Here is a 57032-nt window from a genome sequence, read left to right on the forward strand (position 1 = left end):
GAGCCGGAAGTATTCCTCCCGCTCAGCGTGCAACTTCTTCCGCCCTTGTTCCTTCCGGCTCTCCCGGATCTTGAAGTCCATCGCATCCCCTGAGCTGGGGTGTTGCGACGACCACTAGAACGGAAGGCCGTGGGAGGGGCCTTTCCCGTGCGTCAGCGGACACCGACGCAGGCCAGCGCTGCCCTCTGAGCAGGCATGATGCCGGTCGGCCAGTACAGGTAGGCGACTCCGCCGGAACCGCTGACCACCTGGCCTTTCGCGTTGTACCGCTTGGTGCGCAGCCAGATGTTCTCGAACTGCCGTCGCTTGTACACGCGGTGGACCGCGGCGTCGTTGGGGCTTGCCGGATCGTTGGCGATCACGTCGCCGGCGGGGGTGAAGCCGATGACGCACATCAGGTGCCCTGCCGTCCCGTAACCCGCGCCGTCGAGCTCCGACGCGAGGAAGGACTGTGACGTTATGACCGGGATGCCGTTCCTGATCAGCCGTTCGACGTCGTTCAGCGAACGCAGCCGGGTGATCACGCTCTCCATCTCGTGGTAGGTCGCGGCGTATGCGGCGTTGAACGGCCAGTTGCCGCAGCCCTGGTACTGCCAGTCGTAGGTGTACCGGGCCGCCTGGTCGACCTGGGGGTCGGCGAACGCCGGGTTGATCCAGGCGAGTTGGGCGGGTGTGGGCCTGCGCCCCCAGTACTCGATGACCATCTGCGAGGAGGTGGGGCTGCACCAGGCCTCACCGCCGTTGTTGTACTCGGGGTACTGGCCTTTGTGGATCTCCTGCGAATAGCGCGGCACCGGCAGCTCGTGCCCGGCGCCCTCGCCCGGCTTCGAGGCCGGCACGGTGAAACGGTCCGGGACGGCGGAGGCCATGGCGCCGATCCGCCAGACGACCGGGGTCAGTTGGGTACCGGGCTTGCGGTAGAGGGTCAGTCGCAGACGGTAGGCGGCCAGCCGCAGCCCGCCGGCCGGCTTGTCGATGGCGAAGGTGTCGGTGGAGATCCCACTCCTGCCGTCGTCCTGGCCGTCGAGCGAGGTGCGCTTGATGTCGGTGTCGCCGGACGCCCAGCGGCCCATGACGTACCACGGGGTCGCGGCGCCGTCGCTGTACGTGCCGCCCAACTCGGCCTGCAGCCAGGTCCCTTGGGGGGTGCGGGCGTTCCAGGAGGCGACCAGCTCGGTGGCGCCGAACGGGAGGGTACGGGCCGGGGAGGTCCAGGTCGCGTACTCCCAGGTGCTGGTGGTCTTGGTGTGCGGGTCGGTGTAGTCGATCGTTCCGGCGGGACGGTCCAGCACGACGCCGGGGCGGTGGCCGGACACCACCCGGGTACCGCTCCCGGCTCCGCAGCGCCAGTCGGTGTACGAGGTCCAGGAGTGGTAGTCCACGGGCGCCGCCTCGGGGCCGGGTGCGGGGGTGCCCGCCGGGTCCTCGGTACCGCGCGGCTCGGCGGACGCCCGGGTCGCGGCGGTGGCGGTGGCCGCGAGCGCGGTGGCCAGCACGGTACGGCGCGAGGTCTGTCTCGTCATGGGGCGGAACCCCCTTGTCGTTGGCTCATCGGGTCGGTCCTGTCTGGCAACTGTCGTGGCGGGTATGGCGGTTCGGCCAGGCTCTGCCCCCGGCGGGATCAGCCGGGCAGCACGACGAGGTCGCGGCCGGTGACGTTGAGCCGTTCGCCGCCGGGCTCGGTGACCACCACGATGTCCTCGATGCGGGCGCCGAAGCGGCCCGGCAGATAGATCCCCGGTTCGATGGAGAAGGCCATGCCGGGCTCCAGCGGCCGCTCGCTGCCCGCCACGATGTACGGCTCCTCGTGCGTTTCCAGCCCGATGCCGTGCCCCGTGCGGTGTACGAAGTGCTCGCCGTATCCGGCGGCCTCGATGATGTCCCGGCCGATCGCGTCGAGTTCCTGTGCGGTGAGCCGGGGCCGTACCGCCTCGGTCTGCGCCTGCTGGGCCCGCTGGAGCACCGCGTACAACTCCCGGAATTCCGGGTGCGGTTCGCCGACCGCGTAGGTGCGGGTCGAGTCCGAGCAGTAGCCGTCGGCCGTGGTACCGCCGATGTCCACCACGACCGGGTCGCCGGTCCTGATGACGCGGTCGGAGACCTCGTGGTGCGGGCTGGCGCCGTCGGGGCCCGCGGCCACGATGACGAAGTCGCAGGTGGCATGGCCCGCCTCGATGATCGCCTCGGCGATGTCCCGGGCCACCTCCCGCTCGGTGCGGCCGGGCACCAGCCACTCCCCGATCCTGCGGTGCACCCGGTCGATGGCCGCCCCCGCCCGCCGCAGCGCCGCCACCTCGGCCGGGCTCTTGCGCATCCGCAGCTCGCGCAGCACGTCACCGGCGAGGCCCTGCTCCGCGTGCGGCAGCGCCGCACGGAACGCGAGCACCTTCTCGGCCCACATGTGGTTGTCCACCGCGATCCGCTTGCTGCCCACCGGCAGGCGGTCCGCGACCAGCGCGTACGGGTCCTCGGTCTCGGCCCAGCCGATGATCTCGATCCCCAGCCCGCCGACCGGCGACGCCTCGGCGGCGGCCTTCTCCAGCGCGGGCACGACCAGCACCGGATCGCCGTCCGCCGGGCACACCAGACAGGTCAGCCGCTCCAGCGGCAGGGCCTGATACCCGGTCAGGTAGCGCAGATCAGCGCCGGGCGAGACGAGCAGCGCGTCCAGACCGGCGTCGGCGGCGGCCTCGCAGGCCTTCGCGATGCGGTCGGCGGGGTAGAGGTCCGCGGCGGAGTCGTGGGAGTCAGTCACGGACTTACCGTAATCGCCGCCCGCGCGGGGCGCATCGGGGCCCGTAGGGGACGCGCCGTAGGCTGATCGCGATGGACCAACAGGATGCCCACTCCCCCGTGCTGCCGGAGCTCGCCGCCCGGCTGCGCGCGCTGCCGCCGTCCTGCGGTCCGGTGCGCGTGATCGCGGTGGACGGGCATGCGGGCTCCGGCAAGAGCACCTTCGCCGCCCGGCTGTCCGAGGCGCTGGGCGGCGCCCCCGTGGTGCATCTGGACGATCTGGCCACCCATGAGGAGCTCTTCGGGTGGACCGGACGGCTGCGGGAGCAGGTACTGGAGCCGATGGCGCGGGGCGCGGCGGCCTGCCACGCGGTGTACGACTGGGCCGCGTCCCGTTTCGCGTCCTGCGTGGACGTGCCATGCGCCCCGGTCGTCCTGATCGAGGGAGTGGGAGCCGGGAGACGGGAGGTGCGGCCGTTTCTGGCGGGGCTGGTGTGGATGGATTTTCCGCGCGGCCGGTCCTGGGAGCGCGGTCGGCACCGGGATGGCCCGGAACTGCGTGACTTCTGGCACGGCTGGACGCGGGCCGAGGCCGAGCACTTCGCGGCCGATCCATCTCGTCCATTCGCCGATCTGCTGGTACTGCAGAGGTCGGATGGATACGAGGTACTACCGGGGCCGATGTGCCGACGCTGAACGGCCTTGTTCCTTACGTTCGGTGACAGCACGCAGGCGGTGAGCTGCGACGGCGAAATGTCTGACACCAAGTGCCCGATGGCGGCTTGACCTGGGGGGCGTACAGGACTTACGTTCTGAATGCGCGGTCGGTGACCGACTGCCCCTATACACGAAGCCCCCGGTTGTTCCCCCGTGACCGGGGGCTTCGTCCTGTTCCGACTTGACGGAATGCCCCTTTTGCCGGAAATGCACTCACCCTGTGTCACGGTCGGCCCAGCGCCTTTCCGGGACGGCCGGTTCGCCATCCGGAACCTGAGAGAGCGGTGCGCCGCTCTCTCCCCCGCGCAACGTCGCAGGTACGATGCCGAAGGGGCGGCCGGCCGTCGCGCACGGTTCGTTCCCGCGCCAACTTCCTTGGCGGGTAGGCCCGTTCGACAGCACAGTTCGACAGGACCGTTCGCAGGAGTGGCACTGGCAGGCCACGGGGGGCACGGTTGTGGGGGACCTGATGAACTTCGGTACTGAGCGCTCCAGCGCCCCCGCCGATCTGGCGTGGCTGCGCGCCGTCGACGCCTGCACGATGGGCGCTTACGCGCAGGCCGAGGAGGAGTTCCGGGCCGCGGTCCGACTCGATCCCGGGATGGCCGACGCCTGGCTCGGGCTGCACGCGCTGCGCGCCGACACCTCGACCGCCCTGCTGCGGATGTACCGGCACCGGGACCGGTTCGGCGAGCAGCGCCACCGGTACCATCGCTCCCTCAACTCCTGGTACTGGCTGGGCTGGTGGGTGCAACCGGTACTGGAGTCCCCACGGGACCTGCTGCTCGCCCACGCCTCGCACTGGCTGGACGGCCGCCATGTGGCGGATCTGGACCGGGCGTTGGCGGAGTGCCCGCCGGTGGACACCGATCCGCAGGTCCGCTTTCTGCACGCCTGCCGCGCCTATCTGGTCAAGGACTGGGAGCAGTTGGTCCGGCACACCGAGCCGCTGCTCGACGATCCGGTGCTGGGCATAGAGGCGGGACTGTTCGGCGGTATGGCCCGGGTGCGGCTGGAGATGTGCGGGCAGGCGGAGCCACTGCTGGCCGCCGCGCTGATGCGCTGCCGCAGCGAGCTGCCGCAGCGCAAGGAGCTGCGCTACTGGCTGGCCCGCGCCTACGAGGGGACCGGGCGCTCGGCCGCCGCGCTGCCGCTGTACCGGGCGGTGCACCGGGTGGACCCCACCTTCATGGACACCGCCGCCCGGATGGCGGCGATCACCGAGGCCGAGGACGGTCTCGACGAGGCGCAGGATTTGGCGGCCGTGACGCTCGCGGGGCTCGGCCAGTCGGGCCCCGACGGCCTGCCGGACGGCGACCAGGGCCCGCTCCCCGACCTGGACACCGGCCGCGGCGCCGACGGCCCCCCTGCTCCGGGGGCCTCCCCCGCTCCCGCACCGGTCGACGATGACGCGGTACGGGAGAAGGCGGTACTGCCGGTGGCGCCGATTCCGCCGCAGATACCGCTGGGCACGCCCGATCCCGTACTGCTGGCCAATGCGCTGGCCGAGCTGGAGCGCATGGTCGGCCTTGAGCCGGTCAAACGGCAGGTCAAAGCGTTGTCCGCGCAGTTGCGGATGGCTCGGCTGCGGGCCGGGCAGGGGCTGCCGGTGCAGCCGCCGAAGCGGCACTTCGTCTTCTCGGGCCCGTCCGGCACCGGCAAGACCACGGTCGCCCGCATTCTCGGCCGGGTCTTCTTCGCCCTCGGGCTGCTCGGTGGCGACCATCTGGTGGAGGCCCAACGGGCCGATCTGGTCGGCGAGTTCCTGGGGCAGACAGCGGTCAAGGCCAATGAGCTGATCGACTCCGCGCTGGGCGGCGTGCTGTTCGTCGACGAGGCCTACAGTCTGTCCAACTCCGGCTACAGCAAAGGCGACGCGTACGGCGAGGAGGCGCTGCAGGTGCTGCTGAAGCGCGCCGAGGACAACCGCGACCGCCTGGTGGTGATCCTCGCCGGGTACCCCGAGGGAATGGACCGGCTGCTCGCCGCCAATCCCGGTCTCAGCTCCCGGTTCACCACCCGGGTGGACTTCCCCAGCTACCGGCCGCTGGAGCTGACGAAGATCGGGGAGGTGCTGGCGGCCGAGGGCGGCGACCACTGGGACGAGGAGGCCCTCGACGAACTGCGCAGCATCAGCGGCCACGTCGTGGCCCAGGACTGGATCGACGAGCTGGGCAACGGCCGCTTTCTGCGCACGCTGTACGAGAAGAGCTGCGCGTACCGCGATCTACGGCTGTCGACGTACACGGGCACGCCGAATCGCGAGGACCTGTCCACGCTACGGCTTCCGGATCTGATGCAGGCCTACGGCGAGGTTCTCTCGGGGCGAGGCCCGGGCCAACAACCCCTGGACTGAGGGAGTTTCAGGGGCCGCAGCCCTCTGCCCTCTGCCCCCTGGCCCCCTGGCGGAGCCGCAGACCCCCCACACCGGCTGGAGGCCAGGGGCGCGGCCCCCTGGCCTCTGATCCCTCGCGACGGCGAGCGACCACAACGGCGGTGCCGAACCCACCGCGTCCCCGGGCGTCAGCCCGCCATGGCGGAGGGCCGCGGGGACGGCGCCGCCTCGGGCTTGCGGGGCTCCGCAACCGCCCGGTGGGCCGGGTCGCGGACCTCGCCCACCAGCGTCTCCAGCACGTCCTCCAGCGCCACCAGCCCCAGCGTCCGGCCGCTCGCGTCGGTCACCGCAGCGAGGTGCGAGGCGGCTCGGCGCATGGCGGTGAGCGCGTCGTCCAGCGGGAGTTCGGCGCGCAGCGTCGTCATCCGACGCCACAGCCGACGCGGCACCGGCCGGTCGCCCTCGTCGGTCTCCTGGAGCTCCAATACGTCCTTGACGTGCAGGTAGCCGAGGAAGGTCCCGTCGGATCCGGCCACCGGAAAGCGCGAGTAGCCGGTGCGGACGGTGAGTTGCTCGACCTCGTGCGGGGTGACCTCGGGGCCCACCGTCACCAGTGACGACGGCTCCAGCAGGACGTCGGTGACCGGACGGGTGCCCAACTCCAGGGCGTCCTCAAGGCGTTCCAGGTCACCGGGGTCAAGCAGCCCGGCCTGTCGGGAGTCCACCAGCAGGTCGCTGAGCTGCTCGCTGGTGAAGACCGCCTCGACCTCGTCCCTCGGCTCCACCCGGAACAGCCGCAGCACCAGCCGCGCGCACGCGCCCAGCACCACGATCACCGGACGGAACAGCCCCGCGAAGGCGACCAGTCCGGGACCCAGCCACAGCGCGGTCTTCTCCGGCGCGGCCATCGCCAGGTTCTTCGGCACCAACTCGCCGATGACGAGGTGGAAGAAGACCACCACGGCGAGCGCGATCACATAGCCGATCGGGTGAACCAGCCCGTCCGGAACGCGCAGCGCGGCGAACACCGGCTCCAGCAGCCCGGCGACGGTCGGCTCCGCCACCGCACCGAGGGTCAGCGAGCAGACGGTGACACCGAACTGCGCGGCGGCCATCATCTGCGGCAGGTTCTCCAGGCCGTGCAGCACGGTACGGGCCCGCCGCTGGCGCTGCGCGAGCGGCTCGATCTGGCTGCGGCGCACCGAGACCATGGCGAACTCGGCGCCCACGAAGAACCCGTTGCCCAGGACCAGCAGCACGGCGAACAGCAGTTGCAGGAAGCTCATCGCTCGGCCTCCTGCCCACTCCCGGTGCGCACCAGGCGTATCCGCTCGGCCCGGTGGTGTACGACCACGCGCACCCGCAGCTCCCAGCCGGGCAGCCGCGCGATGTCACCGGGCCGCGGAATCCGGCCGAGCAGGTCGGCGACCAGACCGGCCAGCGTCTCGTACGGGCCGGACGGCGTGTCGAGCCCGATCCTGGCCAGTACGTCGGCACGGCAGCTGCCGTCCGCATCCCACGCGGGATGCCCGTCCTGTGCCGGGGCCTGGGCGAGCTCCGGGGTACCGGCGCCCTCGTGGTCGTGCTCGTCGCGTACCTCGCCGACCAGCTCCTCCACGATGTCCTCCAGGGTCACCACTCCGGCGGTGCCGCCGTACTCGTCGACGACCACGGCCATCGGCTGCTCGCTGCGCAGCCGCTCCAGCAGCGGCTGCACCGGCAGCGTCTCGGGGACCAGCAGCGGCGGTACGGCGATCCGGCCCACCGGTGTGACCGCCCGCAGCTGGGCGGGCACGGCGAGGGCGTCCTTGAGGTGGACCACACCCACGACCTCGTCGAGCCGCTCCCGGTAGACGGGGAACCGGGACAGTCCGGTGGCCCGGGTGAGGTTGAGGACATCGGCGGCGGTCGTGGTGTCGTCCAGGGCGCTCACCTTGACGCGTGCGGTCATCACCGACTGCGCGGTGAGCTCACCGAGGTTGAGGGTGCGCACGAACAGGTCGGCGGTGTCCTCCTCGATGGCCCCGGCCCGCGCCGAGTGGCGGGCCAGCGACACCAGTTCGGTGGGGGTACGGGCGGAGGCCAGTTCGTCGGCGGGCTCCACGCCCAGGGCGCGCACCAGAGAGTTGGCAGCCGAGTTGAGCACCTGGATGACGGGCTGGAAGGCCCGGGTGAAGGCGCGCTGTGGACCGGCCACCATCCGTGCCACCTGCAGCGGCCGGGAGACGGCCCAGTTCTTTGGCACCAGCTCGCCGATGACCATCTGCACGGCCGAGGCGGCGATCATGCCCACCACCACGGCCACCCCGGGCGCCACTGCGCCGGGCAGTCCGATCGCGGTGAGTGGTCCGGTGAGCAGCCGGGCCAGCGCGGGCTCGGCGAGCATACCGACCACCAGCGAGGTGATGGTGATGCCCAGCTGGGTGCCGGAAAGTTGGAAGGAGAGCTTGCGCAGCGCCTCGACCACGCTGCGGGCCCGGCGGTCGCCGTTCGCCGCGGCCCGCTCGGCCGCCGGCCGTTCCACGGTGACCAGGCCGAATTCGGCGGCCACGAAGAAGCCGTTGGCGAGGATCAGAAGAAGTGCCGCACCGAGCAGCAGGAGGGAACTCATGCCGCCACCGCCACGCGTGAAGCGTTCAGGGCAGGGGCGGCGCAGGTACTACAGGACGGTTCGTCCATCGCCGTGAAAGTGTCACTCCTCGGATTGTTCCGGTCTCCCCGCGGCGTAGCGGGGTGGGCGCACATGCGCCATCCACCTCAAGAATAGTCAAGTGGTGGCCTCCACGGGGAGGCCTGCCCGCGCCACCAGGCCGTTATGCCCCGTTTTGCCAGCGGTCGTGGCCGCCGGTGCCGCGTGCGTCGACCAGCGCCCGGAGTCGCCGGGCGTCACGTAGCGCCTGCTCCTTGGCCATCCCGGGCTGGATACCCATGGCGGGCAGGCTGGTGCCGTCGGCGAGGTCCAGGTACACCCAGGGATCACCGGCGCGGAGGTTGACCCGCAGCACCTCGGCCCATTCCAGACGGCGGTGGGTGGTGAGGTTGACGACGGTCACCCCGTCCTGCGCGGCGATCACCTTGGGACGGCTGAGCAGTACCAGCAGGGCGAAGATCAGCAGCCCGGTGCCGATCATGGTCGCTCGGTCGATCACCGTCCAGTTGTCCGGCATCGCGAGGGCGACCGCGACGAACGTGATGAGCATCACAGTTCCGGCCGACAGCAGCACCGCGCGGGTCCGGGTGGGGCGGAAGGTGACCGGCAGCTCGGGCAGCTGGTCGGAGGCGGGCATGTCGGCGGGCTTCCCGGTACGGGGCGAGGTGTCGGTCACAGGCGGCAGGCGTGGATGCCGGTGGTGAGGATGGCGCGCGCGCCGAGCTCGTACAGATCGTCCATGATCCGCTGGGCCTCGCGGGACGGCACCATCGAGCGGACGGCGACCCAGCCCTCGTGGTGCAGCGGGGAGATGGTCGGCGACTCCAGGCCCGGGGTGAGGGCGACCGCCGCCTCGACCTTCTCGGCCCTGATGTCGTAGTCCATCATCACGTAGCGGCGGGCGACCAGGACGCCCTGCATCCGGCGGAGGAACTGCTGGACCTTGGGGTCCTCGACGGAGGCGCCGGTGCGGCGGATGACCACCGCCTCGGACTCCAGGATCGGCTCGCCGATGATCTCCAGGCCGGCGTTGCGCAGCGTGGTGCCGGTCTCCACGACGTCCGCGATGATCTCGGCGACGCCGAGCTGGATCGCGGTCTCCACGGCGCCGTCGAGGTGGACCACGGAGGCGTCCACGCCGTTGTCGGCGAGGTGCTTCTCCACCAGCCCGGCGAAGGAGGTGGCGATCGTCATGCCGCCGAACTCCTTGACGTTGGTGGCGGTTCCCGGCCGGGTCGCGTACCGGAAGGTGGAGGCGGCGAAGCCGAGCTGGAGGATCTCCTCGGCCTGCGCGCCGGAGTCCAGCAGCAGGTCGCGTCCGGTGATGCCGATGTCGAGGCGGCCGGATCCCACGTACACGGCGATGTCACGCGGGCGCAGGAAGAAGAACTCGACCTGGTTCTCCGTGTCGATCAGGACCAGTTCCCGGCGGTCCTTGCGCTGGCGGTAGCCGGCCTCATGCAGCATCGCCGACGCAGGCTCGGACAGAGAACCCTTGTTGGGAACGGCGATGCGCAGCATGGGAGTCGCTTCCTTCGTACGTGGGGCGGTGAACGGTGGGCTGGGGTACGGAATGTCAGGTGACTCTCAGAGGTGAGCGTATACGTCGTCCAGGGTGATTCCCCGGGCGACCATCATCACCTGAAGGTGGTACAGCAGCTGCGAGATCTCCTCGGCGGTGCGGTCGGTGCCCTCGTGCTCGGCGGCCATCCACACCTCGGCGGCCTCCTCGACCACCTTCTTGCCGATGGTGTGTACGCCCGCCTGCACCAGTTCGGCGGTACGGGACGTGCTCGGGTCGCCGGAGGCGGCCTTGCGCTGGAGCTCGGCGAAGAGCTCCTCGAATGTCTTCTTGGCCATGGTGGTCATACTCTACGTGACCGCCCACTCATCGCCCCCGCCACCCTTGGCGGACAGCGCCGCGCGCCGCCCTCCCCTCGCGCTCAGCGCCAGGGCTCGGAAACCGACCGCAAAGTCGCCGCCGTTGAGACGGCGGCGGTGACCGCCTCATGTCCCTTGTCCTCGGTGGAGCCGGGCAGTCCGGCCCGGTCCAGCGCCTGCGCCTCGGTGTCGCAGGTGAGCACCCCGAAGCCGATCGGCACACCGGTCTCCACCGAGACCTGGGTGAGCCCGACGGTCACGCCCTGGCAGACGTAGTCGAAGTGCGGAGTGCCGCCACGGATGACCACCCCGAGCGCCACCACGGCGTCGTAACCGCGACCGGCCAGCACCTTGGCGACGACGGGCAGTTCGAAGCTGCCGGGTACCCGCAGCAGGGTCGGCTCGTCGATACCCAGCTCGTGCAGTGCCCGCAGCGCACCGTCGACCAGACCGTCCATCACCTGCTGGTGCCACTGCGCCGCGACCACGGCCACCCGCAGGTCGCCACAGTTCTTCACGCTCAGTTCGGGGGCGCCCTTACCGCTCACGTCTCTCCTCAGGGTTGGGGTCCGGGGGCAGCGCCCCCGGGGAAAACAACAGGTCGGTTACTGGTTCCCGCATGCGCCGGTCGGCGCCGCCGCGTCGAGCCAGGGCAGTTCGTGGCCCATCCGGTCGCGCTTGGTGCGCAGGTACCGGAGATTGTGCTCCCCCGCCTGGACCGGCATCGGCTCCCGGCCGATGACCCGCAGGCCGTGTTCGGACAGAGCGGCCACCTTCTCCGGGTTGTTGGTCATCAAACGCAGCGATCTCACACCGAGATCGGCAAGGATCTGGGCGCCCGCCGCGTAGTCACGGGAGTCGGCGGGCAGTCCGAGTTCCAGATTGGCGTCGAGCGTGTCGCGACCGCGCTCCTGGAGTTCGTACGCGCGCAGCTTGTGCAGCAGACCGATGCCACGGCCCTCGTGTCCGCGCAGGTAGACCACCACGCCGCGGCCCGCCGACGCCACCTTCTCCAGCGAGGCCTGCAACTGCGGTCCGCAGTCGCAGCGCAGCGAGTGGAACACATCGCCGGTCAGGCATTCGGAGTGCATCCGCACCATGACGTCCTCGCCGTCACCGATGTCCCCGATGAGCAGGGCGATGTGCTCGACGCCGTCAGCGGTGCTGCGGTAGCCGTAGGCCTGGAAGTCGCCGTACTCGGTGGGCAGCCGGGTCGCCGCCTCGCGGCGCACGGTGGGCTCGCTGACCTTGCGGTACTCGATCAGGTCCGCGATGGAGATGATCGCCAGACCGTGCTTGCGGGCGAACGGCACCAGCTCGGGCAGCCGGGCCATCGTGCCGTCCTCGTTGGCGATCTCGCAGATGGCGGCGGCCGGGCGCAGCCCCGCGAGCCGCGCGAGGTCGACGCCCGCCTCGGTATGCCCGTTGCGGGTGAGCACACCGCCGGAGCGGGCCCGCAGCGGGAAGATGTGCCCTGGCCGTACGAAGTCCGTGGTCACGCTGCCGGGGTCGGCGAGCATCCGCAGCGTGGTGGCCCGGTCGGCGGCGGAGATGCCGGTGGTGGTGCCGTGCTCGGGGGCGGCGTCCACCGAGATCGTGAAGGCGGTGCGCATCGACTCGGTGTTCTGCTCCACCATCTGCGGCAGGTCGAGCCGGTCGAGGTCGAGGGCCTCCAGCGGGGCGCAGATCAGGCCGCGGCACTCGGTCATCATGAAGGCGACGAGTTCGGGGGTGGCCAGCTCCGCGGCGAAGACCAGATCGCCCTCGTTCTCGCGGTTCTCGTCATCGACCACCACGACCGGACGTCCGGCCGCGATGTCGGCGATCGCCCGCTCGACGGGGTCCAGCGCGAAGGTGTCCTCGTCGGCGTCGTACCAGCTCTGCAGCGCGGTCATGCTCGGTCCCTTTCCTTCTCCCCCGGACTCCGTCCGGGAGGTTCCCCCGCCGCCGCGGCGCGGTGCGGCTTCGGCTGTCGGCTGCGGCCCGGCGGCCGCCGTTGCGTCGCTCACGCCACTCCTTCCAGAACGCTGCCGGGTTCGACCCGGAGCACCCGGGTGCGCAGCCACCAGGCGCGCATGCCGGCGATCACCAGAACGAAGTAGACGCCGTAGACCAGGGCCGAGAAGACCAGGCCGCTGCTGAACGCCAGCGGGACGCCCACCAGGTCCACCGCGAGCCACCCGAACCAGAACTCGACCCAGCCGCGCGCCTGCGCCACCATCGCGGCGAGGGTGCCGACGAAGATGTACGCGTCGGGCCAGGGGTTCCAGGACAGTGCCGGGTACGCCGTGAACAGCCCGCCGACGGCGAGCGTGCCGAGCGCCAACCCGGCGACCAGCCAGCCGCGTTCACGCCAGGTGGCGAAACGTACCGCCACGTCGCCCTCGGTGCGCAGGCCGCGCTGCCACCGCGTCCAGCCCCACAACGCCACGACGATGACCACGAGTTGCTTGCCAATGCCGCCGCCGAGATGGGCCGTGGCGTACGCGACCACCAGGATCACGCCGGAGAGCAGCTGCGCGGGCCAGCTCCACACCGAACGGCGCCAGCCGAGCGCGAGCGCGGTCAGGCCGAGCACGTTGCCGATCATGTCGGACCAGATGACGTGCTGTCCCAGGACGCTGAACGCCTGGCCGGACAACCAGTCGACGGCACTCATTCGGCCACTTCCGCGGTTCGGTCGCCGAGCAGCCGCTCGACGTACTTGGCGAGCACGTCCACCTCGAGGTTGACCGGGTCGCCGGGCTGCTTGATGCCGAGGGTGGTCAGCGCGAGCGTGGTCGGGATCAGGCTGACGGTGAAGTAGTCCGCCGCCGCCTCGACCACGGTCAGGCTGATGCCGTCCACCGTGATCGAGCCCTTCTCGACCACGTAGCGCGAAAGAGTGTCCGGAAGCGAGATCTTGACGATCTCCCAGTGCTCGGCGGGCGTGCGGTCGATGATGGTGCCGGTGCCGTCGACGTGCCCTTGGACGAGGTGGCCGCCGAGCCGTCCACCGAGCGCCATCGGCCGCTCCAGGTTGACCCGGGAGCCGGTGCGCAGCGCGCCCAGGCTGGAGCGGTGCAGCGTCTCGGCCATCACATCGGCGGTGAAGGCGCCGTCCGCGGTCTCCACGACCGTGAGGCAGACGCCGTTGACCGCGATCGAGTCGCCGTGCTTGGCGCCATCGGTGACGACCGGGCCGCGCAGGGTGAAGCGGGAGGCGTCGCCGAGGTCTTCGACGGCGACGACCTCGCCCAGTTCTTCGACGATTCCGGTGAACACTCAGTTCTCCTCGGCAGATTCGCAGGGGCGGGCCCGCAGGGCACTCGATGAGGGGTGGGCGGGGTAGGCGGTGATGCGTAGATCGGGTCCGACCGGTTGCAGGTCGGTCACATCGAGCCGCAACGCCTGTTCGATGGTGGGGATTCCGGCGTCGGCGAGGGCGGCGGGGCCGGCGCCGAGCAGGGCGGGGGCGAGGTAGCCGATGACCTTGTCGACGGCTCCGGCCGCCAGGAAGGCCCCGGCGAGGGTGGGCCCGCCCTCCAGCAGCACGGAACGCACATCGCGCTGGTAGAGCGCACCGAGCAGGGCGAGGACGTCCAGACCTCGGCCGTCGGCCGCCCGCGGCAGGCGGACCACATCAGCCTTGAGGTGGTCGGTGTCGGCGTCTTCGGCGACCGCGAGCAGGGTGGGCGCGGCCGAATCCAGTACCCGCGCGTCCGGCGTGATGGTTGCCTCGGTGTCCACGACGACCCGCAGTGGCTGGGTGATGTCGCCGTCGATGCCGCGTACCGCGAGCTGCGGGTCATCGGCGCGCAGCGTGCCGGAGCCGACCAGGACCGCGTCCGACTCGGCGCGCAGCCGGTGCACTTCGGCACGCGCCGGTGCCGCGGTGATCCAGCGGCTGGTGCCGTCCGCGGCGGCGCTTCGGCCGTCCAGCGTGGCCGCGTACTTCCAGGTCACGAAGGGGCGCTGGCGGGGGGTCGCGGTCAGCCAGGCCTCGTTGCCGCGGGCCGCCGCGTCGGCGAGCAGGCCGCCTTCGACGTCGATCCCGGCGGCGCGCAGGGTGGCGGCGCCACCGGTGGCGGTGGGCGTGGGGTCGGCGACGGCGTAGACGACGCGGGCCACTCCGGCACCGATCAGCGCCTGGGCGCAGGGGCCGGTACGGCCGGTGTGGTTGCAGGGTTCCAGGGTGACGACGGCGGTGCCACCGCGGGCCCGCTCGCCTGCCGCGCGCAGCGCGTGCACCTCGGCGTGCGGTCCGCCGGCCCGCTGGTGCCAGCCCTCACCGGCGGTCTCGCCGTCGGCGTCGAGGATGACGCACCCGACGACCGGGTTGGGGCTGGTGGAGCCGAGCCCACGGGCGGCGAGCTCAATGGCCCGCTGCATCGCGAGGGCTTCAACTGCGGTGGCCACCGGGTCCTCCTGCCTCTACGGGCGGACTCCGGGGCTCTACGGGGATGCGTACGGGCGGACACGCCGCCTCGTACGGGCACAAACACCGAGATACGCCGCGATCGGCGAAACGCCACCGCGAAGACACACATTCGCGGGGCCGCCGACGACGGCGTACCGGTGAGTTCCCGCGCGCACTGCCTCCCATCCGGACTTTAACCGTCGGTCCAGGAATTTCACCTGGTCAACCGGCCGCTGGTTGCGGACGGGTCGCGGACTGTAACCGCCGGTTCGGAGTTTCACCGACCCCGGAGTGCGCTTTGTCACTGGTACAGCTTCAGTCTGCCACGGCTGATCGGGAACTATGCGAGCGAGGGTCTGTGGCCTGAGTCACAGGGTGAATGCGGAACGTGAGAGTCCAAACCGCTGGGCCGGACCGCCCCCATGACGGTCCGGCCCAGCGGCGGCTCAACCCGAGATCGGATCGAGCTGTTCCGGTGCGGGGCGCAGTCCGTAGTCATCGCCGCCGGGCGGCGGTTGCAGCGTGGGCAGGGCGGCGCGTGCGGCGGGGTCACCGGCGTCGGCGGCGGCGTGCACGATGTCACTCGCCGCGTAGGCGTGGAACTCCAGCTCCTGGTGACCCCAGGGGGCGGCTCCGGTGGCGGCGGGCAGCAGATAGTCGACGGCTCGGAACAGTGATGCCCCGTCGGCCGTGCGGTGGCCCCACAGGTTGACGCCGACATGCCGGCCGATGGCGGCGAGCCTGGTCAGGGCGACCAGGTTGAAGGTCGAGTAGTGCCAGCTGCGGGTGCGGGCCAGTTCCAGCGGCTGGCTGCCGTCGGCCGCGATCTGCATGTCGAGGCGCTGGGTCTCGGCGGCCCGCACGGTGTCCCGGGCCAGCGCGGTGTCGCCGGTCGCGAGGGCGAGGGCGGCCAGCTGCATGTCGTAGAAGCTGCCGTGGTTGTTCCTCTCCGCGGCCTCCTGCGGGCCGAACGGGCTGGTGCGCAACCAGCGCAGGAACGCCTTGTCCCAGCCGAGCATCCCGCCGCGGTCGGCGCGGCTCCAGCCGGGCGCCCCGGTGTCGAGGACGGCGGTGGCGTCGAGGACGCTGGTGAACTCCTGGGAGAAGTCGATGACGCCGATCGCCCGGCCGTCCGACTGGCAGGGGACGAACTGGGCGTGGTCGAGGTTCGGGTTCATCCGGGTCGCCGGGTCGACGAACCAGGTGCGCAGTATCCGTGCCGCGTGCTGGGCGTACGCGGCCCGGCCGGTGTAGTACCAGGCGAGGGTGAGCGTGTAGACCGCGTCGAACATCCTGCCGCGGTTGCCGTGGTCGGGGATCGCGTCGACCCCGGGGTAGCGCTGTCCATCCTCCTGGACGTACGGACAACCCCATGGATTTGACGCGGACTTGGGCTGCGTGGGCCAGAAGTACGGTGCCTCGCTGAGGTAGTCGTGCCGGTCGCCGCCGGGCGGGGTCTGCGGCTTGCTGGTCACCGTCCACGGGCCCTGCCCCAGCCAGCCGTCGGCGCGTGCGGTGAGGTCGGCGAGTTCGCGGCGCAGTACCGGGTCGCCATGGTCGATTCGCCTCCTGGCCTGCTGTAGCGCCGCACCGTCCAGCACCACGGTCCCGGGGGCCGGTGCGCTGTGCGGGTGGCTGTGCGGCGTGGCCCCGGCCGCCGGCGCGGTGGGCACGAGCACCGCGGCGAGCACTGCCGCGGCGGCGAGGAGCGCGCCGCGGCGCCGTCGTGGTCTTCCCTTCATCGAGGCTCCCGTTCTTCGTCCGGTAGTCGGAGATCCCTCCGGGAGCCAGAAATCCAGGGTTCAGATGAATGAACTCCGTTCAGAATCAGGACCGTTGGAGCGTAGCGGCGCGGTCGACCCCCGGGCAACGGTCCGGACATGACGAGGACACTACAACTCACCCACCGCAACCCGCCGAGCGCAGCCCGTTACCATGGACGGGATCTTCCCGCCAGCAGATCCAACAGAAAAGTGGAGCAGTTCATGGGCCTCGGTGTGCGGTGGACCGTGCACGGCGATGGGCGCACCCCCGCCCCCGGCGCGGTCGTCAAACCGGACGAGCGGCTGACCTGGCCGCGCACCGTCGGACTCGGCGCACAGCACGTGGTGGCGATGTTCGGGGCCTCCTTCGTGACACCCGTACTGATGGGTCTCGACCCGAATCTCGCGATCATGATGTCCGGCATCGCGACCATGCTCTTCCTGCTCGCCACGCGCGGCCGGGTGCCCAGCTATCTCGGCTGCAGTCTGTCGTTCGTGGGAGTGGCGGCCATCATCCGGGCACAGGGCGGCGGCAGCACGGCGGTCACCGGGGCGATCCTGGTGGTCGGCATCGCGCTGTTCCTGGCGGGCCTGCTGGTGCAGAAGTTCGGCGCGCGGATCATCCACCTGGCGATGCCGCCGGTCGTCACCGGTGCCGTGGTCATGCTCATCGGCTTCAACCTGGCCCCGGTCACCGCGAGTGCCTACTGGCCGCAGGACCAGTGGACCGCGCTGCTCACCATGCTGTTCGCCGGGCTGGCGCTGGTCGCGCTGCGCGGGTTCTGGTCACGGATCGCGATCTTCCTCGGCCTGGTCTTCGGCTACGCCGTCTCCTGGGTCTTCGACCGGGCGTTCGGCAAGATCCACTCGGCGAACGGTGCGGGGAAGGCCGTCGACCACTGGCGGCTCGATCTGTCGGGTGTCTCCAAGGCCGACTGGATCGGCCTGCCGTCGCTGCACGCACCGGTCTTCCACTGGTCGGCGGTGCTGGTCGCGCTGCCGGTGATGATCGCCTTGATCGCGGAGAACGCGGGGCATGTCAAGGCGGTCGGCGAGATGACCGGCGAGCCGCTGGACGACCAGTTGGGCACGGCGATCGCCGCGGACGGTGCGGCGACGGTGCTGTCCACGGCCGTCGGCGGGCCCGCCAACACCACGTACGCCGAGAACATCGGCGTCATGGCAGCCACCCGGGTCTACTCGACCGCCGCGTACTGGGCCGCGGCCGGGTTCGCCCTGCTGTTCGGCGTGTGCCCCAAGTTCGGGGTGATCGTCGCGGCCATCCCGGGCGGTGTGCTGGGCGGCATCACCGTGATCCTCTACGGGATGATCGGCCTGCTCGGTGCGCAGATCTGGGTGCACAACAAGGTCGACCTGCGCAATCCGCTCAACCTCGTCCCGGTGGCGGCGGGAGTCATCATCGGCATCGGCGGAGTGAGTCTGAAGATCAGCCCCAGCTTCCAGCTGAACGGGATCGCCCTCGGCACCATCGTCGTGCTCTCCGGCTACCACGTACTGCGGCTGTTCGCCCCGGCCCACATGCGCGAGCGGGAACCGCTGCTCGACGAGGGCACCTCGGCGTACGACAACGCGGCGCCGGCCCCCGAAACACCGCCGGAACCCGACCGCTGACCCCCGTCAGCCGACGCTGCCGGCGAAGTCCTCGATGCCGACCACCCGCAGCAGCCGCAGCCGCTCGTACGACTCGCTACCGGGCCGGGCGGTGTGGAGGATCAGCCGCTGGTCGCCCTCGTCGCTGAGCAGCACCTCGCGGTCCAGCTCCATCGTGCCGACGATCCGATGGTGGAACCGCTGGGTGGCCCGGCGCCGTGGTGCCACCTCGTGGCTCGCCCACAGTGCGGCGAACTCCGGGCTCGCCGAACGCAGTCGGGCCACCAGGGCGGTGGCCTGGGCATCGTCGGAACGCGCCGCCAACACCGCCCGCAGGTCGGCGACATGCGCCCGGGCCTGCTCCAACCGGTCCTCCGGCGGGAGGAGTTCCCGGGCGGCGGGATCGGTGAAGTACTGGACGATGACGTTCCGCTCCGCTGCCGGGCGGTCCGAGGCGTCCCCGAACAGCGCCGCCGCCAGCGCGTTCCGCGCCAGTACATCGCCGATGTCGCTCACCACCTGGGCGGGTATGTCGTCAAGACGGTCCAGGATGCGCAGCAGACCGGGACGCACATGCCCCTCGCAGCGCCGGTCGCCCGGTGGCTCCCCCACCAGGCGGAACAGTTGGTCGCGTCCGTCGTCGGTCAGCCGCAGCGCGCGAGCCATCGCGGCCAGGATCTGGCGGGACGGACGCGGTCCGCGGGCCTGTTCCAACCGCGAGTAGTAGTCCGCGGACATCCCGGCCAACTGTGCCACCTCCTCCCGCCGCAGCCCCGGCGTCCGGCGGCGCGGGCCCGCCGCCAGGCCCACATCGGCCGGGGTCAGTTCCGCACGGCGGCGGCGCAGGAAGTCGGCGAGTTCGATGCGATCCACGACTTCAGCATGCGCGGCGCCGGGGACCGTATCCAGGGTGTGCCGGTCCCCGTATCGGGCGTTGCGGCGAGCCCGGCCGCCCGGTCCACGTCTCGCTACGGATCTCAGTCCAGATGGAAGACCTCCTCGGCCTCGGTCCACAGCTCGCCCTCCGCCGCGCTGTCCAACGGCTGCTGGCACGGATCGGTCAGCGTCCACCAGCGGCGGGTCTCCGGGTCGGCGGCGATACGGGCCTGGTCGGCGGCGTAGTCGTCGCCGGTGTACTCGAAGTAGGCGAACAGCAGACCGTCCCGCAGGAAGATCGAGTAGTTGGTGATGTGCGCCGCGGTGAGGGCCTTCAGCACCGAAGGCCAGACCTCCTGGTGCAGTCTGCGGTACTCCGCCTCGTGTTCGGGGCGGAGTCTGACGATCTGCGCCACGCGGCGCGGGGGCTTCGGCATGCGGGCCAGGATGCCCAAGCGGTGGTGCGGCGGGAAGGGGTTCGCCCGTTGTGAGGAACGCCGGGCGGGGCGAATCGCCCGAAGTATCCGGTCGCTGCGACGCTTGCCGACATGATTTCGAGCGGTCAACTGTCCTCGGCGACGGCCGGGGTTGATTCCGTGCTGGGGCGGATGCGGGCCCTGTACGAGGAACTGCCGCCGCAGGACGGCGTGGCGGTGTTCAACCGGGTGTATCTGGCGGTGACCGAAGCGTTGCGCGGCCATATCGCGGACGGTTACTTCCCCGACCCGTACGCCACCGGCGAGTTGGGCATGGTGTTCGCGGGCCGCTATCTGGCCGCGGTCGACGACGACGCGGCCGGGCAGCGGCCGCCCGCGTGCTGGCGGCCGCTGCTCCAGCTGCGCGGCCGCCGCGGGGTGCGGCCGGTGCAGTTCGCCCTGGCGGGCATCAACGCCCATGTCGGCCACGACCTGCCGATGGCGGTGGTGGACACCTGCCAGGCGCTCGGAGTCCCGCCGCACGCCATCCACCGGGACTTCGAGCGGGTCGGCCAGATGCTGGCGGGCTTGGAGGACCGGATCCGCGAGGAGCTGATGCCCGGCGCCGATGTGCTGTACATCGGCGATGCGCTGGTGCACCTGGCCGGTGCGTGGAGCCTGGACGAGGCACGGGAGGCGGCGTGGTCCGCCGCGCAGGTGCTGTGGGGTTTGCGTGAACTGCCCCAAGTCTATGAGGCGTTCACCGAGAGGCTCGACGCGGGCGTCGGGCTGGTGAGTCGATGTCTGCTGACGCCGCTCAACTAGCGTTTCGCGGCGAGGCGTTGCGGGGTCCTGGTGGGGTTGCGGCTCGTTCGGACACCGCCGGTCCGCTTTCGTCGTGGTTGCTCACCGCGGCGGCGGGCTTCCTTGGGGGCAAGCCCCGAACCCCCTCGGGGGGATTACTTGGGGCGCGCTCCTAAGCGCGGGGGGCCTGGGTTTCTTGGGGCGGGCCCAACCGCCAGGGATGTCCGGGCTGCCCGGCCCGGGACCCGCCTAGCCGGGGGCCCGGGGGGTGCCGGGGGCGTGCCCCGGCACCTTGTTCCGCCGCGGCGGCGCGGGACCCCCACGACGCGGATCGGCGGTGTCCTGACGAACCACAGCCCCCGAAGAGCCCACCGGAAAGAGGTCAGTCTTCCGGAAGCTCCACCGGAGCGATCTCCTCGTACACGTCACCGGGCCCGGGGTTGGCCGGATCCGTCTCGCCGCCGAAGTGGTGCATCACGCCCCACACCGCGTTGAGCGCCGTCTGCACCGCGCCCTCGGCCCAGCCCGCGGTCCAGGAGATGTCATCGCCCGCGAGGAAGATGCCGCGCTTGTCGGCGGGCAGCCGATCCTGCATGAAGTGGGTGAACAGCCGCCGCTGGTACCGGTAGTGGCCCGGCAGGTTGGCCTTGAACGCGCCCATGAAGTAGGGCTCGTTCTCCCAGGAGACCGTCACCGGGTTACCGATGATGTGCTTGCGGATGTCGACCTTCGGGTAGATCTCGCCGAGCGACTTCAGCATGACCTCCATGCGCTCACTGGCGCTCAGCGGAAGCCACTTGAGGCTGTCGTCGCACCAGGTGTACGAAAGGCAGATCACCGCGGGCTTGTCCGGCCCGTCGTCCAGCAGGTAGGTGCCGCGGGTCATCCGGTCGGTGAGCGTCATGCTCATGGTGTCCCGGCCGGTCGGCTTCCCCTCGTCGTCGACGGCCTGGTCCAGCCAGAACGGCCGGTCGACGGGGACGAACAGCTTGGACGACTCCATGTAGTGGGTGCGCTCGATCGCCGTCCAGTGGTCGATCGGGAAGAGCTCGTCGTCACAGGCGATCTTCGACAGCAGCATCCAGCTCTGCGCGGTGAAGACGACCGCCTTGTAGGAGCGGATGTCACCGGTGGCGTCGGTGACCGTGATCCGGTTGCCCGCGGTGCGGTGCAGCCGGGTGACGGCCGGACGCGGCTCGCCGTCGTGCAGCGACTTCAGGGAGGTGCCCGGCGCCCAGTACACCAGCTTGGCGGGCTCGTCCGCCCACAGCCGCAGCGGCAGTTGCTCACTGCCCCCGACGATGCCGCGGTGGTCGTCGTCGGCGCCGGTGTAGACGACGCGCAGGATCTCCAGGATGGAGTTGGGGAAGTCGGTGTCCCAGCCGCCGGTGCCGAAGCCCACCTGGCCGAAGATCTCGCGGTGCCGGAAGGACTTGAACGCCGGGGAGTCGCACAGGAACCCGTAGAAGGTCTGGTTGTCGAGCTTGTCCACCAGATCCGCCCATATGGCGCGGATGGCGGGTACATCACGCTCGCGGATGGCGCGCTGCATCTCGGAGAACCGGGCGCCGTCCTCCAGGCAGGCGTTCCAGGCGTCCATCACCTGGTGGTAGACCTCGGGCAGATCGTCGAGGGTACGGGCGTAGTGCGACTCGCCCTTGAGGTCGACCACGGTCGACGGGGTGTCCGGCGCCAGCGGGTTGGGGAACGCCCTGGTCTCCAGGCCCGCAAGGTCGATGTAGTGCTGGAAGGCGGTGGAGCACGGCGGGAACCGCATCGCGCCCATCTCGGCCGTCAGGTCCGCGTCGCAGTCGAAGCGCTCGGTCCGCAGCCGCCCGCCGAGCCGGTCGGCCTCGTAGACGACCGGCTTGAGGCCCATCTTCATCAGCTCGTACGCGGCGACGATGCCGGACAGACCGCCGCCGACGACGGCCACCTCCGTGCCGTGCTGCTGCGCCGGGATCGAGCCGAGGCCCGCCGGGTGCGCCAGGTAGTCGTCATAGGCGTACGGGAAGTCGGGGCCGAACATGGTGATCGGCTTGGCCGCCTCCGGCAGCTGCTCGTCATGGACGGCAGTGGGCACCGTGGACGTCATCGGCGTGGCTCTCCTTGGCGGGGCGGTACAAAAAGGGCGGTACGGGCGGGGGTGGACCGGTTCAGGCGAGCGGCCCGTACAACTCGGGGCGGCGGTCGCGCAGATACGGGTTCTGCCTGCGTGAGGCACGAAGGCGGGCCGGGTCGGCGTCGGCTAGGACGAGGTCCTCGCCGGTCCCGGCGCGGGCGTGCGCCACGCCGTCGGGACCGGCGAGACAGCTCAACCCGGCGAAGTGGAACTCGCCCTCGGCGCCCGCACGGTTCGCATAAGCCAGATAGAGCTGGCTTTCGAACGCGCGCGCCGGGACGAGTGTCTGGGGGACGACCTCGAAGGGCCGCATCAGCGCGGTGGGCACCACCAGCAGATCGGTACCGGCCAGCGCGTGGGCCCGTACGTTCTCCGGGAACTCCACGTCGTAGCAGATCAACAGGCCGACGGTGAGGTCACCGAGGGGCGCCTGGACGACCAGGGACTCACCGGCGGTGAAGTGCCGGGCCTCGTACTCACCGAACAGATGCGTTTTGCGGTAGTTGGCGAGGCGGGTGCCGTCGGAGCCGATGAACTGGGCGGAGTTGAAGACCTGGTCGCCGTCGCGCTCGGGGTATCCGTACACGATCGCCACTCCGTGCTCGGCGGCGATCTTCGCCACGCGCTGCGCGCCGGGGCCGTCGGCGGGCTCGGCGAGGGTCGCGACGGCGTCGCCGAGGGCGTAGCCGGTCAGATACATCTCGGCGGTCACGAGCAGTCCGGCACCGGCGGATGCGGCGCGCCGTGCGGCGTCGTCCAGCGCGTCAAGGCTCACGCGGTTGCTCTGCGGCACACCGCTCGGGCCTTGGTACAACGCGATGCGCAGCGGCGTCATGATCCTGGTGACCGTTCCGTGAGGGCGTTCGGGAGGGGGCTCCTCGACGGTACGGGCCGGGTGCGAGGGGCGACAAGGCGAGGTCATTGCGGACCCGCGATCGATCCGTTGCGTCATACCGCCCGAACATGGCGATTCATTGCGCGCGGCGATTCGGCGCTGCCCGCCGAATCGCGGTCCCGGACAGCCCCAGCCGCTCAGCGGCCGAGGTGACACTCTCCTCCTCCAACAGCGCATCAAGCGCGACCAGCAGATTCAGATCGGCTCCGGGGTCCGTTTCTCCCCTCCGAACTGCCGGATTGCGTACGGCGCAATAACCCCTTGCCGTCATTGCCCTTGAAGGCAATGTCGGCGGTCTCTAGCGTCCTGAACATGTCCACAACGCTTTCCTCCACCGCTCCACCGCTCCCAACTGCCAAGCCCCGGGCCGTTGTTCTCGCGATGTGCGCCTGCGTCCTGGTGACCCAGTCACTGGTCGCGGCGATCAACCTCGCGATACCCAAACTCTCCGCCAGCGGACTGCATCCAAGCTCCGCGCAGCTGCTGTGGATCGTCGACGCGTATGTCATCGTCTTCGCCGGGCTCCTCATCCCCGCCGGTGCGCTGGGCGACCGCTTCGGCCGCAAGGGGGCACTGCTCAGCGGCCTCGCGGTGTTCACCGCGGGCGCGGCCGGGTGCGCACTCGCGCCGAACGTGCCGGTACTGCTCGCGGCCCGGGCGGTCTGCGGTCTGGGCGCCGCCCTCGTACTGCCCGGCACCATGGCCCTGCTGCTGTACGCGGTGCCGCTTGAGCGGCGGGGCGCGGCGGTGGCCAGTTGGAGCAGCGCCATCGCGGTCGGCGGTGTGCTGGGCAACGCGGGTGGCGCGCTGATGCTGCAATACCTGCCCTGGCAGGGGCTGTTCTGGATGTACGTGCCGCTGGGCACCGCGCTGCTGGCGTTCTCGGCACGCAGCGCGCCGCGCGTCCCCCGGCACGACACGGCCTTGGACCTGCCCGGATCCGGGCTGCTGATCCTCGGCTGCGTCGCGCTGCTCTACGGCATCATCGAGGGCCCCGCGCTGGGTTGGGGTTCGGCCGCCACGCTGGGCGCCTTCGCGCTCGCGACCGCCCTGCTGGCGGTCTTCGTCCGGCATGAGCTGCGGGTCGCGGCTCCGCTGCTCGACCCGCGGCTGTTCCGGTTGCCGAGGGTGCGGGCGGGGGCGCTCGGGGTGGCGGCGGCGTTCTTCGGGATGTTCGCGCTGTTCTACGTCAACGCCCAGTTCCTGCAGTACGTCAAAGGGTTCAGCGCGCTACGGGCCGGGTTCGCGGTGCTGCCGCTGGCGTTCGGGATGATGGTGGTGACGCAGCGCAGTATGCGGTGGGCGGCCCGGATCGGGACCGCCGCCACCGTGGCCGCGGGGCTGGTGTCCATCGCGGGCGGTCTGCTGCTGCTGTCCACCGCGGACTCGTCGACGCCGTACCCGCTGTACGCCTGCTACATGCTGCTGCTGGCATTCGGTGCCGGTACGGCGATGCCCTCGTTGTCGCACGCCATCGTCACATCACTGCCTCAGCGGCAGGCCGGGGTCGGTTCCGCGTTGAACACGGCGGCGCGTGAGCTCGGTACCGCGCTGGGGGTGGCGGCGGTGGGCACCGCGCTGTCGACCGGGTTCGCCTCCCGGCTACCCGCGTCGCTCGCCGGTCACGCCGACTCGACGGCGGCCACCTTCGCGGCGGCGTCCCGGCTCGGTGCCGGGGCGCACACCGAGGCGGTGGCCGCGTTCACCCACGCGGTAGCGGACGGCTACCGGATCGCGGCGGCGCTGCTGCTGGTGCTGACCGTTCCGGTCGTCGCGGGGCTGCGGCGCAGGCCCGCGACTCAGGTGGGCGAGCCGGCACTGTAGCGGCGCAGCAGCGGCGACAGCACGAGGACGGACTTGGTGCGCTCCACGAAGGGTTCGCCCGCGATGCGCTCCAGGACGCGCTCGAAGTGGCGTACGTCGGAGGCGTAGATCTGGACGAGGGCGTCCGCCTCGCCGGTGACCGTGGAGGCCGATGCGACCTCCGGGTAGCGGTTGAGGCCGCGCCGGATGTCCTCGGGGGAGGTGTTGTGGCGGCAGTAGATCTCGACGAACGCCTCGGTCTCCCAGCCGAGGGCGGCCGGGTCCACCCGTACCGTGAAGCCGGTGATGGCGCCCGCCGCCAGCAGCCGGTCCACCCGGCGCTTGACGGCGGGGGCGGACAGGCCGACTTCGGCGCCGATGTCGGCGTAGGAGCGGCGGGCATCCTCGGCGAGGGCGTGCACGATGCGTTCGTCGAGATCGTTCAGTCGCAAGGGGGGTGGTTCACTTCTCTAGTCGGGCGGCCCGGGACTCCTCCTGGGCGAGCTGGGAGCGGCGCATACCGTACGCGAAGTACAGCACGACTCCGACGATCATCCAGCCACCGAAGTACTCCCAGGTAATCGTTTCGAAGCTGCCCATCATCCACAGGCACAGTGCGAAGCCGATCGCCGGGGTGATCGGCGAGAAGGCGACCTTGAAGCTGCGCGGCATGTCGGGCCGAGTCCTGCGCAGCACGATCACCGCCGCGTTGACCAGGGAGAAGGCGAACAGGGTGCCGATGCTGGTGGCGTCGGCCAGTGCGCCCAGCGGGACCACGGCGGCGAGCACCCCGCAGAACAGCGAGACGATCACGGTGTTGGCGACCGGCGTGCCGGACCTCGGGCTCACCTTGGCGAACAGCTTGGGCACCAGGCCGTCGCGGGACATCGAGAACAGGATGCGGGTCTGGCCGTACATCACGGTCAGCACCACACTGGCGATGGCGATGACGGCGCCCGCGGCCAGCAGCACGGACCAGAAGCTCTGCCCGGTCACGTCCTTCATGATCTGGGCCAGCGCGGCGTCGGCGTTGCCGAAGTTCTTCCACGGCATGGCGCCGACGGCCACCAGCGCGACCAGGCAGTACAGCACGGTGACGATCAGCAGCGAGAGCATGATCGCTCGCGGCATGTCGCGCTTGGGGTTCTTGGCCTCCTCGCCCGCGGTGGAGGCGGCGTCGAAGCCGATGTAGGAGAAGAACAGCGAGGCGCCCGCCGCGCTGACGCCGCCGAGGCCGAGCGGCATGAACGGCTTGTAGTTCCCGGCCCGGATACCGGTGAAGGCGACCGCGCAGAACAGGATCAGCGAGGCGATCTTCACCACGACCATGATGGTGTTGGCCCGGGCGCTCTCCTTGGCGCCGCCCAGCAGGAAGCCCATGGCCAGCAGCACCACGAGCAGTGCCGGGATGTTCAGATAGCCGCCCTGGCCCGGCGGGTTGGCCATCCAGCCGGGGATGGTGAGGCCGATGGTGCCGCTGAGCAGCTCGTTGAGGTACTGCCCCCAGCCCACCGCGACCGCGGCGACCGACACGCCGTACTCCAGGATCAGACACCAGCCGCAGATCCAGGCGATCAGCTCGCCCATCGTGGCGTAGGCGTAGGAGTACGAGGAGCCGGAGACCGGGATGGTGCCGGCCAGCTCGGCGTAGGACAGCGCGGAGAACAGCGCGGTCAGACCGGCGATCACGAAGGAGATCACCACGGCGGGACCAGCCTTGGGGACCGCCTCGCCGAGCACCACGAAAATGCCGGTGCCCAGGGTCGCGCCAATGCTGATCATGGTGAGCTGCCACATGCTCAGCGAGCGCCGCAGCCGTCCACCCTCGCCCTGACCGCCCTCGGCGATCAGTCGCTCCACGGGCTTGCGGCGCATCACGGCGGCGCCGAGACCGGACGGCCGTCCGGCCGAGGGCGGTACGGCGTCGTTCGGCCGGGCAGGGGCTGTCGGCGTCGTGCCGGGTTCCACCACGGGGGCTCCATCATCATCAGCGGCTCTGAGCGGCGGCAACCCGCGCGGCCGACCAGGCGAAGGGCATGCCGATGACAGGCATGCCCTTTGGGGGACCGCCGAGCCGGGGGTCCCCGCTGCTCCACGTATGGCCCACGACTCTAAGAGGGCGGGCACTCCATCCATAATGCGTGACCATTGCACATATACAAAAAAACGTTGCGCCTAACCTCGGGTAGCCGAGTGATCATTAGCCGCTCTTGGCGATTCGTTGCGCTCGGGCTGTTTTGCGGCAAATAAGCAGGGCCCCGTACGGTCCGCCGAGCGGCGGTCCGTACGGGGCCTGGTGCCGTTGTGGTGCGTCTACTGCCAGCTGGAGTGCAGCGGCTTGCCCTCCGCGTAGCCGGAAGCCGACTGCACGCCGATGACCGCCTTCTGGTGGAACTCCTCCAAGGAGGCCGCGCCCGCGTAGGTGCAGGAGCTGCGCACGCCCGCGATGATCGAGTCGATCAGGTCCTCGACGCCGGGGCGGGCCGGGTCCAGGAACATACGCGAGGTGGAGATGCCCTCCTCGAACAGCGCCTTGCGGGCCCGGTCGTACCCGGACTCGTCGCTGGTGCGGTTGCGCACCGCGCGCGCGGACGCCATGCCGAAGCTCTCCTTGTACGGGCGGCCGTCAGCGGTGTGCTGGAGGTCACCGGGGGACTCGTAGGTCCCGGCGAACCACGAGCCGATCATGACGTTGGACGCACCCGCGGCCAGCGCCATCGCCACGTCGCGCGGGTGCCGCACGCCGCCGTCGGCCCAGACGTGCTTGCCGTACTTGCGCGCCTCGGCGGCGCATTCCAGCACCGCGGAGAACTGCGGGCGGCCGACGCCGGTCATCATGCGGGTGGTGCACATCGCGCCCGGGCCCACGCCGACCTTGACGATGTCGGCCCCGGCCTCGATCAGGTCGCGGACGCCCTCGGCGGCGACGATGTTCCCGGCCACGATCGGCACCTGCGGGTCGAGCGCGCGCACCGCCTTGACGGCGGAGATCATCGACTCCTGGTGGCCGTGCGCGGTGTCGATCACCAGCGTGTCGACACCGGCGTCCAGCAACTGCTTGGCCTTGCCCGCCACATCGCCGTTGATGCCCACGGCGGCGGCGATCCGCAGACGGCCCGCCGCGTCGGTCGCGGGGGTGTAGAGGGTGGCACGCAGCGCGCCCTTGCGGGTCAGGATGCCGGCCAGCTTGCCGTCCTTGTCGACCGCCGGGGCGAGCTTGCGGTGGGCCTCCTCCAGGCGGTTGAACGCCTCACGCGGGTCGATGTCCGCGTCGAAGACCAGCAGGTCCTTGGACATGATCTCGGACAGCTGGGTGAAACGGTCCACCCCGGACAGGTCGGACTCGGTGACGACGCCCACCGGGCGGCCGTCCTCGACCACGACACCCGCGCCGTGCGCCCGCTTGGGCAGCAGGGAGATGGCGTCGGCGACGGTGCTGTGCGGGGCGAGCACGATCGGGGTGTCGAGCACCAGGTGGCGCTGCTTGACCCAGGAGATGACCTCGGTCACGACCTCGATCGGAATGTCCTGCGGAATAACGGCCAGGCCACCACGGCGAGCTATCGTCTCGGCCATGCGGCGACCGGCGATCGCGGTCATGTTGGCGACCACGAGCGGAATGGTGGTTCCGGTCCCGTCCGGGGCGGACAGGTCCACGCCCTGCCGGGAGCCCACGGCGGAGCGACTGGGAACCATGAACACGTCGTCGTACGTCAGGTCGTACGGCGGCTGAGAATCATTGAGGAAACGCACGTACTTCATTTTTGCATGCCGGAAGGGGAAACCCGGCTTGGAGGAACCTCCCGGATCCGGCAGCACCGCTTGGCGCATGATCCTAATGACGGCCCACTCCGCGTGGCGTGGGCCACCGCGGCCTCGGCTGGGGATCCGGGGGAGCCCCCGGGGATACGCAGTCACAGGCAGTGGAGTCACAATCGTAGTGACGTAGTGAGGCGTCCTCCGGCCTTCGGCCGGGCCCTTGGGACCCCGGGAGGGGAACATGAACCGCACTCGCTTCGCCCCGGACCGGGGTCTGACCAGCCGCATGGTGATCACCATGTTCCTCATCGGCCTGCTGTACGTGGTGTTCGTCGGTGCGCTGCTGGTGCTGCTGCGAGGCGCCTGGCCACTGATCGTGATCATCGCCGGCGGCCTGTTCATCGCTCAGTTCTGGTTCAGTGACAAGATCGCCGCGTTCAGCATGGGGGCGCGGGAGGTGACGCCGGAGGAGTACCCGCAACTGCACGGTGTCGTCGACCGGCTGTGCGCGCTCGCCGACATGCCCAAGCCCCGGGTGGCGGTCGCCCAGACCGACGTGCCCAACGCCTTCGCCACCGGCCGCAACGCCGACAACGCCGTGATCTGCGCGACCACCGGTCTGCTGCGGCGGCTGGAGCCGGAGGAGCTGGAGGGCGTGCTGGCCCATGAGTTGTCGCATGTCGCGCACAAGGATGTCGCGGTGATGACCATCGCGTCCTTCCTCGGTGTGATGGCCGGTGTGATCACCCGGGTCGCGCTGTGGGGCGGCTTCCGCTCCCGGGGCAACAACCAGAACGCCGCGATCGTCGCCCTGTTGATCCCGCTGGTGAGCGCCGTGGTGTACGCGATCAGCTTCCTGCTGACCCGGATGCTCTCCCGCTACCGCGAGCTGTCGGCGGACCGCTCTGCCGCGCAGCTGACCGGACGCCCGTCCGCGCTCGCCTCGGCGCTGACCAAGGTGACCGGCCAGATGGCCCGGATCCCCACTGAGGACCTGCGCAAGGCGGAGCCGTTCAACGCCTTCTACTTCGCCCCGGCGATCGCGTCCAAGGAGAGCCTGTCCAACCTGCTGTCCACCCACCCGACGCTGGAGCAGCGGCTGGAGCAGCTGGGGCGGATCTCCGCCGAGCTGAACCGCGGCTGAGTCACCGCCCACTTCCCGGGGACATTCCCCCGCACGTTTTCGAGGAGCTGACCGCCCGTGGGATTCCTTGACACCCTGCTCGGCCGTAGCAAGCCGGTCCGGCCCGATCTCGACCAGCTCTTCGGCCTGCCGTCGGCCGCCGTGACGCTGACGGCGGCCGCCGGGTTCACCCCGACCGGCGAGGGGTCGGTGTGCTTCGCCGCCGTGGAGGGCGGCGCCTTCGCCCAGTTGAAGGACGAGGTACAGGGCCTGCTGGACGCCGGTGCCGCACAGGACGGCGGACTGCCGGTGGAGTTCAGCCGGGACTCCTACGGCTACACCTGGCTGCTCTCCCGGCACGCCCCGGAAGACGTGACGGGCCTGGTCACCGATCTGCACGCGGTCAACTCGGTGCTGGAGGGCGGTGGTTTCGGCCCGCAGCTGCTGTGCTCGCTGGTGGGCTTCCGGGACGCCGAGGGGCGTTCGCTGGCGCTGGTCTACCTCTACAAGCGCGGTACGTTCTACCCGTTCGCGCCACGCGGCGGCGAACGGCGCGACAACGCGCTGGAGTTGCAGGTCAAGGCGATGGTCGCGAACGATCTGCGGGTTGAGGAGGACCTCAGCCGCTGGTTCCCGGTGTGGGGTGCCCCGGGGCTGTGACGTCGGGCTCCGCCAGCAGGACAAGGAGGGGCGTGTCCGTCTTCTCCCAGTAGGCGGCGGCGTCGCCGAGAACGTTCAGCGCGGTGCGCCACTCCCCCGGCGCCGCGGCCGCGTAGCCCTGCCAGTCCGAGATCACCAGCAGCCGGGCGCTCTCGGCGGGCAGCACGTCCGGGTCGGTCAGGCAGTCGTACAGGGCGTCCCAGTTGCGTCCGAACCAGTCCGGCAGCTTCAGCGCCTCGGCGCAGCGCGCCATGAACCCGGCCTTGTCCGCCACCCCTTGGAGGTCCAGCGCGTCCGCCCGCCGACCGGCGTCCCGCGCGGCGGCCAGCAGCTCGGCGGTCGGCCGGTCCCGCTGCCAGTGCACAACTCCGCTACGGCTCAGCAGAGCTGACAGATCACCGGGCATGCTCATCGTCCCGTCACCGCCTTGAAGGTCCGGTAGTGGTCATCGGTGTAGTACGTCTCGTGGCCGGAGCCGGTGACGATGCGCCGGGCGCCGCGATCGCGCGCGCCGGGGGTGGGCACCGTGTACTCGTGGTAGTAGCCGCGCCGTTCGCGCGGCAGCACGTTCTCGTATTTGCCGAAGACCACCCCGTCCTTGGGGTACGGGAACGGGCCCCCGGCGGCGATCAGTTGCAGCGTGTGCCGCGCCTCGGGGGGCAGCTGGCTGGCCGCGATCGTCGGCAGGCCGTGCGACTGGCCGGGTGCGGAAGCGGCGGGAGCCGCGCTGTGCGCACCGCCGGCGCGGGTACCGGAGTGCTTGTTGGCCGCGGAGCAGCCAGTCAGGGCGAGTAGCAGGCAGGCCAACAGCGCGGGGAGGATCTGAAGCGGGCGGCGTCGCATGGAGTTGATGCTGCCATATCCACGGCGGAGCCCGTTTCGACCACGGTCGGCTGGCACCGCCGGTCCGCGCCGTCGCGGTCGCTCACCATCGCGGCGGGATGTCCTTCCGGGTCAAGCGCCCGGAACTCCTGGGGGTTTGGGGGCTTGCCCCAAACAGAATCGCCGCAGCCGCGGGCAACCCCCACGGCGTGGCCCGGCGGCACAACCCACCGCAACCCGAGCCAAGGATCCGCCGGAAGGGCGCTACGCCTCGCCCGGGTCGACGCGCTCCAGTGCGGGGCGCGGGCCTGGGGACTGCCGGTTCAGCAGGTGGTCGGCCGCGGCGGTGTCGGTGACCAGGCTGGTGACCAGCCCGGAGCGGAGCACCGCGCCGACCGCCGGTGCCTTGCGCATGCCGCCCGCGATGGCCACGACCTCGGGCACCCGGCGCAGCCGGTCCGCGTCCACGGTGATGCAGCGCTCCCGCAGGTCCCGGCCGACGCGTCGGCCGTCCGCGTCGAAGAGGTGGGAGGACATCTCGGCGGCCACCCCGAGGTCCGCGTAGTGCTTGCGCTCGGCGTCGGACAGTGCGTCGTAGACGGTCGAGACGCGCGGTTCCCAGGAGCCGATGGAGACCACGGCGACGGTGACCTTGTCGAAGTAGCCCATGGCGGCGGCGATGCCGGTCTGCTTGCGCAGCGCGGCGGCGGTGGCCGCGTCCGGCAGCACCATGGGTGCGTACATCGGGTGGGCCTCGCCGCCGGAGACGGCGGCGGCCCGGCGAACCGCCTCGACCGAGCCGCGTTCCGCGGTCCCGGCGTCGTAGACGCCGGTGAGCTGGACGACGGTGCACGGCGGCAGCCGGTCGAGGGCGTTGGCCATGGTGATGATGGAGCGGCCCCAGGCCAGGCCGAGGACATCGCCCTCGGTGACGAGTTCGCTGAGCAACCCGGCGGCCACCGCGCCGAGGTTCTCCGGGTCGGGGGCGTCGCTGGCCTGACCGTCCGGAGATTCCACCACGACGGCGTTGCGCAGCCCGTAGCGGGCGCGCAGTGCGTCGGAACGCTCGGCGTCGAGTTCGGCGGGAACGCGGATCTCGATGCGCACCAGATCGCGTTCGAGCGCCGACTCCAGCACTCGGGCGACCTTGAAGCGGCTGACGCCGAACTCCTCCGCGATCTGGATCTTGGACTTGCCCTCCAGGTAGAAGCGGCGAGCCATCGCCGCCGCCTGCACCATCTCGGCGGGCCCCATGCGGACGGGTGAGCGGCCAGTGGTCACGTCAGCCTCCCCAGTGCTCATTTGATTGCCAACATGCTCATCTTTGCAGATGGCGAGGCGTTGCGGGCGATCCCGACCGCGAGGAGTTCCGGTGAGTACTTGGTGAGTACTTCACGATGAGTACCTCAATCTACGGGAAAACTACGGGATCCTCGCCCGCGACGCCCCTCGGTTCAGGGGACGTTCGGCGACAGTTGAACGACTGTTCAGCGGTGTCGGTTCAGCGGTGTCGGTTCAGCCGTGGCGGTTCTCAGTGGCCACAAGCCCAGGGTGCCTTCGCGCCCACCGCCTCGGCCTGGGCGCGCAGCGCGCGCACCGCCTGCGCCGGGTCCTCGGCCCCGTACACCGCGGAGCCCGCCACGAACACATCGGCGCCCGCCTCGGCGCACCGCTCGATCGTCGACGCCGACACCCCGCCGTCCACCTGAAGCCACAGCTCAAGGCCGTGTTTGGCGATCAGCTCCCGGGTGCGGCGGATCTTCGGCAGCATGATGTCCAGGAAGGCCTGCCCGCCGAAACCCGGCTCGACCGTCATCACCAGAAGCATGTCGAGCTCAGGAAGCAGGTCCTCGTACGGCTCGATCGGCGTGGCGGGCTTGAGCGCCATCGACGCCCTGGCGCCCTTGGCCCGGATCTCCCGCGCCAGCCGGACCGGCGCGGCCGCCGCCTCGACATGGAACGTGACCGAGCCCGCACCCGCCTCCACGTACTGCGGCGCCCAGCGGTCCGGGTCCTCGATCATCAGATGGCAGTCGAGCGGGGTGTCGGTCGCCCTGCGCAGCGATTCCACGACGGGAACACCGAGCGTGAGGTTGGGCACGAAGTGGTTGTCCATCACGTCGACATGGAGCCAGTCGGCTCCGGCCACGGCCTGCGCCTCATCGGCGAGCCGGGCGAAGTCGGCGGACAGGATGCTCGGGTTGATCTGCGCACGCATGCGCCCAGTATGGCGCGCCCGAACTCCCGTACGGTGCCGGGGGCCACCGCGAGCGGCCCCCGGCGCCTCCCCGCCGGACGGCGCCGGGCGCGTCCCCCGGGGCGTCAGCGGGTGCGGCGGAGCAGCGCCAGATACATCGCGTCCGTGCCGTGCAGATGCGGCCACAGTTGGATGTCGGGGCCCGCGCCGAGGTCCGGTACGCCGGGCAACAGCGGGCGGGCGTCGATCAGTTCGGCCGCTTCCGATGACGATCGCAGCACATCGTCCACCACGGCCCGGGTCTCGGCCGGGTGCGGTGAGCAGGTCGCGTACCCGACCACACCGCCGACCCGCACCGAACGCAGCGCGGTGCGCAGCAGCTCCCGCTGCAGCGGGCCGAAGCCCGCCACGTCCTCCGGACGACGCCGCCATCTGGCCTCCGGGCGGCGGCGCAGCGCGCCCAGTCCGGTGCACGGTACATCCATCAGGACACGGTCGAACGTGCCCTCCGGCCACGCCGGTCGGGTGCCGTCCGCGGTGATCACCTGGTACGGGCCCGGGTTGCCCGCCAGCGCGCGGGCGACCAGCCGGGCGCGATGCGGCTGCTTCTCGGCGGCCACCAGCCCGGCGCCGCGCTCCGCCGCGAGCGCGGCGAGCAGCGCCGCCTTGCCGCCGGGGCCCGCGCAACCGTCGAGCCAGCGGCGATCGGGCCCGTCCAGCGGAGCGTTGGCCAGCGCCAGCGCCACGAGCTGGCTGCCCTCGTCCTGAACCCCGGCGGCGCCGTCGCGCACCGCTTCCAGTGCCGCCGGATCCCCGCCGTCCGCCAGCCTTATCGCGTACGGGGACCAGCGCCCAGGCACCCCGTCCTCGCCGACCTCCGCGGCCAACTCGGCCGTGCCGCAGCGGCCCGGCCGGGCGACCAGCGTCACCTCGGGCCGCTCGTTGTCCGCTTCCAGCAGTTCCTCGATGCCGTCGCGGCCACCACCGAGCGCGTCCCACAGCGCGGAGACCACCCAGCGGGGGTGCGAGTGCACCACGGCGAGATGGTCCTCGGGATCGTCGTCATAGGGCGGTGCCACCCGGTCCAGCCAGCCGTCGAGGTCATCGGCGGCGATCTTGCGCAGTACGGCGTTGACAAACCGGGAGCGGCCGTCGCCCACCACGGCCCGGGCCAGCTCGACGGTGGCCGAGACCGCGGCGTGCGGCGGAATGCGGGTACCGAGCAGTTGGTGCGCGCCAAGGCTCAGCACGTCCAGCACCGGCGGGTCGACCTCGCCCAGCGGCCGGTCGACACACGCCGCGATGATGGCGTCGTAGGTGCCCTGACGGCGCAGCGTCCCGTAGACCAGCTCGGTGGCCAGGGCCGCATCGCGCCGGTCGAAGCCGTCACCGCCCCGCTCGGCGTCCCGCAGCAGGGCCGGAAGCACGAGGTTGGCGTACGCGTCGCGCTCGTCCACCGCCCGCAGCGCGTCATAGGCGAGTTTGCGAACCGGATCGGGGTTCGGGCGGCGGTAGCGCGGCTTGCCCTGCGGACGGCGGGGGCGGGAGTTCATCGGGAAGGTGCTCCGGAAATCAGCTGTGTACGGGCCGCCTGGGCGGCAGGCCTCCCCCAGCCTACGGCTTGCCCGCCGGCCAGGCTGGCCCAGGTCTTCCCGGAACCGCGGGTCCGCAGCTTCGTGGATGCTCGCCGTCCCGGCGGGAAAACGTGATCGGGGCCCGCCCCCCGACGCCCTTGGGGGCCGCGACGGCGAGCAACCCCCACGGCGCGGACCGGAGGTGTCCACACCCCCGCACCCCAACGAAGACCCGTCGGCGCACAAGAGCCCTAGGCGCCGGCCAGGTCCCCGAACCCCTCGCCGGAGGCGATCCGTACGCCACGGGCCCAATCCGCCGCCCGCATCCGCTTCTTGCCCTGCGGTTGCACCTCCGTGAGCTCGACGGCGTGCGAGCCGGTCCCCACGTACACCGCGGACTTGGTCACGGCGAGTTCGCCCGGCGCGAGCCGCAGGTCCGCACGGTCCGCCAGGAGCTTCACCGGTGCCGCGAGCTTGAGGCGCTCCCCCTGGAAGACGGTCCACGCCCCGGGCGCGGGCGTGCACGCCCGGACCACGCGGTCCACCCGCAGCGCGGGCGCGTTCCAGTCGACGCGGGCGTTGTCGACGGTGATCTTCGGGGCCAGCGTGATGCCCTCGGAAGGCTGCGGCCGGGCCTGCAGCGTGCCGTCCTCGATGCCGTCCATCGTGGCCGCCAGCAGCCCCGCGCCGGAGCGCGCGAGCCGGTCCAGCAGTGCGCCGCTGGTGTCGTCGGACCGTACGACTTCGGTGAGCACACCGTAGACCGGGCCGGAGTCCAGTCCCTCTTCGATGAGGAACGTGGACGCACCGGTCACTTCGTCGCCCGCCAGCACGGCATGCTGCACCGGCGCCGCGCCACGCCACGCGGGCAGCAGCGAGAAGTGCAGGTTGACCCAGCCGTGGGCGGGAATCTCCAGTGCCGCCTTGGGCAGCAGGGCGCCGTACGCGACGACCGGGCAGCAGTCCGGGGCGATCTCGCCCAGCCGGGCGAGGAAGTCCTCGTCGCGCGGCCGGTTCGGCTTGAGCACCTCGATACCGGCTTCCTCGGCACGCTGCGCGACCGGGCTCGCCACCAGCTTGCGGCCGCGGCCGGCGGGCGCGTCGGGCCGGGTGACGACGGCCGCGACCTCATGCCGGTCGGACGCCAGCAGGGCCTCCAGAGCGGGGACGGCGACTTCGGGGGTACCGGCGAAGACAAGCCTCATCGGGGTGCGGTGCCTTTCGAGAAGGAGCGTGGAACCGGCGGACTCAACGCGCGCGGCCGAATGTGCTGTGCGGGGAGACCCGGACCTGCGGTGCGGGCTCGCCCGCCCACTCGGCCTCCCGGATGGCCTTCATCGCCGCCTTGCGCTGCTCGGGGTCGAGCCGGTCGATGAAGATGATGCCGTCGAGATGGTCTGTCTCGTGCTGTATGCAGCGGGCGAGCAGTTGCGTTCCCTCGACGGTGACCGGGTCGCCGTACATGTTGAAGCCCTGGCGACGACGCCGTACGCCCGCTTGCAGTCGAACCGCAGCCCCGGCAGCGACAGACAGCCCTCGGGGCCGTCCTGCTCCTCGTCGGTCAGCGTCAGGTCGGGGTTGACCAGATGCCCGAGTTCGCCGTCGACGTGATAGGTGAACACCCGCAGCGAAACGCCGAGTTGCGGCGCGGCCAGGCCCGCACCCGGCGCGTCGACCATAGTGTCGGTGAGGTCCTTGACGAGGGTGCGTAGTTCCTTGTCGAAGACGGTGACCGGCTGCGCCTTCATACGCAGCACCGGATCGCCGAAGAGGTGGATCGGCATCACGGACACAGAACGGACTCCCGTCGACGGGGGGCGGAGCGAGGTTGGCGCGGAGCGGCCTCCCAGTCTATGGCGGTCTGTGCACCGGCGGATTCAGGGGCGTACGGAAGTGCGTACGCCTCTTCCGTGTCTACTCACGCCCCTTAAGCGTGACCCGATGGGCTGCTGACGCGTTGGTCAAGACAGATTGACCGAAAACGGGCCGCGACACGGTCCGTTCGCAACCCGACAAACTCACAGCATCGCCGGTTCGAGAGGCTTGTTCATGGCCGACCACGCAACCCACGACGCCCAGGCACGGGCCAGTCTGCACCTCCTGGTGCGGGATATCGAGCGGGTCCGCCGGCAGGTGGACGCGCTGCGCACCCTCACCGCCCAGCTGGGCAATGTCTACCGCCCGAGGCGCAGCGGACCCGCCGCCGGATTCGTCGTATACGGCCGGGCCCCGGCACCAACCGTGCGGCTCGCCCAAGAGCTGCGGGACAGCGTCGAGACCCTGGTCACCGCCGCTGTCGACTTCGACCGGTCGTTGGGCTTCTCCTGGGACGCGGTGGGCTCGGCGCTCGGAGTGACCAAGCAGGCCGTGCACCGGCGCTACGGGACCCGCCGGGCCACCGCGTCCGGCGGCGAGGACGAGGCTGGGCACACCGCGCCGACCCCGACCCGTACGGTGCCCGCCGCGCGCTCGGTACCCATGGGTGCGCCGCAGTCCGGAAGCGCCGCGCTCCGGGACGAGGCCTTCCCCGGCGCGCTGCCGGGGCCGCGCAACGGCTGACGACACGGCAGGCGGACGCCAACGCCTGGCCGGCCCGCACAACACCGCCCCGCCGCCCGCGACGCCGACACGCCGGGCATCGGGGCGGTGGCATTGGGCGGCAGCTCGCGGCGGTGAGCGCGAGGGGCGGGCCCGGGCGGCGGGCGCCCCGTCAGCCGATGTCCGGCGGGTCCACCCGTACCCGTACCGGCTCGGTCTGCTTACGGGCGATCCGGGCCACCTGTGCCGCCTTCAGCGCGGCGGCCAGCGCTCCGCCGCTGCCCGATGGCACCCGGAGCAGCACCCGCTCCCACTCCTCGCCGGGCGGTGGGTCGCCCATCCGCCGGGGGCGTCCGGGCGGTGCGGCTGGAACCGGCACCGGGCCCAACCGGTCGGTGCCGTCCGGCAGTTCGGCGTTCTCCAGCAGATCGGTGACCGCTGCCGCGGTGCCGGTCACCGAGGCCATCCGGGATACCGGCGGGAAGCCGAGCTCCGCCCGCTCCGCCAGTTCCCGTACCGCGTGCCCGACCGGGTCCCAGCGCACCAGCGCCTGCACCGGGCGCAGGCCGGGCTCGGCGAGCACGGCGACGGTGCCGCCCTCGGTCGCGGGGCGGACCAGCGAGGCCGCGGCCAGCCAGCGTCGTAGCGCCTCCTCGCCCGCGCGTAGATCCGGGCGGTTCAGCAGTGCCCAGCCGTCGAGGAGCAGCGCGGCCGCGTAACCGCCGTCCGCGACCGGCTCGGCGCCCGGCGTCGAGATGACCAGCGCTGGCTGATCGGGCACCCGGGCCAGTACCGCGTCCCGCCCCGAGGTGCGCACCGGCACCGCGGGGAAGGCACGGCCCAACTCGTCGGCGGTGCGGCGGGCGCCGACCACCTGGGCGCGCAACCGGTTCCCGGCGCACTCCCGGCAGTGCCATGCGGCCTCCGGCCGTCCGCACCACGCACAGTGCAGCGTCCCACCGGACTGCGGTGACCCGGTGAGTTCCAGCGGCCCGGCACACTTTGTGCAGCGCGCGGGTTCGCGGCAGCGCTCGCAGGCCAGCCGGGGCACGTATCCGCGCCGCGGCACCTGGACCAGCACCGGCCCGCGCAGCAGCGCATCGCGGGTGACCTGCCAGGCGAGGCTGGGCAGCCGGGCGGCGCGCGCCGCCGGGTCGCGGGCCTGGTCGTCGTCACCGACGGTGCGGATCAGCGGGGCGGCGGTACGCACCTCCGCACGGGACGCGGTGAGCGGCGACGCCCAGCGGGTGTCGACGAGTTGGGCGCCCTCCACGGTGACCGAGAGCCCGCCGAGCAGGAAGGCGGCATGCTCGTCGGCGGCGCGCAGCAGCAGGACGTCACGGGCATGCGGCTGCGGTGCGTGCGGTTCCGCATGGCTGGAGTCGCCGTCGTCCCACAGTGCGACGAGTCCCAGGTCGGCCACCGGCGCGAACATCGCGGCACGCGTTCCCACGACGGCGCGCACCGCGCCGCGGTTGACGGCGAGCCACCGCCGGTAGCGCTCTTCCGGGCCGCTGTCGGCGGTGAGGACGACATGGTGGCGGTCGCCGAGCAGCGCGGTGAGCGCGGCGTCGACCCGGGCCACCGCCCGGCCGTCCGGCAGTACCGCGAGCGCACCGCGCCCCGAGGCCAACGTCGCGGCCAGCGCGCGGGCGAGTTCGTCCGGCCAGTGCGGGCCGGGGAGCGCGGTCCATACCGCCCGCGGGCTGGCACCGCTCGCCAGTGCGTCCAGGTAGCCGGGGCCGATGGCATATCGAGTCCAGCTGCCGGGGTCCGGCTTCGGCGGCGGAGCGGGAGCCTGCGGGATCGGCCCGTTCTCCGCGCGGGCACGCCGCGGCGGCACCGCCAACTGCACGACATCGGCGAGCGCCCCCGCGTACCGGTCGGCGACCGCCCGGCACAGCCGCAACAGCCCCGGCCCCAACACCGGTTCCGGAGAAAGCACTTGAGCCAGCGGGGCGAGCGGCCCGCGGTAGTCACTCTCGGGCAGCCGCTCCACGATGAACCCGTCGTGCAGCTCCCCGCCTTCCCTCCGCCCCTTCACCACCCGGGCACCGAACCGCACCCGGACCCGCACCCCCGGCTGGGCCTGCTCGTCCATCGCTTCGGGAACCGCGTAGTCAAAGAACTGGTCGAGGTGGATCAGCCCCTTGTCCACCAGCACCCGGGCCACCGGCAACTGGGCCGCGAGCGCCGCACCACGCCAGGTACGCGGCTTGGCCCGCGGCTCCTTCGCCTTGCGCACCGCCTCCCGGATCAGCGCGAGCTGCTCCCCCCCAGGCACCGGCTCCGCCTGGGGCACGCCCGCCGGGCCCTGCCCCGGACGCTCGTTTTCGCTGCTCACGTCCTATACCTACCAGACGGCTACGACAGTGCCCGCCGGGCAGCGTTACGGCCCCGGACCCGCCTGGCCAGGCTGGTCCGGGGCCGCGACGTGCAGCGGTACGCCTGCGGGCGCCTGTCCTACAGGCCCACCGCCGCGCGCAGTGCGTCCACGCGGTCGGTGCGCTCCCAGGTGAAGTCCGGGAGTTCGCGGCCGAAGTGGCCGTAGGCGGCGGTCTGGGCGTAGATCGGGCGGAGCAGGCCCAGGTCGCGGATGATCGCGGCCGGGCGGAGGTCGAAGACCTCGGCGATGGCGTGCTCGATCTTGTCGACGTCGACCTTGGCGGTGCCGAAGGTCTCGACGAACAGGCCTACGGGCTCGGCCTTGCCGATCGCGTAGGCGACCTGGACCTCGCAGCGCGAGGCCAGGCCCGCGGCGACGACGTTCTTGGCGACCCAGCGCATCGCGTAGGCGGCGGAGCGGTCCACCTTGGACGGGTCCTTGCCGGAGAAGGCGCCGCCGCCGTGGCGGGCCATGCCGCCGTAGGTGTCGATGATGATCTTGCGGCCGGTCAGACCGGCGTCACCCATCGGGCCGCCGATCTCGAAGCGGCCGGTGGGGTTGACCAGCAGCCGGTACCCGTCGGTGTCCAGCTTGATGCCGGAGTCCAGCAGCGCCTTCAACTCCGGCTCGACCACGAACTCCCGGATGTCGGGGGCCAGCAGCGAGTCCAGGTCGATGTCCGAGGCGTGCTGGGAGGAGACGACGACCGTGTCCAGGCGGACCGCCTTGTCGCCGTCGTACTCGATGGTGACCTGCGTCTTGCCGTCCGGGCGCAGGTAGGGGATGGTGCCGTTCTTCCGGACGTCGGTCAGGCGCTTGGACAGCCGGTGGGCCAGCGTGATCGGCAGCGGCATCAGTTCGGGGGTCTCGTCGCACGCGTACCCGAACATCAGGCCCTGGTCACCGGCGCCCTGCCGGTCCAGTTCGTCGTCGTCGCCCTCGACCCGGTTCTCGTACGCGGAGTCCACACCCTGGGCGATGTCCGGGGACTGCGCGCCAATGGACACCGAAACGCCGCAGGAGGCGCCGTCGAAGCCCTTCTTCGAGCTGTCGTAACCGATGCCGAGGACGGTGTTGCGGACCAGGGTCGCCACGTCGGCGTAGCCCTTGGTCGTCACCTCTCCGGCAACGTGCACCAGACCGGTCGTGATCAACGTCTCGACGGCGACCCGCGAGGTCGGGTCCTCCCTCAGGAGGGCGTCGAGAATCGTGTCGCTGATCTGGTCAGCGATCTTGTCGGGGTGACCCTCGGTAACCGACTCCGAGGTGAACAGGCGGCGGGACACATCGCTCCCTGGGGTTGCAGCGGCTGCTGGCTGATACGGGCGGTCCGATCGGGGCTGCGCCCGTCGGACCACGGCCAGTTTATCGGTCGTGTCGAGCAAAGAGACGCGGTATCCGGATCTTTGTATCCATCGTGACCTGTGACACTCACTCGAACACCCCGACGATACGCCCCAGTACTCGCAGGACGGTCTCATTCCGGGTGGAGTTCGCGGCCCCGTCGCACCACATTCACCCCGAAGCCCGTGGCCCCCGCGCGGCGCGGCTCACCAGCGCTGGGCGACCAGGTCCCACACCACGTCCGCGAGGGCCTCCTTGGGGCCGTACGGGACCGGAGTCTGTGTGCCGTCCGGGGCGAGCACCACTGCCTCGTTCTCCTCGGAGCCGAAGGCCTTGTGCTCGCCGACCTCGTTGACGACCAGCAGATCACAACCCTTACGGGCGAGTTTGGCGCGGCCGTTCGCCAGAACGTCGTCGGTTTCCGCGGCGAAGCCCACCACGATCTGTCCGGCGTGCGGACGCGCCGCGGACAGTTCGGCGAGGATGTCGGGGTTGCGGACCAGTTCCAGCGGCGCGGGTTCCTCGCCGTCCTTCTTCTTGATCTTGCCGGTGGCGTACCGCGCGGGCCGGAAGTCGGCCACGGCCGCGGCCATCACCAACGCGTCCGCGTCCGCCGCCGCCTTCAGCACCGCCTCGTGCAGCTGCCGGGCGGTCTCCACGCGGACCACGTCCGCCCCGGCCGGGTCGGCCAGCTCGGTGTTGGCGGCGATCAGGGTGACGCGTGCGCCGCGCGCCACGGCGGTTCTGGCCAGCGCATAGCCCTGCTTACCGGAGGAACGGTTCCCCAGGAAGCGCACCGGGTCCAGCGGCTCGCGGGTGCCGCCGGCGCTGATGACGACATGCCGCCCGGCCAGGTCCGCAAGGGCGGGCTGCGCTCGCCGCGCCAGCACCCGCTGGCAGATCTCGAAGATCTCGGCGGGGTCGGGCAGCCGTCCCTTGCCGGTGTCGACACCGGTCAGCCGCCCGACGGCGGGCTCGATGACGATCGCGCCGCGACGGCGCAGCGTCGCGACGTTCTCCTGGGTCGCCGGGTGCTCCCACATCTCGGTGTGCATGGCGGGCGCGAAGACCACCGGGCAGCGGGCGGTGAGCAGGGTGTTGGTGAGCAGGTCGTCGGCGAGGCCGTGGGCGGCCTTGGCGAGCATGTCGGCGGTGGTCGGGGCGACCACCACGAGATCGGCGTGCTGGCCGATCCGTACGTGCGGGACCTCGCTCACGGTGTCCCAGACGCGGGTGGAGACGGGGTTGCCGGACAGCGCCGCCCAGGTCGCCTCCCCCACGAAGTGCAGCGCGGAGTCGGTGGGCACCACACGCACGTCGTGCCCGGACTCGGTGAACCGCCGCAGCAGCTCGCACGCCTTGTACGCGGCGATGCCGCCGCTCACCCCCAGGACGACCTGTGGCCTGCCCATTCGTCTCTCCCGCCGAGTGGTGCGGGTACCCGGGCGGATACCCGTCTCCATACTGCGTTTCCCGGGGGCCGGCCCCCGAACGCCCAGACCACGGGCCCGGCAGCTGTGCCGCCGGGCCCGTGGTCCTGAATGCAGGTGATGCCTTGAGTTGTGGTGCTGCTACGGGGCCGGCGTCTCGACGGCCTCGGAGGTCAGCAGACCCGCGTTGATCTCGCGCAGCGCGATCGACAGCGGCTTCTCGTGCACGTGGGTGTCCACGAGCGGGCCGACGTACTCCAGCAGGCCCTCACCGAGCTGCGAGTAGTACGCGTTGATCTGGCGGGCGCGCTTGGCCGCGTAGATCACCAGGCTGTACTTCGAGTCAGTGGCCTCGAGCAGCTCGTCGATCGGCGGGTTGATGATGCCCTCGGGCGTGGCAATGGAAGAGGACACTCTCTACCTACCCCTACTTGTGGAAAAGAACGGAAGTGGATCAACGAACCCGATATTGGATCAGCAATCCCGCATCAAGGCTAGCAGTTCGCGCGCTACGTCCTCGACGGAGGTGTTGACCAGGGTGACGTCGAACTCCGACTCCGCCGCCAGTTCGATCCGCGCGACGGCCAGCCGCCGTTCGATCACCTCGGGCGACTCGGTGCCCCGGCCGGTGAGCCGTCGGACCAACTCGTCCCAGCTCGGCGGCGCGAGGAAGACCAACCGCGCCTCGGGCATCGACTGACGGACCAGTCTCGCGCCCTGCAGATCGATCTCCAGCAGCACCGGACCACCCGCTTCGAGGCGCTCCATCACGGCCTGCCGCGGGGTCCCGTAGCGGTTGCCCGCGAACTCCGCCCACTCCAGCAGCTCGCCGTTGGCGACGAGCTTGTCGAACTCGTCATCGTCGACGAAGTGGTACTGCACACCGTCCCGCTCGCCCGGGCGGGGCTTACGCGTGGTGACGGAGACCGACAGCCAGACTTCGGGGTGGACCTTGCGCAGATAGCCGACGACCGTGCTCTTGCCGACACCGGAGGGGCCGGAGAGCACGGTCAGCCGTGGCTGCTTGGCCGGGGGTTCGGGGGTTGCCCCCCGGGGGACCGCATCGCTCATGTAGCGATTATCCCGATTCCCCGGCCATGCGGAAAACGACGGTTGAACGTCAGCTGGCGGTGCTGCCGAACTCCCGCTCCAGAGCGGCGATCTGGTTGGAGCCGAGACCACGCACCCGACGGCTCTCGGAGATGCCGAGACGCTCCATGAGCTGCTTGGCGCGGACCTTGCCCACGCCCGGGAGGGACTCCAGGAGAGCGGAAACCTTCATCTTGCCGATGACATCGTTCTCCTGCCCCTGCTTGATGACCTCGTGCAGGGAGGCCCCGGAGTGCTTGAGACGATTCTTGACCTCGGCGCGCTCCCGGCGAGCCGCGGCGGCCTTCTCTAGCGCGGCAGCGCGCTGTTCAGGGGTAAGGGGCGGTAGAGCCACGCCTACGTCACCTCGGATGTAGAACTGTCGGATACGGACCGGTGAGGAACCTAGTTGCTCCACACCTACAGAGCAACGAGCAACGCGCTTCCTTGCGTTCTCCTGTCGGAGACTAGCGGGCGAACCCGCTCCCGTCAGCGAGAACAGGCGAAAAGTCCAGGTCAGACTTGATCTCGCGGTACTTTTCGGGCATATCGGACAGGGTTCATCTGTGCATGACTGCGCTCGGTACCCGTGAGGCCACGTTCCGCCCCCTTCGCCCTCAGCTGGTGACGACCGCCCGTACCTCGTCGGCGATCCGGTCCGCCGCCGCGCGCAGCGCCGCCGCGTCCGGTCCGTGCCGCAGCACGTCACGGCTGACGCTCGGCAGCACGTTGCGCAGCGCGGACCCGAAGACCGCGGGAAGGTCCGCCGGGGTCGCGCCCTGCGCGCCGATACCGGGGGCGAGCAGCGGCCCGCCGGTATCAAGGTCGATCCCGGCCTCGGCGACCGTGGCGCCCAGCGTCGCGCCGACGACCGCGCCGAACGAGCCCAGCGGCTGCTCGCCCGCGTTCTCCTCGCGCAAATGGCCGAGAACCGTTGCGGCCACCGTGCTGCCGTCGGCACCAGTCGCCCGCTGCACCTCCGCGCCCTCCGGGTTGGAGGTCAGCGCGAGCGCGAAGATCCCGGTACCGCAGGCGCGGGCCAGGTCGACCGCCGGGCGCAGCGAGCCATAGCCGAGGTAGGGGCTGACCGTGACCGCGTCGCTGAACAGCGGGCTCGCCGGGTCGAGGTACGTGGCGGCGTACGCGGCCATGGTGGAACCGATGTCACCGCGCTTGGCGTCCATCAGTACCAGCGCGCCCGCGGCCCGCGCGTCGGCCACCGTGCGCTCCAGCACCGCGATGCCCCGCGAGCCGAACCGCTCGAAGAACGCGGACTGCGGCTTGAGCACGGCGACCCGGTCGGCCAGTGCCTCCACGACGGTACGGCAGAAGCGCTCCAGGCCCGCCGGGTCGTCGTCCAGGCCCCAGGCGGCCAGCAAGGAGGCGTGCGGGTCGATCCCCACGCACAGCGGCCCGCGGGTGTCCATGGCGCGCCGCAGCCGGGCGCCGAACGGTTCGAGGGTCATGACAGCTCCTGTTCGTCTTGTTCGCTTCTCCGCCCGCTCCGCGACGGGGCGGGCATCGCCGTCACCCGCCGCCCTGGCGCCTGCCGGGCGTCGTTCACGGGTTGCGGACGGCGGCGCCGACGGCGTCGGCGAGGGTGGCGTACGGGCTGGCCGACAGGCGGGCCGCCAGCCCCTTGTGGATCGCGCGGCACCAGAACGGACCCTGGTAGATGAAGGCGCTGTAGCCCTGGATCAGCGATGCGCCCGCGAGGATGCGCTCCCAGGCGTCGTCCGCGGTCTCGATGCCGCCGACGCCGACCAGTGTGATCCGGTCGCCGACCCGCGCGTACAGACGGCGCAGCACCTGGAGCGAGCGTGCCTTGAGCGGTGCGCCGGACAGGCCGCCGGCACCGATGGCCTCGACCTCGGCGGAGTCGGTGACCAGGCCGTCGCGGGCGATGGTGGTGTTGGTGGCGATGATGCCGTCCAGGCCGAGTTCCACCGCGAGGTCGGCGACCGCGTCGATGTCGTCGTCCGCCAGATCGGGCGCGATCTTCACGAGCAGCGGGACGCGGCGGTCGGTGACCGTACGGTCGGCGGCCTCCCGTACGGCGGTGAGCAGCGGGCGCAGGTGCTCGACGGCCTGAAGGTTGCGCAGGCCGGGGGTGTTGGGTGAGGAGACGTTGACGACGAGGTAGTCGGCGTGGGGCGCGAGGCGCTCGGTCGACGTCACGTAGTCGGCGACGGCCTCCGCCTCGGGAACGACCTTGGTCTTGCCGATGTTGACGCCGAGCACCGGCTTGAAGACCGGCTTGCGGGCGGCGAGTCGGGCGGCCACGGCGGCTGAGCCGTCGTTGTTGAAGCCCATCCGGTTGATCAGGGCGCGGTCCTTGACCAGCCGGAAGAGGCGCTTCTTGGGGTTGCCGGGCTGGGGCTGCGCGGTGACGGTGCCGATCTCGACATGGTCGAAGCCGAGCATGGCCATGCCGTCGATGGCGGTCGCGTTCTTGTCGAACCCGGCGGCGAGCCCGAACGGACCGTGCATCCGCTTGCCGAACACCTCGGTGCGCAGCCCGGGGTAGTGCGGCGCGAGCGCCGCCGCGACGAACGTCCGCAGCACCGGTACGCGCGTGGCGCCGCGGATCCAGCCGAAGGCCAGATGATGCGCCCGCTCGGGGTCCATACGAGTGAAGAAGATCTTGAAGAACAGGGGGTACATGCGGAGCCTTCTCCGGCTGGGAGTGAGATGCGGCCCGTGGGGCCTCGTTCGAGGGCGGTGGCGGCATGCGGAGGGGGACACCTCGGCGGTGTCCCCCTCCTGGTGCAAGGCCGCTACTGCGCGCGGGCCGCGGTCAGATGCGCCGCGTGCTCCTGCAGGGACCGCACGCCGACCTCGCCGCCGCCGAGGGCGTCGATGCCCTGTACGGCCGCTGCCAGTGCCTGGACGGTGGTCAGGCAGGGCACGGCGCGGGCGACGGCGGCGGTACGGATGTCGTAGCCGTCGAGGCGGCCGCCGGTGCCGTACGGGGTGTTGACGATGAGGTCGACCCGGCCGTCGTGGATGAGCTGGACGATGGTCGGCTCCCCGTTCGGGCCGGTGCCCTCACTGTGCTTGCGGACCACGGTGGCCTCGATGCCGTTGCGCTTGAGGACCTCGGCGGTGCCGGAGGTGGCCAGGAGCTCGAAGCCGTGGTCGACGAGCGCGCGGGCCGGGAAGATCATGGCCCGCTTGTCGCGGTTGGCGATCGAGATGAACGCCCGGCCCTTGGTGGGCAGCGCGCCGTAGGCCGCGGACTGCGACTTGGCGTAGGCGGTGCCGAAGACCGCGTCGATGCCCATGACCTCACCGGTGGAGCGCATCTCGGGTCCGAGGATGGTGTCAACACCGCGCCCGGAGGCGTCCCGGAACCGGCTCCACGGGAGCACCGCCTCCTTGACGGAGATCGGCGCGTCCAGCGGCAGGGTGCCGCCGTCGCCGGTCTTCGGCAGGATGCCCTCCGCGCGCAACTCGGCGATGGTCGCCCCCAGCGAGATCCGCGCGGCGGCCTTGGCCAGCGGCACCGCGGTCGCCTTGGAGGTGAACGGAACCGTGCGCGAGGCACGGGGGTTGGCCTCCAGCACGTAGAGGATGTCCCCGGCCAGCGCGAACTGGATGTTGATCAGCCCGCGCACCCCAACACCCTTGGCGATGGCCTCGGTTGAGGCGCGCAGCCGCTTGATGTCGAAGCCGCCGAGCGTCATCGGGGGCAGCGCGCACGCCGAGTCGCCGGAGTGGATGCCGGCCTCCTCGATGTGCTCCATCACGCCGCCGAGGTACAGCTCGGTGCCGTCGTAGAGCGCGTCGACGTCGATCTCGATGGCGTCGTCGAGGAACCGGTCGACCAGCACCGGACGGTCCGGGCTGATCTCGGTGGACTCGGCGATGTACGCCGACAGCCGCGCCTCCTCGTAGACGATCTCCATACCGCGGCCGCCGAGCACATAGGACGGGCGGACCAGGACCGGGTAGCCGATCTCGTCGGCGATGGCCTTCGCCTCGGCGAAGGTGGTGGCGGTGCCGTGCTTGGGCGCGGGCAGGCCCGCCTGGTTGAGCACACGGCCGAAGGCACCGCGGTCCTCGGCCAGGTGGATCGCCTCGGGGGAGGTGCCCACCACCGGCACGCCGTTGTCCTTCAGCGCCTGCGCCAGGCCGAGCGGGGTCTGTCCGCCGAGTTGCACGATGACGCCGGCGATCGGTCCCGCCTGTGCTTCGGCGTGCACGATCTCCAGTACGTCTTCCAAGGTGAGCGGCTCGAAGTAGAGCCGGTCGGAGGTGTCGTAGTCGGTGGAGACCGTCTCCGGGTTGCAGTTGACCATGACGGTCTCGTAGCCCGCGGCCGACAGCGCGAAGGAGGCGTGCACGCAGGAGTAGTCGAACTCGATGCCCTGGCCGATGCGGTTGGGGCCGGAGCCGAGGATGATCACCGCGGGCTTGGTCCGCGGTGCGACCTCGCTCTCCTCGTCGTAGGACGAGTAGAAGTACGGGGTCTTCGCGGCGAATTCGGCGGCGCAGGTGTCCACCGTCTTGAACACCGGGCGGATTCCCAGCGTCTGCCGCACCTCGCGCACGACCTCCTCGCGCAGACCCCTGATCTGCCCGATCTGGGCGTCGGAGAACCCGTAGCGCTTGGCCTCGGCCAGCACCTCGGGGCTGAGCCGGTCGACCGCTGCCAGCTCGTCGGCGATCTCCTTGATCAGGAAGAGCTGGTCGACGAACCACGGATCGATGCGGGTCGCCTCGAAGACCTCCCGCGGCGTGGCCCCGGCGCGGATCGCCTGCATGACGGTGTTGATCCGGCCGTCGGTGGGCACCTTGGCGGCCTTGAGCAGCAGCGCCTTGTCACCGGGGTCGCCGACGAAGGTGAACTGCGAGCCCTTCTTCTCCAGCGAGCGCAGCGCCTTGTTCAGCGCCTCGGGGAAGTTGCGGCCGATCGCCATCGCCTCACCGACCGACTTCATGGTCGTGGTCAGCGTGGCGTCGGCGGCCGGGAACTTCTCGAACGCGAACCGCGGCACCTTGACCACGACGTAGTCGAGCGTCGGTTCGAAGGACGCCGGGGTCTGCTCGGTGATGTCGTTGGGGATCTCGTCCAGGGTGTAGCCGATGGCCAGCCGGGCGGCGATCTTGGCGATCGGGAAGCCGGTGGCCTTCGACGCCAGCGCCGAAGAGCGCGAGACCCGCGGGTTCATCTCGATGACGATGACCCGGCCGTCCTCCGGGTTGACCGCGAACTGGATGTTGCAGCCGCCGGTGTCCACCCCGACCTCGCGGATCACCGCGATGCCGATGTCCCGCAGGACCTGGTACTCCCGGTCGGTCAGCGTCATCGCCGGGGCGACGGTGATGGAGTCACCGGTGTGCACGCCCATCGGATCGAAGTTCTCGATGGAGCAGACGACCACCACGTTGTCGTGCTTGTCGCGCATCAGCTCCAGCTCGTACTCCTTCCAGCCGAGGATCGACTCCTCGAGGAGCACCTCGGTGGTCGGCGAGAGCGTCAGGCCCTGCCCCGCGATACGGCGCAGCTCCTCCTCGTCGTGGGCGAAACCGGAACCGGCGCCGCCCATGGTGAACGACGGGCGGACCACCACCGGGTAGCCGCCGAGCTGCTCGACGCCGGCCAGCACCTCGTCCATCGAGTGGCAGATCACCGAGCGGGCGGACTCACCGTGGCCGATCTTGGCGTTGACCGCCTCCACGACCGTCTTGAACTGGTCGCGGTCCTCGCCCTTGTGGATCGCCTCGACGTTGGCGCCGATCAACTCGACGCCGTACTTGCCCAGGACGCCCTGCTCGTGCAGGGAGATCGCGGTGTTGAGCGCGGTCTGGCCGCCGAGGGTGGGCAGCAGCGCGTCGGGGCGCTCCTTGGCGATGATCTTCTCGACGAAGTCGGGGATGATCGGCTCGACGTACGTGGCGTCGGCGATCTCCGGGTCCGTCATGATCGTGGCCGGGTTGGAGTTGACCAGGATGACCCGCAGGCCCTCGGACTTGAGCACCCGGCACGCCTGGGTGCCGGAGTAGTCGAACTCGGCCGCCTGGCCGATGACGATCGGGCCGGAGCCGATGACCAGGACGGACTGGATGTCGGTGCGCTTAGGCACGCTGGCCCTCCATCAGGGAGACGAAGCGGTCGAACAGGTAGGCCGCGTCATGCGGGCCCGCCGCCGCCTCGGGGTGGTACTGGACGCTGAAGGCGGGGGTGTCGAGGCACTCCAGGCCTTCGACCACGTCGTCGTTGAGGCAGACGTGGGAGACCCGGGCCCGCCCGTACGGGGTCTCGGAGTCGCGGTCGAGCGGCGCGTCCACGGCGAAGCCGTGGTTGTGCGCGGTGACCTCGACCTTGCCGGTGGTGCGGTCCTGCACCGGCTGGTTGATACCACGGTGGCCGTACTTGAGCTTGTACGTGCCGAAGCCGAGCGCCCGGCCCAGGATCTGGTTGCCGAAGCAGATGCCGAAGAACGGCGTGCTGCGCTCCAACACGCCCCGCAGGACGGTCATCTGGTGGTCGGCGGTGGCCGGGTCGCCGGGGCCGTTGGAGAAGAACACACCGTCGGGGCCCACCGCGTAGATGTCCTCCACCGTCGCGGTCGCGGGCAGCACATGCACCTCGATGCCGCGCTCGGCCATCCGCTGCGGGGTCATGGCCTTGATGCCCAGGTCGACCGCGGCGACGGTGAACCTCTTGGTGCCGATCGCCGGAACCACGTACGGCTCGGTGGTGGCCACCTCGGCGGCCAGGTCGGCGCCCTTCATCTGCGGGGACGCCTGGACCTTCGCCAGCAGTTCGGCCTCGCCGGCGATCGCCTCGCCGGAGAAGATCCCGACCCGCATCGCACCGCGCTCGCGCAGGTGGCGGGTGAGCGCACGGGTGTCGATGCCGCTGATGCCGATGACGCCCTGGCGGGTGAGCTCCTCGTCGAGGGAGCGCTGGGCCCGCCAGTTGGACGAGACGCGGGCCGGGTCGCGTACGACATAGCCGGACACCCAGATCCGACCGGATTCCGGGTCCTCGTCGTTGACGCCGGTGTTGCCCACGTGCGGCGCGGTCATCACGACGACCTGGCGGTGGTACGAGGGGTCGGTCAGCGTCTCCTGGTAGCCGGTCATCCCGGTGGAGAACACCGCCTCGCCGAAGGTCTCCCCCACCGCCCCGTAAGCACGACCGCGGAAGGTGCGGCCGTCCTCCAGGACGAGTACGGCGGGGCCGTGTCCGTTCAAGAGCCCCTGTGTCCCCCTGGTGGAGGTGGTCATCGTGCGCCTTCCTTGGTGGTGTTCAGGTCTTCGGCGGTCGCCCCCTGGACGAGCCGCTGCAGGGCGTCGACCCATGCGGGGTGCTCGGCGGGATGCTCGGAGCGGAACCCGGAGTCGATCAGCCGGTCGCCGTGCTGCCAGGTGATCACCAGCAGTCCGCCTTCGGGGACGACCTTGCCCGCGATGCCCTTGTCGAGCCGCGCTCCGCGCAGGGCGGCGGCGGGGATGAAGAAGTCGGCGGCGGCCGGTCGGTGCACCGCGACGCCCTGCTCGGTGAGGGCCAGGTCGACCAGGCTGCGGGTGCCCAGGCCCCGGGCGGCGATCCGGTCCAGCCAGTCACCCGCGGTGGTGCTGGCGTGGTAGCGGCCGGACATGGTCAGCAGCGGCGGCTCGCCGAGGTCGGCGGGGATCTCCGGCAGCTCGGGCAGGTCGGACTGGCGGGCGGCCCGCTTGTGCCAGGCCCGCCACATCAGCCAGTAGACCAGCGCGACGAAGGCCAGCAGCCCGGCGACCCACAGCAGCCGGTCGCTGAGGTCGGTGATCTTCGCGGAGTGCTTGTCAACCGCCTGCGTTACATACGTCGTTGCCGTGTTCACGTGAGCTTCCCGTCCATGACCGTCGCCTTGCCCCGCAGGAAGGTGGCGGTCACCCGGCCCGGCAGCTCAAGCCCCTCGTACGGGGTGTTGCGGCTGCGGGAGGCGAAGCCCACGGGGTTCACCACACCACGGTATGCCGGATCGACCAGCGCGAGGTTGGCGGGCTCACCGACGGCGATGGGCCGCCCGTGGCCGGGCAGACGGCCGATGGCGGCCGGACGGAACGACATCCGGTCGGCGACCCCCGCCCAGTCCAGCAGCCCGGTGTCGACCATGGTGTGCTGGACCACGGACAGCGCGGTCTCCAGGCCCACCATGCCCATGGCGGCGGCGGCCCACTCGCAGTCCTTGTCCTCGTGCGGGTGCGGAGCGTGGTCGGTGGCGACGCAGTCGATGGTGCCGTCGGCCAGCGCCTCGCGCAGCGCGATCGCATCGGCCTCGGTGCGCAGCGGCGGATTGACCTTGTAGACCGGGTTGTAGGAGCGCACCAGTTCGTCGGTCAGCAGCAGGTGGTGCGGGGTGACCTCGGCGGTGACGTTCCAGCCCTTGGACTTCGCCCAGCGCACCAGCTCGACCGAACCGGCGGTCGACAGATGGCAGATGTGCACCCGCGAGCCGACGTGCGCGGCGAGCAGGACATCGCGCGCGATGATCGATTCTTCGGCGACCGCGGGCCAGCCGCGCAGGCCCAACTCGGCGGAGACGATGCCCTCGTTCATCTGGGCGCCCTCGGTGAGCCGGGGCTCCTGGGCGTGCTGGGCGATGACCCCGTCGAAGGCCTTCACGTACTCCAGGGCGCGGCGCATGATCACGGCGTCGTCCACGCACTTGCCGTCGTCCGAGAAGACCCGGACCCCCGCGGCGGAGTCGTGCATGGCGCCCAGTTCGGCGAGCTTCTTGCCCTCCAGGCCGACGGTGACCGCCCCGACCGGCTGCACATCGCAGTAGCCGGACTCCTTGCCGAGCCGCCAGACCTGCTCCACCACACCGGCGGTGTCAGCGACCGGGAAGGTGTTGGCCATGGCGTGCACGGCGGTGTAGCCGCCGATGGCGGCGGCGCGGGTGCCGGTCAGCACGGTCTCGGAGTCCTCGCGGCCGGGCTCGCGCAGATGGGTGTGCAGGTCGACCAGGCCGGGGAGGAGGATCTGCCCGTCCGCCTCGATGACGGTGGCGCTCTCTGCGCTGGACACCGTCAGATCGCTGCCGACGGCGGTGATGGCCTCGTCGACGATCAGCACGTCCTGGGGCTCGGCACCGAGGAGTTTCGCGCCGCGGATCAGGATCTTGCTCATGCTTACTTGGTCTCCTCGGTGCGGTTCTCGGTGGTGATCGCGGGCTCGTTGCCGCCCAGCAGCAGGTACAGGACGGCCATCCGGACGCTGACACCGTTGCCGACCTGCTCGACGGCCGTGCAGCGGCCGGAGTCGGCGACCTCGGCGGTGATCTCCATGCCCCGGTTCATCGGTCCCGGGTGCATGACGATGGCGTGCTCGGGCAGTACGGCCATCCGCGCCGCGTCGAGCCCGTAGCGGCGGGCGTACTCACGCTCGGTGGGGAAGAACGCGGCGTTCATCCGCTCGCTCTGGACCCGCAGCATCATCACGGCGTCGGACTTGGCGAGCACGGAGTCGAGGTCGTAGCTCACCTCGCAGGGCCAGCTCTCCACGCCGATCGGCAGCAGGGTGGGCGGCGCGACCAGGGTGACGTGCGCGCCCAGGGTTCCCAGCAGGTGGACGTTGGAGCGGGCGACGCGGCTGTGCAGAACGTCGCCGACGATGGTGATCCGACGTCCGGCGAGGTCGCGTCCGGTGCCGTCACCGGGGCCCTGGTGGTAGGTGGGGCCGCCGTCGGGGGCGCCCGCCAGGTGGCGGCGCATGGTGAAGGCGTCCAGCAGGGCCTGGGTGGGGTGCTCATGGGTGCCGTCGCCCGCGTTGACCACCGAGCCCTTGATCCAGCCGGAGGTGGCCAGGCGGTGCGGGGCGCCGGAGGCGTGGTGCCGGATGACGACGGCGTCTGCGCCCATCGCCTCCAGGGTGAGCGCGGTGTCCTTGAGCGACTCGCCCTTGGAGACCGAGGAGCCCTTGGCGGAGAAGTTGATGACGTCCGCCGAGAGTCGTTTGGCGGCGGCTTCGAAGGAGATCCGGGTTCGGGTCGAGTCCTCGAAGAAGAGGTTGACGACGGTCCGGCCGCGCAGCGTGGGCAGCTTCTTGATCGGCCGGTTGGCGACCCGGGCCATCTCCTCGGCGGTGTCGAGGATCAGCAGGGCGTCGTCGTGGGTGAGGTCGGCGGCCGAGATGAGGTGGCGCTTCATCGGGTTCACTCCGGAAGGTACGGATATGCGTCAGGGCGGCGACGGGCGCGGCCGTGCTGACACGGTCAGCACGCGGCGGTGTTCGCCCTATTCGTCGTGTGAGCCGGGCGCGACACCCAGCAGAACGCAGTCCCGGCCGTCGTTCTCGGCCAGCTGGACCTTGACGGTCTCGCGCAGTGAGGTCGGGAGGTTCTTGCCGACGTAGTCGGCGCGGATCGGCAGCTCACGATGGCCGCGGTCGACCAGTACGGCGAGCTGTACGGCGCGCGGCCGGCCGATGTCGTTGAGCGCGTCGAGGGCCGCGCGGATGGTGCGCCCGGAGAACAGCACGTCGTCGACGAGGACGACCAGGCGGCCGTCGATGCCGTCGCCCGGGATCTCGGTACGGGCGAGCGCGCGCGCCGGGCCGAGCCGCAGGTCGTCGCGGTACATGGTGATGTCGAGAGCGCCGACCGGCGTCTTACGGCCGGTGATGTCGGCGAGTTTGTCGGCGAGCCGGCGGGCGAGGAAGACCCCGCGGGTGGGAATGCCGAGAAGCACCACGTCGTCGGCGCCCTTGGCGCGTTCGACGATCTCGTGGGCGATGCGGGTCAGGACCCGCGCGATGTCCGGCGCCTCCAGAACTGGGCGCACCGGTGCAGAACGGTCGTCGACCATGGGTCGGAGACCTCCTTCCCCGCCTCACGGGACGGGCATTAAAGGACGTCAGGGGTACGCAGCTACCGTACCAGCCCGGTCGGGCGAGGTTTTTCTGGGGGTCAACCGGAAGCATTCCGCTTGACGAAGCCAAATTACGCTGCGTAACCTCACAGTGAGTTACCAAGTGTCCATCCGGGGAGCCTTATGTCCAGCGATTACGCCAAACAGCTCGGAGCCAAACTCCGGGCAATCCGCACGCAGCAGGGTCTCTCCCTCCACGGTGTCGAGGAGAAGTCCCAGGGCCGCTGGAAGGCCGTCGTCGTCGGCTCCTACGAGCGTGGCGACCGCGCGGTCACCGTGCAGCGTCTCGCCGAGCTGGCGGACTTCTACGGAGTCCCGGTGCAGGAGCTGCTGCCCGGTAGCGCGCCCGGTGGCGCCGCCGAGCCGCCGCCGAAGCTCGTGCTCGACCTGGAGCGGCTGGCCCAGGTGCCGTCCGAGAAGGCCGGTCCGCTGCAACGCTACGCCGCGACCATCCAGAGCCAGCGCGGCGACTACAACGGCAAGGTGCTCTCGATCCGCCAGGACGATCTGCGCACCCTCGCCGTCATCTACGACCAGTCCCCCTCGGTCCTGACCGAGCAGCTGATCGGCTGGGGCGTGCTGGACGCCGACGCGCGTCGGGCCGTACAGCCGGAGGAGGGCTGATCCCATCGGTGCCTCTGGGCACCCGTGATGCAGAAACGTCCCGCTGAGCACATCAGCGCATAAGGGTGGGGCCCGGAACACTGTGTGTTCCGGGCCCCACCCTTATGCGCTCAGTGGGTCACTGGATGCGCAGCGTCGGCTTCAGGTCCTTCAGCCGGGCCAGCAGCCCGTTGACGAAGGACGGCGACTCGTCGGTGGAGAACTCCTTGACGAGCTGCACCGCCTCGTCCAGCACGACGGCGTCCGGGATCTCGTCCTCCCAGAGCAGCTCGTACGCGCCAAGCCGCAGCACATTGCGGTCCACGACGGGCATCCGGTCCATGGTCCAGCCAACCGCGTAGGTGGCGATCAGCTCGTCGACCCGGGCCGCGTGGTCCTCGTACCCCTCGACGAGCCGCATCGTGTACTCGGTGACCGGCGGCTGCCGGTCGTCGGTCCGGGCGAGCCGAATCCAGTCCGCCATGACGGTCCTGGGCGCGGCGCCGCGCTGGTCCGCCTCGAAGAGAATCTGGAAGGCGCGCTTTCGGGCCTTGGTGCGGGCAGCCACGGTTAGCTGTTCACCCGGCCGAGGTAGTCACCCGTACGGGTGTCGACCTTGATCTTCTCACCGGTGGTGATGAACAGCGGGACCTGCATCTCGTAGCCCGTCTCCAGCTTGGCGGGCTTGGTGCCGCCGGTGGAGCGGTCGCCCTGCACACCCGGCTCGGTGTGCTCGATGGTGAGCTCGACGGCGGCCGGGAGCTCGACGTAGAGGACCGAGCCCTCGTGCGTCGCCACGACGGCCTCGAAGCCCTCAAGCAGGAAGTTGGCGGCGTCGCCAACGGACTTGCGGTCGACATGGATCTGGTCGTACGTGTCCATGTCCATGAAGACGAAGTAATCGCCGTCCATGTACGAGAACTGCATCCCACGCTTGTCGACGGTGGCCGTCTCGACCTTCACGCCTGCGTTGAAGGTCTTGTCGACGACCTTGCCGGAAAGCACGTTCTTGAGCTTGGTGCGGACGAAGGCAGGGCCCTTGCCCGGCTTGACGTGCTGGAACTCGACGACGGACCAGAGCTGGTCGCCGTCGAGCTTGAGCACCATGCCGTTCTTGAGGTCGTTCGTGCTGGCCACGGTCGCGGAATCTCCTGAGAGTGCTGCATCGGAAACCAGAAAGCGCCCGCTACAAGGCGAGCAGTTCCTTGGTCGTGATGGTGAGTAGCTCGGGCCCGCCGTCCGCCGCTGGGCGTACGACGAGTGTGTCATCGATCCGGACACCGCCCCGGTCCGGGAAGTGGACCCCCGGCTCGACGGTGACCGGCACACAAGCGTCCAGTTTACCCATGGCTGACGGGGTGAGCCGAGGGTCCTCGTCGATTTCGAGTCCCACGCCGTGTCCGGTCCACGATCCGGCGGCCTCGCCATGCCCCGCCCGCTCCAGTACCTGGCGCGCCGCGAGGTCCACTTCCCGGCAGGCAGCGCCCGGCGCGAGAGCCTCCCGGCCCGCCCGCTGGGCGTCGAAAACCACGTCGTACAGGTCGATCTGCCAGTTCGCGGGCGCGGCGCCGATGACGAACGTACGGCCGACCTCGCACCGGTAGCCGCGGTAGCAGGCACCGAGGCAGACGGTGAG

Annotated in this window: 52 protein-coding genes, 1 pseudogene and 1 riboswitch (1 of these 54 running past the window's edge); of the genes and pseudogenes, 9 read left to right on the top strand and 44 right to left on the bottom strand. The window is 70.8% G+C overall.

Translation table 11 applies throughout. The features are described from left to right. Positions 1-152: 152 nt before the first annotated feature. Together P2L57_RS26680 and P2L57_RS26685 are read right to left on the bottom strand one after the other, a co-directional pair. Positions 153-1523 carry a C39 family peptidase gene (locus tag P2L57_RS26680; RefSeq protein ID WP_275818634.1) on the bottom strand — a complete coding sequence of 457 codons (1371 nt, stop codon included), beginning with the start codon at positions 1521-1523 and terminating at the stop codon, positions 153-155. 98 nt (positions 1524-1621) lie between these two features. Further along, positions 1622-2755, bottom strand: a complete 1134-nt coding sequence (locus P2L57_RS26685) for a M24 family metallopeptidase (protein ID WP_275818635.1) — start codon at positions 2753-2755, stop codon at positions 1622-1624. A 71-nt stretch (positions 2756-2826) separates the two neighbouring features. On the opposite strand from P2L57_RS26685, the gene P2L57_RS26690 reads away from it, so the two are divergent. Together P2L57_RS26690 and P2L57_RS26695 are read left to right on the top strand one after the other, a co-directional pair. After that, a complete protein-coding gene (locus tag P2L57_RS26690) occupies positions 2827-3429 on the top strand; it encodes a uridine kinase family protein (RefSeq protein ID WP_275818636.1) in 603 nt (200 codons plus the stop codon). A 490-nt stretch (positions 3430-3919) separates the two neighbouring features. After that, the gene (locus P2L57_RS26695; RefSeq protein ID WP_275818637.1) at positions 3920-5806 is read left to right on the top strand and encodes an AAA family ATPase; all 1887 of its coding nucleotides are present in this window, start codon (positions 3920-3922) and stop codon (positions 5804-5806) included. 167 nt (positions 5807-5973) lie between these two features. Here the strand turns inward: P2L57_RS26695 and P2L57_RS26700 are convergent, their stop codons facing one another. From P2L57_RS26700 to P2L57_RS26750, 11 genes are all read right to left on the bottom strand, one after another. Next, positions 5974-7071, bottom strand: a complete 1098-nt coding sequence (locus tag P2L57_RS26700; RefSeq protein WP_275818638.1) for a hemolysin family protein — start codon at positions 7069-7071, stop codon at positions 5974-5976. Continuing rightward, positions 7068-8396, bottom strand: coding sequence for a hemolysin family protein (locus P2L57_RS26705; protein WP_275818639.1), 1329 nt, complete (start codon positions 8394-8396; stop codon positions 7068-7070). The genes P2L57_RS26700 and P2L57_RS26705 overlap by 4 nt, the downstream gene beginning before the upstream one ends. A 202-nt stretch (positions 8397-8598) precedes the next feature. After that, positions 8599-9072: a PH domain-containing protein gene (locus P2L57_RS26710; protein ID WP_275818754.1), complete on the bottom strand. Its 474-nt coding sequence runs from the start codon at positions 9070-9072 to the stop codon at positions 8599-8601. 35 nt (positions 9073-9107) lie between these two features. Next, complete coding sequence (hisG, locus tag P2L57_RS26715; protein WP_275818640.1) at positions 9108-9956, bottom strand: ATP phosphoribosyltransferase; 849 nt, start codon at positions 9954-9956, stop codon at positions 9108-9110. Between the two features lie 66 nt (positions 9957-10022). Then, complete coding sequence (locus P2L57_RS26720) at positions 10023-10295, bottom strand: phosphoribosyl-ATP diphosphatase (RefSeq protein ID WP_275818641.1); 273 nt, start codon at positions 10293-10295, stop codon at positions 10023-10025. Between the two features lie 83 nt (positions 10296-10378). After that, complete coding sequence (gene ribH / locus P2L57_RS26725; RefSeq protein WP_275818642.1) at positions 10379-10864, bottom strand: 6,7-dimethyl-8-ribityllumazine synthase; 486 nt, start codon at positions 10862-10864, stop codon at positions 10379-10381. Positions 10865-10921: 57 nt separating this feature from the next. Continuing rightward, on the bottom strand, positions 10922-12211 hold the full coding sequence (locus tag P2L57_RS26730; protein WP_275818643.1) for a bifunctional 3,4-dihydroxy-2-butanone-4-phosphate synthase/GTP cyclohydrolase II: 1290 nt from the start codon (positions 12209-12211) through the stop codon (positions 10922-10924). A gap of 110 nt (positions 12212-12321) precedes the next feature. Next, on the bottom strand, positions 12322-12975 hold the full coding sequence (locus P2L57_RS26735; RefSeq protein ID WP_275818644.1) for a nicotinamide mononucleotide transporter family protein: 654 nt from the start codon (positions 12973-12975) through the stop codon (positions 12322-12324). Continuing rightward, a complete protein-coding gene (locus P2L57_RS26740; protein ID WP_275818645.1) occupies positions 12972-13580 on the bottom strand; it encodes a riboflavin synthase in 609 nt (202 codons plus the stop codon). Before P2L57_RS26740 ends, P2L57_RS26735 begins: the two co-directional genes overlap by 4 nt. Next, a complete protein-coding gene (ribD, locus tag P2L57_RS26745) occupies positions 13581-14714 on the bottom strand; it encodes a bifunctional diaminohydroxyphosphoribosylaminopyrimidine deaminase/5-amino-6-(5-phosphoribosylamino)uracil reductase RibD (protein ID WP_275818646.1) in 1134 nt (377 codons plus the stop codon). A gap of 169 nt (positions 14715-14883) precedes the next feature. Then, positions 14884-15014: riboswitch (FMN riboswitch) on the bottom strand. Between the two features lie 147 nt (positions 15015-15161). Beyond that, positions 15162-16457 carry an alginate lyase family protein gene (locus P2L57_RS26750; RefSeq protein WP_275818647.1) on the bottom strand — a complete coding sequence of 432 codons (1296 nt, stop codon included), beginning with the start codon at positions 16455-16457 and terminating at the stop codon, positions 15162-15164. A 243-nt stretch (positions 16458-16700) separates the two neighbouring features. Between P2L57_RS26750 and P2L57_RS26755 the strand changes: the two genes are divergently transcribed. Further along, positions 16701-18110, top strand: a complete 1410-nt coding sequence (locus P2L57_RS26755; protein ID WP_275818648.1) for a uracil-xanthine permease family protein — start codon at positions 16701-16703, stop codon at positions 18108-18110. A 6-nt stretch (positions 18111-18116) separates the two neighbouring features. Here the strand turns inward: P2L57_RS26755 and P2L57_RS26760 are convergent, their stop codons facing one another. Both P2L57_RS26760 and P2L57_RS26765 read right to left on the bottom strand, forming a co-directional pair. Next, complete coding sequence (locus tag P2L57_RS26760) at positions 18117-18962, bottom strand: helix-turn-helix transcriptional regulator (RefSeq protein WP_275818649.1); 846 nt, start codon at positions 18960-18962, stop codon at positions 18117-18119. Between the two features lie 104 nt (positions 18963-19066). Continuing rightward, entirely contained in the window at positions 19067-19402 is a 336-nt protein-coding gene (locus P2L57_RS26765) for an L-rhamnose mutarotase (protein ID WP_275818650.1), read from the bottom strand. A gap of 111 nt (positions 19403-19513) precedes the next feature. On the opposite strand from P2L57_RS26765, the gene P2L57_RS26770 reads away from it, so the two are divergent. After that, the gene (locus tag P2L57_RS26770) at positions 19514-20206 is read left to right on the top strand and encodes a DUF5995 family protein (protein WP_275818651.1); all 693 of its coding nucleotides are present in this window, start codon (positions 19514-19516) and stop codon (positions 20204-20206) included. 361 nt (positions 20207-20567) lie between these two features. Here P2L57_RS26770 and P2L57_RS26775 read toward each other — a convergent pair whose 3' ends face one another. Together P2L57_RS26775 and P2L57_RS26780 are read right to left on the bottom strand one after the other, a co-directional pair. Then, the gene (locus P2L57_RS26775; RefSeq protein WP_275818652.1) at positions 20568-22280 is read right to left on the bottom strand and encodes a flavin monoamine oxidase family protein; all 1713 of its coding nucleotides are present in this window, start codon (positions 22278-22280) and stop codon (positions 20568-20570) included. Positions 22281-22341: 61 nt separating this feature from the next. Continuing rightward, positions 22342-23142 (bottom strand): carbon-nitrogen hydrolase family protein, encoded by an 801-nt coding sequence (locus tag P2L57_RS26780; RefSeq protein ID WP_275818653.1) that lies wholly within the window; start codon positions 23140-23142, stop codon positions 22342-22344. A gap of 372 nt (positions 23143-23514) precedes the next feature. Here P2L57_RS26780 and P2L57_RS26790 point away from each other — a divergent pair, with 372 nt between their 5' ends. Next, complete coding sequence (locus P2L57_RS26790; RefSeq protein WP_275818654.1) at positions 23515-25026, top strand: MFS transporter; 1512 nt, start codon at positions 23515-23517, stop codon at positions 25024-25026. On the opposite strand, the gene P2L57_RS26795 is transcribed toward P2L57_RS26790, so the two are convergent. From P2L57_RS26795 to P2L57_RS26805, 3 genes are all read right to left on the bottom strand, one after another. Then, positions 25002-25457: an Lrp/AsnC family transcriptional regulator gene (locus tag P2L57_RS26795; RefSeq protein WP_275818655.1), complete on the bottom strand. Its 456-nt coding sequence runs from the start codon at positions 25455-25457 to the stop codon at positions 25002-25004. The genes P2L57_RS26790 and P2L57_RS26795 overlap by 25 nt on opposite strands. Positions 25458-25467: 10 nt before the next feature. Continuing rightward, a complete protein-coding gene (locus P2L57_RS26800; protein ID WP_275818755.1) occupies positions 25468-26880 on the bottom strand; it encodes an amino acid permease in 1413 nt (470 codons plus the stop codon). Positions 26881-27318: 438 nt separating this feature from the next. Continuing rightward, a complete protein-coding gene (locus P2L57_RS26805) occupies positions 27319-28767 on the bottom strand; it encodes a GuaB1 family IMP dehydrogenase-related protein (RefSeq protein ID WP_275818656.1) in 1449 nt (482 codons plus the stop codon). A 238-nt stretch (positions 28768-29005) separates the two neighbouring features. Between P2L57_RS26805 and htpX the strand changes: the two genes are divergently transcribed. Then, positions 29006-29908: a zinc metalloprotease HtpX gene (gene htpX / locus P2L57_RS26810; RefSeq protein WP_275818657.1), complete on the top strand. Its 903-nt coding sequence runs from the start codon at positions 29006-29008 to the stop codon at positions 29906-29908. 57 nt (positions 29909-29965) lie between these two features. Beyond that, a complete protein-coding gene (pspAB, locus tag P2L57_RS26815; protein WP_275818658.1) occupies positions 29966-30547 on the top strand; it encodes a PspA-associated protein PspAB in 582 nt (193 codons plus the stop codon). Here pspAB and P2L57_RS26820 read toward each other — a convergent pair. The 7 genes and pseudogenes from P2L57_RS26820 to def all read right to left on the bottom strand — a co-directional run bounded on the left by P2L57_RS26820 (position 30507) and on the right by def (position 36924). Beyond that, complete coding sequence (locus P2L57_RS26820) at positions 30507-30959, bottom strand: barstar family protein (RefSeq protein WP_308292518.1); 453 nt, start codon at positions 30957-30959, stop codon at positions 30507-30509. The genes pspAB and P2L57_RS26820 overlap by 41 nt on opposite strands. Further along, a complete protein-coding gene (locus P2L57_RS26825) occupies positions 30956-31390 on the bottom strand; it encodes a guanyl-specific ribonuclease (RefSeq protein WP_275818659.1) in 435 nt (144 codons plus the stop codon). Before P2L57_RS26825 ends, P2L57_RS26820 begins: the two co-directional genes overlap by 4 nt. A gap of 243 nt (positions 31391-31633) precedes the next feature. Next, positions 31634-32671, bottom strand: a complete 1038-nt coding sequence (locus tag P2L57_RS26830) for a sugar-binding transcriptional regulator (protein ID WP_275818660.1) — start codon at positions 32669-32671, stop codon at positions 31634-31636. Positions 32672-32900: 229 nt separating this feature from the next. Further along, positions 32901-33587, bottom strand: a complete 687-nt coding sequence (gene rpe / locus P2L57_RS26835; protein WP_275818661.1) for a ribulose-phosphate 3-epimerase — start codon at positions 33585-33587, stop codon at positions 32901-32903. 104 nt (positions 33588-33691) lie between these two features. Beyond that, a complete protein-coding gene (locus tag P2L57_RS26840) occupies positions 33692-35119 on the bottom strand; it encodes an RsmB/NOP family class I SAM-dependent RNA methyltransferase (protein WP_275818662.1) in 1428 nt (475 codons plus the stop codon). A gap of 272 nt (positions 35120-35391) precedes the next feature. Further along, positions 35392-36345 carry a methionyl-tRNA formyltransferase gene (fmt, locus tag P2L57_RS26845; RefSeq protein WP_275818663.1) on the bottom strand — a complete coding sequence of 318 codons (954 nt, stop codon included), beginning with the start codon at positions 36343-36345 and terminating at the stop codon, positions 35392-35394. A 43-nt stretch (positions 36346-36388) separates the two neighbouring features. Then, a pseudogene (gene def / locus P2L57_RS26850) lies at positions 36389-36924 on the bottom strand (peptide deformylase). Between the two features lie 265 nt (positions 36925-37189). On the opposite strand from def, the gene P2L57_RS26855 reads away from it, so the two are divergent. Beyond that, the gene (locus P2L57_RS26855; protein WP_275818664.1) at positions 37190-37699 is read left to right on the top strand and encodes a hypothetical protein; all 510 of its coding nucleotides are present in this window, start codon (positions 37190-37192) and stop codon (positions 37697-37699) included. A gap of 151 nt (positions 37700-37850) precedes the next feature. Here the strand turns inward: P2L57_RS26855 and P2L57_RS26860 are convergent, their stop codons facing one another. From P2L57_RS26860 to pyrR, 14 genes are all read right to left on the bottom strand, one after another. Further along, positions 37851-40022 carry a primosomal protein N' gene (locus tag P2L57_RS26860; RefSeq protein WP_372515944.1) on the bottom strand — a complete coding sequence of 724 codons (2172 nt, stop codon included), beginning with the start codon at positions 40020-40022 and terminating at the stop codon, positions 37851-37853. A 119-nt stretch (positions 40023-40141) separates the two neighbouring features. Continuing rightward, the gene (metK, locus tag P2L57_RS26865; protein ID WP_275818665.1) at positions 40142-41350 is read right to left on the bottom strand and encodes a methionine adenosyltransferase; all 1209 of its coding nucleotides are present in this window, start codon (positions 41348-41350) and stop codon (positions 40142-40144) included. 264 nt (positions 41351-41614) lie between these two features. Continuing rightward, positions 41615-42820, bottom strand: a complete 1206-nt coding sequence (gene coaBC, locus P2L57_RS26870) for a bifunctional phosphopantothenoylcysteine decarboxylase/phosphopantothenate--cysteine ligase CoaBC (RefSeq protein ID WP_275818666.1) — start codon at positions 42818-42820, stop codon at positions 41615-41617. Positions 42821-42979: 159 nt separating this feature from the next. Further along, positions 42980-43252 (bottom strand): DNA-directed RNA polymerase subunit omega, encoded by a 273-nt coding sequence (rpoZ, locus tag P2L57_RS26875; protein ID WP_275818667.1) that lies wholly within the window; start codon positions 43250-43252, stop codon positions 42980-42982. A gap of 60 nt (positions 43253-43312) precedes the next feature. After that, positions 43313-43909 (bottom strand): guanylate kinase, encoded by a 597-nt coding sequence (gene gmk / locus P2L57_RS26880; protein ID WP_275818668.1) that lies wholly within the window; start codon positions 43907-43909, stop codon positions 43313-43315. Between the two features lie 49 nt (positions 43910-43958). Next, positions 43959-44282, bottom strand: a complete 324-nt coding sequence (locus P2L57_RS26885) for an integration host factor (RefSeq protein WP_275818669.1) — start codon at positions 44280-44282, stop codon at positions 43959-43961. A 262-nt stretch (positions 44283-44544) separates the two neighbouring features. Beyond that, the gene (gene pyrF, locus P2L57_RS26890; protein WP_275818670.1) at positions 44545-45393 is read right to left on the bottom strand and encodes an orotidine-5'-phosphate decarboxylase; all 849 of its coding nucleotides are present in this window, start codon (positions 45391-45393) and stop codon (positions 44545-44547) included. A gap of 94 nt (positions 45394-45487) precedes the next feature. Further along, positions 45488-46591, bottom strand: a complete 1104-nt coding sequence (locus P2L57_RS26895; protein WP_275818671.1) for a quinone-dependent dihydroorotate dehydrogenase — start codon at positions 46589-46591, stop codon at positions 45488-45490. Positions 46592-46704: 113 nt separating this feature from the next. Beyond that, positions 46705-50016: a carbamoyl-phosphate synthase large subunit gene (gene carB, locus P2L57_RS26900; RefSeq protein WP_275818672.1), complete on the bottom strand. Its 3312-nt coding sequence runs from the start codon at positions 50014-50016 to the stop codon at positions 46705-46707. After that, positions 50009-51166, bottom strand: coding sequence for a glutamine-hydrolyzing carbamoyl-phosphate synthase small subunit (carA, locus tag P2L57_RS26905; protein ID WP_275818673.1), 1158 nt, complete (start codon positions 51164-51166; stop codon positions 50009-50011). The genes carB and carA overlap by 8 nt, the downstream gene beginning before the upstream one ends. Further along, a complete protein-coding gene (locus P2L57_RS26910; RefSeq protein WP_275818674.1) occupies positions 51163-51762 on the bottom strand; it encodes a PH-like domain-containing protein in 600 nt (199 codons plus the stop codon). Before P2L57_RS26910 ends, carA begins: the two co-directional genes overlap by 4 nt. Next, positions 51759-53054: a dihydroorotase gene (locus P2L57_RS26915; RefSeq protein WP_275818675.1), complete on the bottom strand. Its 1296-nt coding sequence runs from the start codon at positions 53052-53054 to the stop codon at positions 51759-51761. The genes P2L57_RS26910 and P2L57_RS26915 overlap by 4 nt, the downstream gene beginning before the upstream one ends. 2 nt (positions 53055-53056) lie before the next feature. Further along, positions 53057-54073: an aspartate carbamoyltransferase catalytic subunit gene (locus P2L57_RS26920; protein WP_275818676.1), complete on the bottom strand. Its 1017-nt coding sequence runs from the start codon at positions 54071-54073 to the stop codon at positions 53057-53059. Positions 54074-54160: 87 nt separating this feature from the next. Continuing rightward, the gene (pyrR, locus tag P2L57_RS26925; RefSeq protein ID WP_275818677.1) at positions 54161-54730 is read right to left on the bottom strand and encodes a bifunctional pyr operon transcriptional regulator/uracil phosphoribosyltransferase PyrR; all 570 of its coding nucleotides are present in this window, start codon (positions 54728-54730) and stop codon (positions 54161-54163) included. Between the two features lie 186 nt (positions 54731-54916). Here pyrR and bldD point away from each other — a divergent pair, with 186 nt between their 5' ends. Continuing rightward, on the top strand, positions 54917-55417 hold the full coding sequence (gene bldD / locus P2L57_RS26930; protein ID WP_255929900.1) for a transcriptional regulator BldD: 501 nt from the start codon (positions 54917-54919) through the stop codon (positions 55415-55417). 118 nt (positions 55418-55535) lie between these two features. Here the strand turns inward: bldD and nusB are convergent, their stop codons facing one another. The 3 genes in view from nusB to P2L57_RS26945 are tightly spaced (at most 49 nt apart) and all read right to left on the bottom strand, a layout consistent with a single transcriptional unit that may run on beyond the window. After that, positions 55536-55964: a transcription antitermination factor NusB gene (gene nusB / locus P2L57_RS26935; RefSeq protein WP_275818678.1), complete on the bottom strand. Its 429-nt coding sequence runs from the start codon at positions 55962-55964 to the stop codon at positions 55536-55538. A gap of 2 nt (positions 55965-55966) precedes the next feature. Then, positions 55967-56533: an elongation factor P gene (gene efp / locus P2L57_RS26940; RefSeq protein ID WP_275818679.1), complete on the bottom strand. Its 567-nt coding sequence runs from the start codon at positions 56531-56533 to the stop codon at positions 55967-55969. A 49-nt stretch (positions 56534-56582) separates the two neighbouring features. Beyond that, a protein-coding gene (locus P2L57_RS26945; RefSeq protein WP_275818680.1) for an aminopeptidase P family protein crosses the window boundary here: on the bottom strand, positions 56583-57032 show its 3' end. The gene runs 657 nt beyond the window's last position; 450 of the gene's 1107 nt are visible here — the last part of the coding sequence; the start codon falls outside the window, past its right edge; its stop codon occupies positions 56583-56585.

Source organism: Streptantibioticus ferralitis, from assembly GCF_029223525.1.
GTDB classification, from domain to species: domain Bacteria; phylum Actinomycetota; class Actinomycetes; order Streptomycetales; family Streptomycetaceae; genus Streptantibioticus_A; species Streptantibioticus_A ferralitis.

Bases quoted from the DNA above. Each gene is read 5' to 3' on its own strand.
- P2L57_RS26680 (WP_275818634.1), bottom strand. From the start codon at position 1,523: ATGACGAGACAGACCTCGCGCCGTACCGTGCTGGCCACCGCGCTCGCG.
- P2L57_RS26690 (WP_275818636.1), top strand. From the start codon at position 2,827: ATGGACCAACAGGATGCCCACTCCCCCGTGCTGCCGGAGCTCGCCGCC.
- P2L57_RS26695 (WP_275818637.1), top strand. From the start codon at position 3,920: ATGAACTTCGGTACTGAGCGCTCCAGCGCCCCCGCCGATCTGGCGTGG.
- P2L57_RS26700 (WP_275818638.1), bottom strand. From the start codon at position 7,071: ATGAGCTTCCTGCAACTGCTGTTCGCCGTGCTGCTGGTCCTGGGCAAC.
- P2L57_RS26705 (WP_275818639.1), bottom strand. From the start codon at position 8,396: ATGAGTTCCCTCCTGCTGCTCGGTGCGGCACTTCTTCTGATCCTCGCC.
- P2L57_RS26710 (WP_275818754.1), bottom strand. From the start codon at position 9,072: ATGCCCGCCTCCGACCAGCTGCCCGAGCTGCCGGTCACCTTCCGCCCC.
- hisG (WP_275818640.1), bottom strand. From the start codon at position 9,956: ATGCTGCGCATCGCCGTTCCCAACAAGGGTTCTCTGTCCGAGCCTGCG.
- P2L57_RS26720 (WP_275818641.1), bottom strand. From the start codon at position 10,295: ATGGCCAAGAAGACATTCGAGGAGCTCTTCGCCGAGCTCCAGCGCAAG.
- P2L57_RS26730 (WP_275818643.1), bottom strand. From the start codon at position 12,211: ATGACCGCGCTGCAGAGCTGGTACGACGCCGACGAGGACACCTTCGCG.
- P2L57_RS26735 (WP_275818644.1), bottom strand. From the start codon at position 12,975: ATGAGTGCCGTCGACTGGTTGTCCGGCCAGGCGTTCAGCGTCCTGGGA.
- P2L57_RS26750 (WP_275818647.1), bottom strand. From the start codon at position 16,457: ATGAAGGGAAGACCACGACGGCGCCGCGGCGCGCTCCTCGCCGCCGCG.
- P2L57_RS26755 (WP_275818648.1), top strand. From the start codon at position 16,701: ATGGGCCTCGGTGTGCGGTGGACCGTGCACGGCGATGGGCGCACCCCC.
- P2L57_RS26765 (WP_275818650.1), bottom strand. From the start codon at position 19,402: ATGCCGAAGCCCCCGCGCCGCGTGGCGCAGATCGTCAGACTCCGCCCC.
- P2L57_RS26770 (WP_275818651.1), top strand. From the start codon at position 19,514: ATGATTTCGAGCGGTCAACTGTCCTCGGCGACGGCCGGGGTTGATTCC.
- P2L57_RS26775 (WP_275818652.1), bottom strand. From the start codon at position 22,280: ATGACGTCCACGGTGCCCACTGCCGTCCATGACGAGCAGCTGCCGGAG.
- P2L57_RS26780 (WP_275818653.1), bottom strand. From the start codon at position 23,142: ATGACGCCGCTGCGCATCGCGTTGTACCAAGGCCCGAGCGGTGTGCCG.
- P2L57_RS26790 (WP_275818654.1), top strand. From the start codon at position 23,515: ATGTCCACAACGCTTTCCTCCACCGCTCCACCGCTCCCAACTGCCAAG.
- P2L57_RS26800 (WP_275818755.1), bottom strand. From the start codon at position 26,880: ATGCGCCGCAAGCCCGTGGAGCGACTGATCGCCGAGGGCGGTCAGGGC.
- P2L57_RS26805 (WP_275818656.1), bottom strand. From the start codon at position 28,767: ATGAAGTACGTGCGTTTCCTCAATGATTCTCAGCCGCCGTACGACCTG.
- htpX (WP_275818657.1), top strand. From the start codon at position 29,006: ATGAACCGCACTCGCTTCGCCCCGGACCGGGGTCTGACCAGCCGCATG.
- P2L57_RS26820 (WP_308292518.1), bottom strand. From the start codon at position 30,959: ATGAGCATGCCCGGTGATCTGTCAGCTCTGCTGAGCCGTAGCGGAGTT.
- P2L57_RS26825 (WP_275818659.1), bottom strand. From the start codon at position 31,390: ATGCGACGCCGCCCGCTTCAGATCCTCCCCGCGCTGTTGGCCTGCCTG.
- P2L57_RS26830 (WP_275818660.1), bottom strand. From the start codon at position 32,671: ATGAGCACTGGGGAGGCTGACGTGACCACTGGCCGCTCACCCGTCCGC.
- rpe (WP_275818661.1), bottom strand. From the start codon at position 33,587: ATGCGTGCGCAGATCAACCCGAGCATCCTGTCCGCCGACTTCGCCCGG.
- P2L57_RS26840 (WP_275818662.1), bottom strand. From the start codon at position 35,119: ATGAACTCCCGCCCCCGCCGTCCGCAGGGCAAGCCGCGCTACCGCCGC.
- fmt (WP_275818663.1), bottom strand. From the start codon at position 36,345: ATGAGGCTTGTCTTCGCCGGTACCCCCGAAGTCGCCGTCCCCGCTCTG.
- P2L57_RS26855 (WP_275818664.1), top strand. From the start codon at position 37,190: ATGGCCGACCACGCAACCCACGACGCCCAGGCACGGGCCAGTCTGCAC.
- coaBC (WP_275818666.1), bottom strand. From the start codon at position 42,820: ATGGGCAGGCCACAGGTCGTCCTGGGGGTGAGCGGCGGCATCGCCGCG.
- gmk (WP_275818668.1), bottom strand. From the start codon at position 43,909: ATGAGCGATGCGGTCCCCCGGGGGGCAACCCCCGAACCCCCGGCCAAG.
- pyrF (WP_275818670.1), bottom strand. From the start codon at position 45,393: ATGACCCTCGAACCGTTCGGCGCCCGGCTGCGGCGCGCCATGGACACC.
- P2L57_RS26895 (WP_275818671.1), bottom strand. From the start codon at position 46,591: ATGTACCCCCTGTTCTTCAAGATCTTCTTCACTCGTATGGACCCCGAG.
- carA (WP_275818673.1), bottom strand. From the start codon at position 51,166: ATGACCACCTCCACCAGGGGGACACAGGGGCTCTTGAACGGACACGGC.
- P2L57_RS26915 (WP_275818675.1), bottom strand. From the start codon at position 53,054: ATGAGCAAGATCCTGATCCGCGGCGCGAAACTCCTCGGTGCCGAGCCC.
- P2L57_RS26920 (WP_275818676.1), bottom strand. From the start codon at position 54,073: ATGAAGCGCCACCTCATCTCGGCCGCCGACCTCACCCACGACGACGCC.
- pyrR (WP_275818677.1), bottom strand. From the start codon at position 54,730: ATGGTCGACGACCGTTCTGCACCGGTGCGCCCAGTTCTGGAGGCGCCG.
- bldD (WP_255929900.1), top strand. From the start codon at position 54,917: ATGTCCAGCGATTACGCCAAACAGCTCGGAGCCAAACTCCGGGCAATC.